The sequence below is a fragment of the Burkholderia torrens genome, from assembly GCF_984668525.1.
On the sequence record NZ_OZ480213.1, the window covers coordinates 852,730 to 908,968 of the forward strand.

Here is a 56,239-nt window from a genome sequence, read left to right on the forward strand (position 1 = left end):
CGCGTCGCGCTGGCCCGCGCCCTGGTATTCGAGCCTCGCGTGGTGCTGATGGACGAGCCGCTCGGCGCGCTCGACAAACGGCTTCGCGAAACGATGCAGTACGAAATCATGCGGCTGCATCGCGATCTGTCGCTCACGATCGTCTATGTGACGCACGATCAGAACGAAGCACTGACCATGTCGAATCGTGTCGCCGTGTTCTCGGACGGACACATCCAGCAGGCCGCGACGCCGACCGAACTGTACGAAAACGCGCAGAACGCTTTCGTCGCGAACTTCGTCGGCGAGAACAACGGTCTCGCCGGGCGCGTCAGCGCGCTCGACGGCGAATGGGCCGTGCTCCAGCTTCACGGCGGCGCCACGATCCGCGGTCGCCGCGGCAACCAGGTCGAGGCCGGCGACGACGCCACGCTCGCGCTGCGCCCCGAGCGCGCGCAGGTACTCGGCGTGGGCGAAACCGCGAACGTGCCGGCGGGATCGAACGCACTTGCCGCGACGGTGCGCGACATCGTGTATTGCGGCGATCATCATCGCGTGCAGCTGCAACTCGGCAGCGGCGACACGATGGTCGTCAAGGTTCCCAACACGCGCCTCGTCGCGCTGCCGCCGATCGGCGCGGCCGCGACGATCGTATGGCGCCAGGACGACTGCAAGGTGCTGTCGCCGTCCGCCGTCGCCCGCGTCGCAAGCTCCGCCGTTCGCTTACCCACCCCGCCTGTTGCCATGCCCATCGCCTCTGGAGCCTGAAAAATGAAAAACCCTCGCTACGCCCTTCTGCGCCGCACGATCGCGGCTGTCGTCGGGCTCTCCGCATTCTCCGCGCTGCCTGCCGCTCATGCTGCGGATACGCTGTCCGTCGTCACGTTCGGCGGCGCCTATGAAACGGCCGCACGCCACGCGTGGTTCGAGCCGTTCACTGCAAAGACCGGCACCCAGTTCCAGACCGAGTCGTACGACGGCGGTCTTGCCAAGCTGCAAGCCATGGAACAGGCGAAGAACCCGACGTGGGACCTGATCGACATGGAGACCAACGACGCGATCAACGCGTGCGACGAAGGTCTGCTCGAGAAGCTGGACAGCAAGGCCCTCGGCAACACGTCGGATTTCCTGCCGGGTGCGTTGCGCGATTGCTCGGTGGCCGCGATGGTCTGGTCGACCGTGTATGCGTACGACGCGTCGAAGCTGAAGACCGCGCCGGCCGGCATCGCGGACTTCTTCGACCTGAAGAAATTCCCGGGCAAGCGCGGCCTGAGAAAATCGCCGAAGGTCACGCTCGAATGGGCACTGGTCGCGGACGGCGTGGCCCCGGCCGACGTCTACAAGGTGCTCTCGACCCCCGCCGGCGTCGATCGTGCATTTGCGAAGCTCGACACGATCAAGTCGAGCATCGTCTGGTGGGAAGCCGGTGCGCAAGCCCCGCAGCTGCTCGCGGACGGCGCGGTGACGATGGTGCAGGCATACAACGGCCGCATCGACAGCGCCGTTCACCAGGACAAGAAGCCGTTCAAGATCGTCTGGGACGCGCAGGTGTACGACTACGAATGGTGGGGCGTGCCGAAGGGTGCGAAGCATGCCGCGGCCGCGAAACAGTTCATCGTTGCATCGGCGCAGCCGCAGGCTTACGCGGATCTGTCGAAGTACATCGCTTACGCGCCACCGCGCAAGGTATCGTTGCCGCTGATCGACAAGGCGCGCGTTAACGACCTGCCGACCGCGCCCGCCAACTTCAAGCGACCGATCCAGATCAACGCGAACTTCTGGGCCGACAACGGCGATACGCTGACCAAGCGTTTCCAGACATGGCTCGGCCAGTAACGCGCCTCGTCACGACGGCGTAGTGGTTTTACGCGACGCGTCCTGCTCCGGGCGCGTCGCTCTGGAGTCCAGATGAACAACTCGTCGATGTTTCCCGTGCGGGCGGCAGGCCCCGAGCTCGCCACCGGGCACGCCGTCAAATACCGGCAGGCGCGGCGCAAGGCGGCTTTGCGCGCGCTGCTGCTGACGCTGCCGCTGCTCGTGTTCCTGCTCGCCACGTTCATCGCGCCGATTGCGTCGCTGCTTGCCCGCAGCGTACGCAATCCGGAACTGTCCGGCGCGATGCCGTCGTTCGCGCAAACGCTGCGACAGTGGAACGGCCAGGGCGTGCCCGACGAGCCGGTGTTCGCCGCCCTCGCCAGCGGACTGAAAAAAGCCGGCGATGCCGGCTCGCTCGGCGACGTGGCGCGCCGGATGAATTTCTACCAGCCCGAGTTCCGCACGCTACTGCTGAAGTCGGCACGCACGGTACGCGCCCAGGACGCCGTCACGGCATGGAAGCCCGTCCTGCTCGCCGCCGACGATCGCTGGAACCAGCCCGAAACCTGGCGCCTGCTGAAACGCGCGGCATCGCCATGGACGCCGGACTATCTGTTGAACGGGCTCGACGCACAGGTGTCCCCCGATGGCGCCGTCCATTCGGTGCCCGCGAACAGCGCGGTCTACCGCACCGCGTTCATGCGCACGGTGTCGATCAGCGCAACGGTCACGCTGCTGTGCCTGCTGCTCGCGTACCCGGTCTCGTGGCTGCTCGCCAACCTGCCGGCGAAGCAAAGCAACCTGCTGATGCTGTTCGTGATCGTGCCGTTCTGGACCTCGCTGCTGGTCCGCACGACCGCGTGGTACGTCCTGCTGCAACCGGGCGGCGTGGTCAACCGCGTCCTGCTCGCGCTGCATGCCGTCGATCATCCGCTGCCGTTGATCTTCAACCGCGCAGGTGTACTGATCGGCATGACGCACGTGCTGCTGCCCTACATGATTCTCGCGATCTACTCGGTGATGAAAAGCGTGCCGCCGATCTACATGCGCGCCGCGCAGTCACTCGGTGCGCACCCTGTCGTCGCATTCTTTCGCGTGTACGTCCCCCAGACGCTGCCGGGCATCGGTGCCGGGTGCTTTCTCGTGTTCGTGCTGGCGCTCGGTTACTACATTACGCCGGCCCTGCTCGGCGGCGCCGGCGACGAGATGATCAGCCAGCTGATCGCGTCGCAAACCAACGATCTGCTCAACTGGGGGCTGGCCGGTGCGCTGTCCGCGTATCTCGTGATCTTCACCGCCGTGTTCTATTTCATCTTCAACCGGCTCGTCGGCATCGACCGGCTCCGGTTCGGCTGACGCCCTACGTCCCTGGAGCCGCATCGTGTCCGTGAACCCCAACAGCCTGCCGTCGACGCGCATTGCCACTGCCGGTGTGCGCATTCATTGCGCGATCGTGCTGTTCTTCCTGGTTGCGCCGATCCTCGTGATCATTCCGCTGTCGTTCAATTCCGGGTCGTATTTTTCATACCCGATGGAAGGCTTCTCGCTGCGCTGGTACGCGCAGGCATTCGGAAGCCCGGACTGGCAGCGGGCATTTATGAACAGCATCGCAATCGGCGCGGCGTCGACCGCGATTGCAACGAGTCTCGGCACGCTCGCCGCAATCGGCCTCGCGCGCGACGACTTTCCGTTCCGCGCGCTGATCATGCCGATCCTGATTTCTCCCATGATCATCCCGATCGTCGTGGTCGCGGCCGGCTTCTACCTGATCTTCGCGCCACTCGGGCTCGTCAACTCCTACCCGGGGGTGATCCTCGCGCATGCGGCACTCGGCACGCCTTTCGTCGTGATCACCGTGACCGCATCGTTGCTGTCGTTCGACCAGAGCCTGCTGCGCGCCGCCGCGAATCTCGGTGCCGCGCCGTGGACCACCTTTCGCCGCGTGACGATGCCGCTAATCCTGCCTGCGGTTGCCACTGGCGCCGTGTTCGCATTCGCGACGTCGTTCGACGAAGTGATCGTGATCCTCTTCATCGGCGGTCCCGATCAACGCACCGTGCCGCGGCAGATGTGGAGCGGCATTCGTGACCAGATCGACCCGTCGATCCTCGCCGTCGCCACCGTGCTGATCGTTTTCGCGATCCTGCTTTTCACCAGCATCAACTGGCTGCGTGGCCGCGCGCAGGCGTCGGGCGCCGCACGCGAAGCGGCCTAGCCGCCGTCTGCCGCGCAAGTGGAAGTCAGCCTGAACCGATGCCGCCGGTGCCGTGCGTTTCGTTGCGTCCTCTTCCATTCCTCCCCGGATTCGATTGCGACTGCTGCCGATCGCGCTCTCATGTCTCGTCGCACGCATCTGCATAGGCAAACCAGATGCAATTCATTTTTTAAATATATTTTTCAGATTCAGTGCACCGGCGTAGATTTTCTTCGACTCCACGCAATTCGCGGGACACACGGCCACGCGGCGTAGATCGCTTCGGACTCCCGAGACGTTCCGGATCCGCTGCCTGAACATCGCGATCTCCTCGCGCAGTCGCATCGTGATGCGTTGCAACGAATTGCAGCAAAGACGGACCTATCAGTCCATGAACAACCCGATCGATACGCACCAGGAAGAACTCACATGACCGTCGAAGTCACATCAATCGATACGCTGGTGGTCGGCGCCGGACAGGCCGGTATCGCGATGAGCGAACACCTCGGTGCGCTTGGCGTGCCCCATCTCGTGCTGGAACGCGATCGCATCGCCGAGCGCTGGCGCACCGCGCGCTGGGATTCCCTGGTGGCGAACGGCCCGGCATGGCACGACCGCTTCCCCAACATGAAGATCGGCGGTGTCGATGCGGACGGCTTCGCCACGAAGGATCAGATGGCCGAGTACTTCGTCGACTACGCGCGCATGATCGACGCGCCGATCCGCACCGGCGTCGACGTCAAGCGTGTGGTCCGCGAGAGCGGCCGGCAGGGCTTCGTCGTCGAGACAACGGATGGCACCTTCCACGCGAACCGCGTCGTGGTCGCGACCGGCCCGTTCCAATGCCCGGTCATTCCGGCCATCGCGCCCACCGACGCGCGCCTGACGCAGATTCATTCCGCCGACTACCGCAATCCTGCGCAACTTCCCGCCGGCAACGTGCTCGTCGTCGGCGCGGGTTCGTCGGGCGTCCAGATCGCGGCTGAACTGCAACGCTCGGGCCGCCAGGTCTATCTGTCCGTCGGTCCTCACGACCGTCCGCCGCGCGCGTATCGCGGTCGAGACTTCTGCTGGTGGCTCGGCGTGCTGGGTCTGTGGGACATGGAAACGATGCGCCCCGGCCGGTCGCACGTGACGATCGCGGTGAGCGGCGCGGACGGCGGTCACACGGTCGACTTCCGCCGTCTCGCGCATGACGGTGTGACGCTGGTCGGCGTGACCCGGGCGTTCGATCAAGGCATCGTCACGTTCGAAGCGGATCTCGCGGCCAACATCGCGGCCGGCGACGAAAACTACCTGTCGCTGCTCGACGCCGCCGACGCGTACGCGGCCAGCAACGGTCTCGATCTGCCGGAGGAGCCCGAAGCCCGTCGCATTCCCGCCGATCCCCCATGCCTCGCCGAACCGCTCGCGCAACTCGATCTCGCCGCGGCAGGGGTCACGTCGATCATCTGGGCGACCGGCTACGCGAACGACTTCGGCTGGCTGCAGGTCGACGCCTTCGACGAACACGGCAAACCGAAGCATCAGCGTGGCGTCGCAAGCGAGCCCGGACTCTATTTTCTCGGTCTGCCGTGGCTGTCGCGGCGCGGCTCCGCGTTTATCTGGGGGGTCTGGCACGACGCGAAACATGTGGCCGGACATATCGCGACGCAGCGCAGCTACCAGCGCTATCACGAGGCCGCCGCGCAACGAGGCACCGCGGGCGCGCCGCAGGCTGGCGATCACGTTGCCGAACCGGCAGTCCCGAGCCCGGTGCAGCCCCGTGCCGCCGCGCACTGAACGCAAGACCGATTCGCACTGCACTGTTTGCCGAACCCTTCTTCAGGAATTCACGACGATGAGCCAGCCGACCCACACCCGTATCCGGATGTTCAACACGAAAGACACCTATCCGAACCAGACGCTCGACAACGATATGTGCCAGGCTGTCCGCGCCGGCAACACGGTCTATGTGCGCGGCCAGATCGGCACCGACTTCGACGGCAATCTGGTCGGTCTGGGCGATCCGCGCGCGCAGACCGAACAGGCGATGAAGAACGTCAAGCAACTGCTCGAAGAAGCCGGCAGCGACCTCTCGCATATCGTCAAGACCACCACGTATCTGATTGATCCGCGTTATCGCGAGCCCGTCTATCAGGTCGTCGGAAAGTGGCTCAAGGGCGTCTATCCGATCTCGACCGGCCTCGTGGTCAGCGCGCTCGGCCAGCCGGAGTGGCTGATGGAAATCGACGTCATCGCCGTGATTCCCGACAACTGGCAGCCGGCTCCTGCCGCCGGAGCGTGACATGACATTCTCCATCGTCGGACGGTGCGCCGAAACCGGACAACTCGGCATCGCGATCAGTTCCTCGAGCATCGCAGTGGGCGCGCGCTGCGCGTGGGTTCGCGCCGGCACGGGCGCCGTGGCGACGCAGAACGTCACGCTGCCGTCGCTCGGCCCGCAGGTGCTCGACCTGCTCGCCGACGGCGCGGCCGATCCCGTACAGGCGCTCGAAGCCGCGCTCGCCACCGATCGCTGGCGCGACTACCGGCAGGTCACGGTCGTCGATACACAGGGCCGCACGGCATTCCAGACCGGCGCGCACGCGCTCGGCCTGCATCATGCGGTGGCGGGCAGACAGTGCGTCGCCGCGGGCAACATGCTCGCCAGTCAGGACGTGATCTCCGCGATGGTGCCCGCGTTCGAGCAGACGCCCGGCCTGCTCGCCGACCGTCTGCTCGCGGCGATGCAGGCCGCGATCGACGCGGGCGGAGAAGCCGGCCCGGTGCATTCGGCCGCGTTGAAGATCGTCGATACGCAGGTGTGGCCACTCGTCGACCTGCGTGTCGACTGGACCGACGACGCACCGATCGCGGCCCTCACTGCGCTGTGGCATGCATACCGTCCGCAGATGCACGACTATGTGACGCGCGCGCTCGATCCGACGGCCGCACCGAAATACGGAGTCCCCGGTGATGAGTGAGCCGACCAGCCGCACGCTGCTCGCCGAACTGATCGGCTTCGATACGGTCAGCCGGCACTCGAACCTCGCGATGATCGAGTTCATCCGCGACTATCTGGCGCGCTACGGAATAGACGGCGAACTGTTCTACAACGACGCGCGCAGCAAGGCGAACCTGTTCGCCACGATCGGGCCGCGCGAGCGCGGCGGCATCCTGCTCTCGGGCCATACGGATGTGGTGCCCGCCGACGGCCAGGCATGGACCGTCGAGCCGTTTCGGATGACTGAACGCGACGGCCGGCTGTACGGGCGCGGCACGGCGGACATGAAGGGTTTTCTCGCGTCGGTGCTGGCTGCGGTACCGATGTTCGTCGAGCGCCGGTTGTCGTTGCCGATCCATCTCGCGTTCTCGTACGACGAGGAGATCGGCTGTCTCGGGGTGCGGCCGATGCTGGCCGAACTCGCGAAGCGCCCACACAGGCCGGTGCTGTGCGTGATCGGCGAGCCGACCGAATTGAAGCCGGTTCTCGGCCACAAGGGCAAACTGGCGATGCGCTGCCACGTCAAAGGCGCCGCGTGCCATTCCGCGTATGCGCCGTATGGCGTCAATGCGATTCAGTATGCAGCACGTCTCGTCAACCGGCTGGAGGAAATCGGCGAGCGCCTCGCACAACCGGAGCATCACGACGCGCGCTTCGATCCGCCGTATTCGACTGTCCAGACCGGCCTGATCCACGGCGGCAAGGCGTTGAACATCGTTCCCGACGCATGCGAATTCGATTTCGAGATCCGCACGCTGCCCGGCTTCGACGCCGATGAAGTGACGAGCGAATTGCAGGCCTATGCGCAGCAACAACTGACGCCGAAGATGCGCGCGGTTCACGCGGATTGCGATATCCGCATGCAGCCGCTGTCCGCCTACCCGGGCCTGTCGACACCGGACGACAGCGACGCGGCCCGCCTGCTGTCGATACTCAGCGGATCGAGCGCGTTCGGCACGGTTGCGTTCGGCACGGAAGGCGGATTGTTCGAGCAGGCCGGTATCCCGACCGTGGTGTGCGGGCCAGGCAGTATGGATCAGGGGCACAAGCCCGACGAGTTCGTGAGCGTCGCGCAACTGCAGGGTTGCGATGCGATGCTGCGGCGGCTGGCAGACCATCTCGCCACGACCGAAGTGACCGGTCGCATGACTGACTGATTTCGATTCCGTCGGGCGCGGCTGGCTTTTCCCGTACTGCCGCGCAATTCCCTCCGCCGGTGCGCGCATCTCCTTCGCCGCGCACCGGCGCGCTGCATAGGAAAAACTTGCGAATAGCATTCAAAAAGAGTTTTTCCCCGATCAATATTGACCACGTAAAGTCGGCTCATCGAACTTGCATTGCGCCCGTCGACTGACCCAGGCGATGACGGCGCGATGACCGGAACTGATCGAGGCAACCATGAACGCAGTCAGCGCCCTCCCAGCGAGCGTACCCGCCGCACCGCCCGCCCGGGCGTCCGCAACGCCGCTCGTCGAAGTCCAGGGTTTGCACAAACGTTTCGGCGATACCGATGTGCTGCGCGGAATCGATGTGTCGATCGCGAAATCCGAAGTGGTCTGCCTGATCGGTCCGTCGGGATCGGGCAAAAGCACGCTGCTGCGCTGCATGGCCGCCCTCGAAACCTATGATCACGGCGAGATCCGGATCGGGGGCGAGATGCTCGGTTATGTCGAACGCAACGGCGTACGCATGCGCGCATCGAGCGCGGAGATCAACCGTGTGCGCCGTAACATCGGCATGGTGTTTCAGCAGTTCAACCTGTGGCCGCACATGAGCGTGCTCGGCAACGTCACCGAAGCGCTACGGCGAGTGCGCCGCCTGCCCGGTGCCGAGGCGAACGCCATCGGTGGCCGCATGCTCGACATGGTCGGCATGTCCCACAAGGCGGATGCCCATCCGTCGAAACTGTCCGGTGGCCAGCAGCAGCGCGTGGCGATCGCCCGCGCGTTGGCGATGGAGCCGAACCTGATGCTGTTCGACGAGCCAACCTCCGCACTGGACCCGGAACTCGTCGGCGAAGTGCTGCAGGTCATGAAGCAGCTCGCGCGCGACGGGATGACGATGGTCGTCGTCACGCACGAGATGGGCTTCGCCGCCCAGATGGCCGATCGCGTCGTGTTTCTCGACCATGGCCGGATCGCGGTGAGCGGCGCGCCGGGCGAGGTGTTCCGCCGTTCCACGAATCCCCGGCTGCAGCAGTTCCTGCAGAACTATCGCGACCGCAACGCGTTCTGGAACTCGGACGACGCACCGGTCGACGCGGACGGATCGACCGTCCCGAGACAGTAAGCGGGTCGATGCATCGCGGCGTGGCCGGCGCTCGGCCGCCCGACTGGTCGAACCCTTTCGACAATTCCTTGCCGCCGACCATGAACTTGCGGCCCGCGCCCCCGTTTCCCACGCTTCCGCTCACGCACCTCGACATGAACGAAACCCAGCTTCGCACCGATCTCGCCGCCGCTTTCCGCTGCGTCGCCCGCCTCGACATGCATGAAGCGGTCGCGAACCACTTCAGCGTCGCCGTTTCCGACGACGGCCGGCGCTTCCTGACGAACCCCAAATGGATGCACTTCTCGCGGATCCGCGCGAGCGACCTGGTTCTGCTGGACGCCGACGATCGGTCGAGCCTCGAAAACGGCAGCGTCGATCCGACCGCGTGGGCGATCCATGGTCAGTTGCACCAGCAACTGCCGCATGTGCGCGTCGCCATGCACCTGCACCCCGTCCATGTCACGGCGATCTCGACGTTGTCCGATCCGACCATCCTGCCCATCGAACAGAACACCGCCCGTTATTTCAATCGTGTCGCGCTGGACACCGCATTCTCGGGAATGGCAGATACCGAAGACGAAGGCGCCCGCCTCGTGTCGCTGCTCAAGGACAAGTCCCGTTTGCTGATGGGCAATCACGGCGTACTGGTGACTGCGCCGACCGTCGGCGAGGCGTTCGACGACATGTACACGCTCGAACGCGCATGCCGGATCCTCATCAACGCGTACGCGACCGGCAAGCCGATCAATGTGCTGTCCGACGAAGTGGCCGAGAAGACCGCGCGTGACTGGGAAGGATTCCGTGACTTCTCGATCGCGCATTTCGAAGAGATGAAGCGCATCCTGGACGTCGAGGAACCGTCGTATCGGGATTGATGCGTTCGCCCGCTCCTCGTCAGATCCATCTCGTCGATTCCGGGCAGGGCTCGGCGGCCGGCGACCGCGTCGTCAAGCGTGCGCTGATCGGGCCGGTCCGCGCGCGCCGCCGCCGGGTCAAGGCCGACAAGGCCGAAGTTAAGGCGATCGCGAAGCGCGGCACGTTGCATGCACGGGAAGTGGCAAGCGCGACGCTCGTGGCCGTGAAGAGTGCGATGGGGTTCACGTATTTCGATTGAGCGGCGACGGCGACTTGCATTGCATCCACCACACAATGCACGCTCGACATGAACGTCGACGTGGAGCGTAACCGGCAACAATTCGACAACCTTCCGTCCCCGGCTTCACAACGAAGCAAATGATCGGCCGCGCGAGCGTCCCGTGCCGCTCTTCCGTCACCACACGGCGAGCAACGGCCTTCGTGTCGTTTTTGCGTGAATCGCTCGTCAGCGCCAGCGCAGCAGCCGGCCTCCCTCCGATATTGCCACGCAAAGACCACTTCGCTAACGTAGCCCGCCAACGACAACGACGGCGAACGGGACGTGCAGCGAATGCGGCCTGTGTCGCCGGCATCCCGAGGGCACCGCGTGAATACTTACCACTACCGGAACGAACCAGACCTGACTCCGATCGAGTTGTTCTTCCTGATTGCCGCAGACGAAACCTGCAAGCAGATCGGCATCGACGATGTCGAAGCGGTTGTTCTGATACTCTCGGGTCTTCCCATTCTTCCAACCCGAGCCAAGCCGGCCGGCACGACCCGCGGCACGTCCGTCGCGTCGGTCATGTCGAGGTCGATATTTCGGTATGAATTCAAGCGCAAGGTATTGCCGACCGTTACGCTGAAAAGCATCAAGAGATTGCGGGTAATCCTGACCCATCGACTGGCTGTGTTCGTCGGACGAACCATACCGGGTGTCGGATGGGTGGTGCTTGGGACGGACGTATCCATATTGTCCGGAACACCGTTTACCAGTACAACCGGATTGTGAAACCAGAGGACAGGATTCTCTAATGGACGACCGACACAATTGGGAAGCGCTGGAAGCGTTCGTTCGCAAGGAAGCCGCTGCCTCGGACAAGCACCGTATTACGGAGCGCACTTCGATCTCGGACGACCTGGGACAGACCGGGGACGACGCCGACATCTTCATGGAACGCTTTTTCGACCGATTCGGCGTCGACCGAGGAGACTACGATTTTGGGCGTTACTTCCTGATGGAGGGCGAGGGGCTGCTATATCACGTCTTGCGAAAATACCTGCTCGGAAAACCCCATACGTTCCAGCGACATGCATTGACCGTCGGCATGCTGAGCAAAGCGATATCCCTCGGGACGTGGGACTCCGAAGCAATCGAAAACTAACGACCGCGGGACATCACCACCGTCACAGCCGCTCACGCTCCGGCGAAGCGACATGACACACGGCCTCGACCCGGTTGCCGGCCGGATCGACGAGAAACGCCGCGTAGTAATCGCCGTGATACTGCGGCCGCAATCCAGGGCTGCCGTCGGACTGGCCGCCCGTTGACAGGCCAGCCTCGAAAAACGCGTGCACCTGCTCGCGGGAGGCGGCCTTGAAACACCAGTGCCGCTTGCTCGTCCCGACTTCGGCGGGATCCAGATACACCGCGAGGAAGGTCGATGCAGGGTCGTTCGCGCTGCAGCGTTCGCCGTAACCGAGCGCGGTGGCCCGGTCGTAGACCTTGGCTGCGCCCAGCGCGGCCATGACGGCATCGTAGAAGGGGCGTGCCTGGTCGATATCCGGCACGCCGATCGACACGTGATCAAGCAGTTGCATGGTGTGGGCTCCATTGAACGAGCCCGAGTCTACACATCTCTTCCCGATCCGGCCGATCAACCTTACCGGCGACTACACTACCGGCCCGCGCCCTACGTGATCTGATACGTCGACGCCGGCACAAACTCCTCCGGCATCGGCCGGTCGCCGAGTTCGAGCACCGACCGCTCGATCGTGCGCGTCATCGCATTGAGCGCGAGCGCATTCGGCGCGAGGCCGAACGGCTCGGCCACTTCGTTCGCGATCGCCTCGAGCGCGATCAGCGTGTACGAGATGAACACGCAGATCAGCGGCGTGAAGAACTCCGTCGAATCGACGAGCCCGAACGGCAGCAGCACGCAATACGCATACACGGTGCGATGGAGCAGCACGCTGTACGAAAACGGGATCGGCGTCGACAGGATGCGCTCGCAACCACCGACCGACTTGCCGAGCTCGTCGAGCTGCGTCTCGAACATCCAGCAGGTCGTGTCGCTGCCGGGCGCGCGGCCCAGCGCACGAACGATGCCGGCGCGCAGTTCGTCGAGGATCGCGACCGGCTTGTAGCATTTGCCGCCGAGCGCGGCCGTGCGCTCCGCCCCGAGAATGCGCAGCAGGTCTTCGGTCGGATCGGTATGGCGCAGCTGGTGCTTCAGCGCATACGCGAGCGCGATCAGCAGGTCGGCGAGCCGGTTGCGCTCGGCGTCGCTCACGCTGTCGGGCAGGTAGCGATGCAGTTGCGACGTCACGGCGCGTGCGGCGATCAACAGGTTGCCCCATAGATGCCGCGCCTCCTTGAAGCGCTCGAAGCTCGCGTTGTTGCGAAACCCGAGGAAGATCGCGAGCGCGAGCCCGAACAGCGTGAACGGCGCGGTGTTGAGCGGAATCTTCTCGCCGAAGATGCGCCCGTTCGTGAAGACCGCCAGCGTGCTGACGATCGCCATGAACACGAGCTGCGGAATGATCGATTGCAGCACGGAGCCGTTCCATACGAACAGCATCCTGAGCCAGTTTTGTCGTGGTCTGACGATCATGGTGTTTTCTCGACTGCCAAAGGAATGCGCAACGCAACCCGTTGCGCCCGCACCCGATGCGCAGCGGCCCGCGCGTGGCGGGCCGCTTTCGCATCGGGTGCCGTGCCGGGCGCCGCGCTGTGCGTGATGATACGCGCACGCCGCGCCCCGTCACCTCGCATGCCGCTCAGTGATAGCCGATGTCGCCCTCGCGCACCTTGCCGCGGAACACGCGGTACTGCATCGCGTTGTACACGAGGATGATCGGCAGCACGATCACGGTGCCGACGAGCGCGAACAGCTGGCTCGAATGGCTCGACGATGCATCCCAGATCGTCAGCGACGGCGGCACGATGTTCGGCCAGATGCTGATCACGAGCCCCGTATAGCCGAGGAACACGAGCGCGAGCGTCAGCAGGAACGGCGTGGCCTCGTGCGTGCGCTTCACCGAGTGGAAGATGCCCCACACGCATGCGACGACGAGGATCGGCACCGGCAGGAACCAGCCGAGGTTGCCGCTGCCGAACCAGCGGTGCGCGACGGCCGGCAGCCCGATCACGGTCCACAGGCTCACGACGCCCATCACGGCGAGCAGCACGCCCGCGAGCGGCTTCATCAGCAGCCGCATCTTGCGCTGCAGTTCGCCGTCGACCTTCAGGATCAGCCAGCCGCAGCCGAGCGTCGCATACGTGACGAGCACGCCGATCCCGCAGAGCAGGCTGAACGGCGACAGCCAGTCGAACGGGCCGCCCGCGAACTGGTTGTTCTCGATCTTGATGCCCTGCAGCAGCGAACCGAGCACGATCCCCTGGCAGAACGCGGCGAGCGCGGAACCGCCGATGAACGCGAGATCCCACATGTGCTGCGTGCGGGTGGCCTTCGCGCGCAGCTCGAACGCCGCGCCGCGGAAGATCAGGCCGACCAGCATCAACACCAGCGGCAGGTAGTTCGCGGGCAGCAGCGTCGAATACACGACCGGGAACGCGCCGTAGAGGCCCGCGCCGCCGAGCACGAGGAACGTCTCGTTGCCGTCCCATACCGGCGCGACGGTGTCGAGCATCACCTGGCGCTCGGCTTTCGCATCGAAGAACGGAAACAGCAGGCCGATACCGAGATCGAAGCCGTCCAGCATCACGTAGATGAATACGCCGAGGCCGATGATCGCGGCCCATACGACAGGAAGATCGATGTGCATGGCTTACTCCGCTTCGGTGACGTTCAGCGGCGTGGACAGCGCGCTCTTGCGCAGCCCCGGATGCCGGTGCAGCTCGATGTACCCGGCCTGGGCAGCCGGCCCGCGCCTCATCAGTTTCATCATGTAGTAGATACCCGTCCCGAACACCAGGAAATAGACGACCACGAAGATCAGCAGCGACACGCCGACCTGCTGCGCGCTGAGCGGCGCGACCGAATCGATGGTGCGCAGCACGCCGTAGACCGTCCACGGCTGCCGCCCGACCTCGGTCGTGATCCAGCCGGCCAGCAGCGCGACGATGCCGGAAGGCCCCATGCAGACCACGAACCACTGGAACCAGCGCGTTTCATAGAGACGCCCGCCCTTTCTCAGCAGCAGCCCGAGCAGCGCGGTCAGCAGCATCAGCATCCCGAGGCCGGCCATGATCCGGAACGTCCAGAAGATGATCGGCGAATACGGGCGATCCTGCGGCGGGAATTCCTTCAGCCCGCGAATCTCGCCGTCCCAGCTGTGCGTGAGGATCAGGCTGCCGAGGTGCGGCACCTGGATCGCATAGCGCGTGGTTTCGGCCTGCATGTCGGGCAGCCCGAAGAGGTTCAGCGCGGTGCCGCCCTTCTCGGTTTCCCACAGCCCCTCGATCGCCGCGATCTTCGCCGGCTGGTATTCGCGCGTGTTCAGCCCGTGCGCATCGCCGACGACGATCTGGATCGGCGCGAGCACCAGCAGCATCCACAGCGCCATCGAGAAGCTGCGCTTCACCGGCTCGTCGCGGCGCCCCTTCAGCAGGTGCCAGGCGCCGCACGCGGCGACGATGAAGCCCGCGACGATGAACGCCGCGATCGTCATGTGCACGAGGCGGTACGGGAACGACGGATTGAAGACGATCTTGAACCAGTCGACCGGTACGACGAGGCCGTTCTCGATCTTGTAGCCCTGCGGCGTCTGCATGAAGCTGTTCGACGCGAGGATCCAGAACGTCGAGATCAGCGTGCCGACCGCGACCATCAGCGTCGCGAAGAAGTGCGCCCGCGGGCTGACGCGCTGCCAGCCGAACAGCATCACGCCGAGGAAGCCGGCCTCGAGGAAGAACGCCGTCAGGACTTCATACGTCAGCAGCGGCCCGGTGATGTTGCCCGCGACGCGCGAGAAGCCGGCCCAGTTGGTGCCGAACTCGTACGCCATCACGACGCCGGAGACCACCCCCATCCCGAAGCCGATCGCGAAGATCTTCGACCAGAACTGGAACATGGATTTGTAGGCGGCGTCGCCGGTGACGAGATAGCGCCACTCCAGGACCGCCAGGAAGCTCGCCATGCCAATGCTGATCGCGGGAAACACGATGTGGAACGACACCGTGAATGCGAATTGCAATCGGGCGAGATGGAACGCATCGAAGATTTCCATGACCGTAATTTGCTCGTGGTTGTGAGGACGTACGCCCGAAGCAGGAAATCGCGCGACGGCTTGGCGACAACACATGCGAACACAAACAGTCACTCGCACGGCATCGAAGCGTGAATGACGATATCGCGTTTGCAACGATACTCGCAATCACTCGAACGCGCGCTGAAACTGTGCTGCTTCCGTCGCCGAAGATGTGTGCACGGAAAACACATTTCGTGCCTGCGGGGTGGCCAGCTGTACTGCTTTCCGCGTCGCCGCGCTGTGCCTGCGGCGCGCTGTTCACTCCACTTAACATGTTATGCAACGCCTGCCCGAGGCGGTAGTGCGCCGCCCGCGGCGCCCGTCCGGCAGCATCGATCCCCGTCGTCCGGCGCACGCGCCGGCCGATCCGCCTGGAGAAAACCCGCATGGAGTCCTGCACCCGACTCGACGATCCGACCGGCAGCACCGCGTGTCACGTGACGCGCCATCGTGCCGGCGAAGCGCGCGACACCGTCGATCGCGTCGTCGACGAAACGCCGGTTGCACTCGTGTTCAACGGCATCTCGCACACGGTCATGATGGCGACGCCGATCGACCTCGACGCGTTCGGCCTCGGCTTCGCGCTGAGCGAAGGCATCGTCGAGCGTGCGTCGGACGTATTCGACATCGAAAGCGAATGCCGGCCCGGCAGCGCCGAAGTGCGGCTCACCGTGTCGCAACAGGCGTTCATGGCGCTGAAGGCGCACCGGCGCGCGCTGGCCGGCCGCACCGGCTGCGGCGTCTGCGGGATCGAAAGCATCGCGCAGCTCGACCTGCACCCGCCGCGCATCGCGGCCGCCGGCGCGGCGGCCGGCATCGGCGCCGACGCGATTGCCCATGCCGCGCGCGCGCTGCCGGCCCGCCAGACGCTGATGCGCGAGACGGGCGGCATCCACGCGGCCGCGTGGTGCGACCGCGACGGCGCCGTGCTCGACGTGTTCGAGGACGTCGGCCGCCACAACGCACTCGACAAGCTGATCGGGCATCTCGCGCGGCGCCGCGCCGACCTCGGCGCCGGCTTCGTGTTCCTGTCCAGCCGCGCGAGCTACGAACTGGTGCGCAAGGCCGCGCGGGTCGGCATCCCGATGATCGCGACGATCTCGGCGCCGACGTCGCTCGCGATCGACGTCGCCCGCGAAGCCGGCTTACGGCTGCTCGGCTTCTGCCGCAACGACGGCTTCGTCGAATATGTGTCGCCGGCCGCCGTTCACCCCGACCAACCGGCGCTTGCGCCCGCGCACCCGGCCTGCTCGTCATGAAACACCTGTTCGATTTCGATACCGCGCAGCAGCAATTCGCCGGCGCGTTTGCGCCGCTTGCCACCACCGCTTCGCTGCCGGTCGCCGAAGCAGCCGGCCACGTGCTGGCCGCGCCGCTGACCGCCGTACTCGACCAGCCGCCGGCCGACCAGAGCGCGATGGACGGCTATGCCGTGCGTCACGCGGATCTCTCGCAGGGCGAACCGCTGCGCGTCGCGCAACACTGCTATGCAGGCGACATGCCGGCGCCTCTGGCCCCGCGCACGGCCGCCCGGATCTTTACCGGCAGCCTGATTCCGCCCGGCGCGGATACCGTCGTGATGCAGGAGCATGCCCATGAACAGGACGGCCGCGTCACGTTCGACGCGCCGCAGCGCAGCGGATCGCACATCCGCCGCCGCGGCGAGGAAGTGCGCGCCGGCGACCTGCTCGTGCCGGCCGGCGTGCGGATAGGCGCGATGCACGTCGGCGTGGCCGCCGCGCAAGGTTTCGCGCGCATCGATGTGCGCCCGGCGCTGCGCGTCGGCATCCTGACGACCGGCGACGAGCTCGTCGCATGCGGCCAGCCGCGTGCGCCGCAGCAGATCTACAACAGCAATGCGCCGATGCTCGCCGCGCTGGTGTCGGGAACCGGTGCCGGCGTCGCGATGTGCGTGCATGCGGCCGACACGGCGGCGGCCGTCGATCGTGCGCTGCGCGACCTGCACGCGGGTTGCGACCTGGTGATCTGCGTCGGCGGCGCATCGGTCGGCGACAAGGACCTGCTGCGCCCCGTGCTGACCGCGCTCGGTGCATCGTTCATCGTCACCGGCGTGCGGATGAAGCCCGGCAAGCCGGTTGCGCTCGCGCGGCTCGACACGCTGCCCGTGGTGCTGCTGCCCGGCAATCCGGGCGCCGCGATGACGGCGTTCGCGCTGTTCGTCGCGCCGCTGATCCGCCGCCTGCAGGGTCGCGACGCGTGCCTGCCGGTCGTGCCGTCGCTGCCGATCGACACCGGCTTCGAGCCCGACGCGCAGCGCGAACGCTTCGTGCGGGTGCGCTGCACCGTCGGCGCCGATGGCGCGCCCGTGCTCGATACGCTGCGCCAGCAAGGCGCCGGCACGCTGCAGTCGCTCGTGCAGGCGAGCGGGCTCGCGCGGTTGCCGGTGGGCCGCACCATCGCGCGCGGCGACGCGGTACCGTATTACGAATTCGCGCCCTGGCTCGCATAAGCGCGACGCCGATCACGCGCCCGATGCGCCCCCTGCGCCGCGCCCGCCGCGAGGAGAACTGTATTCCTGCAATTCGGGCGCGATTGTGCCTCTGCCGCCAAAACCCGGCGGACTATGCTCACGATGAGGCTCGTCACGACCTGTGCGCCGACACGTCGGCACACACGCGGCTGACCGGCGACGCCTCTCCGCTTACTTCATGCAGGCCGACGAACCGATCGTGAATGCCATCGTTTCAGCCGCGCCGGCCGCCGCCGCTTCATCCGGCGGCGTATCGCCCGGCGCCTTTCCCCGCACGTCCGACACGCTCGGGCGCCCGCTGCGCGACCTGCGCCTGTCCGTGATCGACCAGTGCAACTTCCGCTGCGGCTACTGCATGCCGCGAGAAAGCTTCGGTTCCGACTATGCTTTCATGCCGTCGTCCGAGCGGCTGTCGTTCGCACAACTCGAAAAGATCGCGCGCGCGTTCACGTCGCTCGGCGTCGAGAAGATCCGCCTCACGGGCGGCGAGCCGCTGCTGCGCCGCAATCTCGAGGCGCTGATCGAACGGCTTGCCGCGCTGACGACCGTCGACGGCAAGCCCGTCGAGATCGCGCTGACGACCAACGGTTCGCTGCTTGCCGCGAAGGCGCGCTCGCTGCGCGACGCCGGGTTGTCGCGTGTGACCGTGAGCCTCGACGCGCTCGACGACGCCGTATTCCGCCGGATGAGCGACGCCGACGTACCGGTGTCGCGCGTGCTCGCCGGCATCGAAGCCGCGCACGCAGCCGGGCTCGCACCGGTCAAGGTCAACGCGGTGATCGAGCGCGGCGCGAACGACGACCAGATCCTGCCGCTCGTACGCCACTTCCGGAACACGGGCGTGGCCGTGCGCTTCATCGAATACATGGACGTCGGCGGCGCGAGCTTCTGGTCCGGCGACAAGGTCGTGCCGGCCGCGCGAATGCGCGAACTGATCGACGAGCACTATCCGCTCGTGCTCGTCGGCGAACCGGGGCACGACGCGACCGCGATCCGTTGCGCGCACATCGACGGTGCGGGCGAAGTCGGCTTCATCGCGAGCGTGTCGCACCCGTTCTGCGGCACCTGCTCGCGTGCCCGCGTGTCGGCCGACGGGCAGCTCTATACATGCCTGTTCGCGACGCAAGGCACCGACCTGCGGCCGTGGCTCGACGATGCGGCGTCGACCGGCGACCTCGCGGCCGCCGTGCGCGATCGCTGGACGCGGCGCGACGACCGCTATTCCGAGCGCCGGGCCACACGGCCGGCCCGCGCGCCGGGCAAGACCTATCCGACCGTGCGCATGTCGCTCGTCGGCGGCTGACCGGCCGCCGCGCCACACAGGACGCACCGCCCACAGGAGAACCTGTCATGACGACCTTCACCGAATCCCGCGCCGGGCTGCCGGACGATCCGTTGCGTGCCGGCGGCCACCCGCTTCCCGCCGATGCGGCCGACCCGCACACCGAACCGCCGCCCGCGATCACCGCCGGCTTCGAAGTGCGCGTGCAGTACGCGCCGATCGATGCAGGCGCCGAGCTCGCGCCGATCGTTCGCAATCCGAATGTCGGTGCCGTCGTGAATTTCCTCGGTGTCGTGCGCAAGGAGGGCGACGTCGACGACGTCGTCGCGCTGGAGGTCGAGCACTACCCGACGATGACCGAACAGGCGCTGTGGGGCATCGTCGAGGAAGCGAGCGCGCGCTGGCGGCTCGAAGCGGTCAAGATCGTGCACCGCGTCGGCCGCATTCCGCTCGGCCAGTCCGTCGTGCTGGTCGTGGTGGCTGCCGCACATCGCGCGTCCGCGTTCGATGCGTGCGAATTCCTGATGGACTTCCTGAAGACGCACGCACCGTTCTGGAAGAAGGAAATCCGGCACGACGGCGAATCCGGCTGGGTCGAGGCGAAGGCGCACGACGACCAGGCGATGCGGCGCTGGGGCTGACCCCATCCGTTCCGCGCGCCGCGCTTTCCGATCCTGCCGACTCCATTCAAGACCCCTCCATGAAACTGACGATCAAATACTTTGCGAGCATTCGCGAACAACTCGAACGCGACGAAGAAACCGTCGAGGTCGATGCACACGAACTCACCGTCGATGCGCTGCGCAGCACGCTGGCCGCGCGCGACGCGCGCAGCGCTGATGCGCTGCGGATGGACCGCCCCGTGCGGGCGGCCGTGAACCTCGAGATGGTGACCGGGGAATTCGTCGTGCGGGAGGATAGCGAGGTCGCGTTTTTCCCGCCGGTGACGGGTGGGTGACGTCACCACGCGCGACGTCCTTTTCCATATCGATCCGTCACGCCGCGCGCCTCTCGATACAGAATGTCCTCGGCGGTCATCGCGCAGCCTCCAGTGCTGTCAGCGCTGCGTCGAGCGCGTCCAGTCCTTCGTCCAGCTCCGTGCGCGAGATGACGAGAGGCGGCGCCACGATCACCACGTTGTAGCGCCCGTAGGCGTGAACGCCGCGCTTCAGCAGCTCGCCATAGAACGCCCGCATCGGCGCCGATCCCGCCGGGTGATGCCACTCGACGAGCGGCTCCCGCGTTTCCCGATCGCGTACCAGCTCGATGCCGAACTGGGCGCCCATGCCGCGCACGTCTCCGATCGACGGATGACGCTCCGCCAGTTCGCCTAGACCGTCGCGCAGCCAGCCCTCGATCTCGCGCGCCCGCTCGAACAAGCCCTCTTCCAGATAGACCTTCAGCGCGGCGAGCCCGCCCGCGACCGCCAGCACGTGGCCCGCATGCGTGTGCCCCACGTCGAAGAGTTCGGTATCGAAGTGGCTGGCCACGCCTTCGCGCACCAGGACACCGCCGAGGGGCGTGTACGACGAGCTGGCCCCCTTGGCGAACGAAATCAGGTCGGGCAATACGCCGACCCGCTCGGCGCAGAACAATGCACCTGTGCGCCCGAAGCCCGTCATGATCTCGTCGAAGATCAGCAGGATGCCGTGCCGGTCGCACAGGTCCCGAACGCCTTCGAGATACCCCTGCGGGTAGACGACGACACCGCTGGATCCGGTCATCGGCTCCAGCAGGATCGCGGCCACGTTTTGTGCGCCTTCATGCGAAAGGACGCGCGCAAGGTGATCGAGGGCACGGCGTGTCTCCTCGGCCGGATCCGATGTATGGAAGGGGCTGCGGTACGGATACGGCGCAAAGAACTTCACCATGCCCGGAAGCGACGGAAATGGATCGCGCCAGCGGTCCACGCCCGTCATCGCGCTCGCGCCGATCGTGCTGCCGTGATACGACCGATAAGCCGTCAGCACCTTGGGCCTGCGTGTCACCAGCCGCGCGATCTTCACCGCGTCGTCGTTCGCCTCGGCGCCGCCGCAGGTGAAGTGCACGCGCAGTCCCTCCGGCCACGGCGAAACGCTGTTCAGCAGTCCGGCGTATTCGGCGCGCACGTCATTGAAGTAGCTGGATGCGACCCAACACATGCGCGCGGCCTGCGCCTGGATCGCCTGGACCACCTTCGGATGGCCGTGACCCAGCGAAACCGCGACATAGCCGCTGGTGAAGTCCAGATAGCGCTTGCCGTTCGCATCGTAGAAGTAGCACCCCTGCGCGTGCGTGATGACCGGTGGATTGAGCCCGCCCTGGACCGCCCAGGGAACGAGCACCTTTCGAAACGACGGAGCGAGCGCGGGATTCGGCTCGCCGTGAATGCTTAGATCCATGTTGACTCCGGAAATGACATGGCTCACTATTTCTGAGCCTCGCGATGTGAGGCTTCCAGATTAAGCGCGCCTTTCCAGCGCAACAAATCAAACGTTTACGCACTGAGACTAAATTTAACTGAGTCATGCCGCGACAACTTCCGCCCCTGCTCTCCGTGCGCGCATTCGAGGCGGCGGCCCGTCATGGCGGCTTCGCCCGTGCGGGTGAAGAGCTATGCGTCACGTCCGGTGCAGTGGGACATCAGGTGCGGCTGCTCGAGGAGTGGCTGGGAACGCCGTTGTTCATGCGTGGCGCCCGGTCCGTCCAGCTGACGGACATCGGACGGCGGTACTTCCTGGAAATCGAGCGCTTGATGGACGAGCTCGAGCGCGCGTCGCTCGGCATCCGGCAAGCTGCGGATTCCCCCGAGGTGACGGTCACCGCGATGCCGTCGTTCGTGACACGTTGGCTGATGCCGCGGCTGGGCGAGTTCCGGCAGTTGCATCCCGACATCGAGGTGCGCCTGCTGGCCTCGGTGCCGGCCATCGACTTCAGCCGCGAGCGCGTGGACGTCGCGATCCGCCTGGGTTTGGGCCCCTATCCGGGGCTCGTCGCGGAAAAGCTGATGCCGGAGACGTTCCTGGCGGTCGGGCAGCCGTCGATATGCGCGCCGTTGCGCACCGTGGACGATGTGGTGCGTGCAACATTGCTGCATGACGAATACGAGGCCCGCATTCCGGAGCAGGTGGACTGGATGCGCTGGTGCCGGATGCGGGGCGTGCACGCCGGCGCGGCCCGGTTGCGACAAGGGCCGAGCTTCTCGCATACCTATCTCACGCTCGATGCCGCGATAGCGGGCCAAGGCGTGGCCGTGGCGTCGGATGTCCTCGCCGCCGATGCGGTCAGGCAGGGGCTGTTGGCCATTGCACCGGGCAACCCGGTGCCGGGCCCCTACAGCTACCATCTGCTGACGACGCGCGCGGCCACCGCGCGGCCGCCAGTCGACGCCTTCTGCCGTTGGCTGCGATCGGCGGCACGGTCGTTTTCGGAGGCCGGTTGGGCTCGAACGACATGAGTCGCCACGCGGCAGGTCCCACCGCCCGCGACTCGCGTCGCCCGTCCGCTCACCGCATGCACGCCGCAGCCAGCTTCCCGACCGCAATCACCGCCTGCTCGATCTCCGGCGACCACGGGCTGCTGTAGTTCAACCGGATGAAGTTCCGGTAGTTGTCGGTGATCGAGAACATGTAGCCGGGCCCGATCGTGATCCCCTGCTCCAGCGCGAGCTGGTACAGCCGCATCGCATCGACCTGCGCGGGCAACTCGACCCACAGCACGTAGCCGCCCGCCGGGCTCGACATGCGCGTGCCTTCCGGGAAGAACCGCGACACCATCGCTCGCATCAGGTTCGCCTGCTGCGCATACGCCTTGCGCAGACGCCGCAGGTGATGCTCGTAGCCGTCGCGCTCGAGAAACTCCGCGATCGCCAGCTGCGGCAGCGACGGCGTTGCGAGCGTATTCAGGAACTTCAGCTTCTCGACCTGATCGCGATAGCGGCCAGGCAGCGCCCAGCCGATCCGGTACGCGGCCGTCAGGCTCTTCGAGAACGACGAGCAATGCAGCACGACACCGGTCCGGTCGTAGGACTTCAGCGAACTCGGATGCGTATCGCCGAAATACAGTTCGTTGTACACGCCGTTCTCGATGATCGGCATACCCGTCTTCGTTGCGAACTCAACCAGTTCGCGCTTGCGCTCGTCGGGCATCTGGAAACCGAGCGGGTTCTGGAAGTTCGGCATCACCATGCATGCGGCGATCGGCTGCGACTTCGCGATCGCGGCCAGCGCCGCGATGTCGATCCCGTATTCCGGGTGCGTCGCGACCTCGATCGCCTTCATCCCCATCCGCTCGATCGCGTGCAGCATCGCGTAGAACGTCGGCGACTCCACCGCGATCGTGTCGCCCGGCTTCGCCACCGCCTGCAGGCACAGGTTGATCGCCTCCGTCGCGCCGACCGTCACGATGATCTCGTTCGGGTCCACTGACATCCCGTTTTCCAGGTAGCGGCGCGCAATCTGCCGGATCAGCCGCGGATGGCCCGGCGGCAGCCCGTCGGTCACGCCCCACAGCGACTTGTCGCGGCCGGCTGCGTACGCATAGCGGTTCAGCTTCTCGAACGGAAACAGGCTCGGGTCCGGGTACGGCGAGCCGAGCGGCACCGCGTCGTCGGTACCGATCGAGCGCAGCGTCGACAGCACGAGCCGGCTCACGTCGACCGACGACGAGATCGCGATCGGCTTCGACGGCCGCAGCTCGCGCACCGGCGCATGGCTGTCGTCGCGCCGCAGGTTCACGAAATAGCCCGACTGCGGGCGGCTTTCGAGCAGCCCGCGGCTTTCCAGCAACAGATACGCGTGCAGCACGGTCGTGATGCTGATCCGGTGCTGCTGGCTTGCCTGCCGCACCGACGGAATCCGGTCGCCGTGCCGGTACACACCCTGGCGGATCAGGCGCTCGATGTCGTCCGCGAGTTTTTCATAGAGTTTCATCGTGCGTCTCCCGCCGGCATGTGCCGCCGCGCGGCCCTGCCGTGTGCGTTCCGCACGCACGTGTTTCGCCCGCCGGCCGGGCCGTCGTGATTCCTGATCTTTCCCTCCGGTTTTGCCTTTTCCATCGCACTGGCTCTCTCTTGAAGATGCGCCGACAGGGTTCCGGTACGACTAGATCTGCGGCACTGTGCACTTGATGATGGAATCTTAAGAGCAGAACAGTTGGCGGCGAGTACACACATCGACCACGCGAACAAGAGTACAGTTCGGCGCGAATCACGCATGGCGGGAGAACTGTACGTCTTACGAAATGGCCGGGCGGCCGAAAACCTGGCTCGACGCGGCCGGATCGGCCCGGAACGCCCGCCGCACGGACATTCGTCCGACTGTCTCAATGGGGGTGCAATACTGTGCGACCGCCCGATATTCATTGCCGGAGTCAGGCTCGTGCCGCACACGATCGAACCCGCAGCCCACCCTGCCAGCGCAATCCGCGCCGCCCGACAAGTACAGATGATGAAATGGTGTCAGAACGTTACGATCGACCGCGCATCGCGCGTCGCCGACAAGGAAACCGCGGATGACTGATCGCGATCTCGCCGCGCTGCTCGTCGCGCGACTGACCGGCACGGCCGACCATCCACGCTTCACCGGCGCGCCGATCGACCTGTCGACGCTCGATGCACACACGCTCGGTACAGTCTGGCCGGCGCTGCGTCGCGCGCAGCACGAGATCATGCTGCGCGATCACGCGTACGACGACCCGCGCGCCGAATTCGCGCGCTGGCTGCGCGGGCAGATCGATGCGCTCGGCCTCGTGCCGCTCGTCGACGCCGATACCGCGCTCGAACTGTTCCGCGACATTCCGCCCGGCGGATGGAAACGCGCGCTGGAAGACCTGCCCTGCCTCGACGCGCTGCCGTCTCCCGCGCTGCAGGCCGAGCTCGCGCGCATCGCGGGCGAGCCGGAAGACGGCGAGATCGGCGCGACGTCCGCGTATGGCGCGTATGCGCTCGACTGGTTCGCCGGCCGCCGCGACTTCTCGGCACGGCGCGAGGCCTATGCGCAGGCGCTCGCGGGCTCACCGTTTCGCGTACGCGAACTCGACGTGCTGCCCGAACTCGGCGCGGCCGCGCTGCTCGCGCTGGCCGCGACGAACGACGGCTATTTCGCGCCGAAGCGGCTGTGGCTCGACGCCAGCGATCCGGCCGTCACGCTCGCGGAAGACGCCGCGTACGTCGCGTTCGCACGGGACGCGCTGACCGAGGCCGCGCAACGGGTCGCCGCGCTGCATGCCGGCGCCGCGCCGTACGAGGCCGATCGCGCGTTCACGACCGACGACGCGCAGGTCGTCGCGCGCGCCGCGCGGGTGGCCGCCTATCGCGACGAAGCGTGGCTGCGCCCGCTGATCGGGCCGCTGCTGACCGGCGTATGCGTCGCACCGACAACCGCGAAGACGGCGCCGTCGCAGTCGCTCGCGATCGCGCTCGGCCACGCGGTCGAGACGATCCCGACGCCCGAGGGCGTGCGTGCGCTGCGCGACGCGCTGGCCACAGTGCGTCACGCCGGTGTGCAGAAGAAGCTCGCGCGCAACCTGAAGCCGGCCGAACGCGCACTGGGCGAGCGGCCGCGCACCGCGCTGCGCATGACGCTCGACGCGAAACCGGACAAGAAGCAGCTCGCGATGCTCGCCACGTGCATGGAAGCCGGCTTCTGGCAGCCGATGTCGCTTGGCCAGGCGGAATGGCGCGAACGGCTCGTCGATGCGCCGGCCGGCGCCGCGTTCTCCGCGCGGATGATCTGGCAAGCGCGTGGCCGCGATGGATCGACGCAATCGTTCATCCCCGACATCGCGAAAGGCAAGGTCGTGCTGCGCGACGCGGCCGGGCACGCGTGCGATCTCGCCGCCGACTGCGAGATCCGGCTCTGGCATCCGCTGCTGGCCGACGCGGACGAGCGGCTCGCGTGGCAGCGCGCGATCGTCGGCCGCACGCTCCGGCAGCCGGTCAGGCAGGCGTTCCGCGAATACTACGTGCCGGCCGACGGCGACGCGTCGGCCAGCGATTCCGCGATGTTCGAAGGTCACGTGCTGTCGAGCCGGCCGCTGCTCGGCGTCGCGCGCCGCGAAGGCTGGTCGATCCGCGCATACGACGACGGGCTGGCCCGCGAATTCGGCGATGTGCGCGCGACGTTCCTCGTCGACGCGCGGCTCTATCCCGGTACGGAAGGCCACGGCACGTCACGCCGGCTGTACTTCGAACGCCGGCACGACCGGCGCTGGGTGCCGCTGCCGATCGGTGAGATCGACGCAGTCGTGTTCTCCGAAGTGGCACGCGCGGTCGACCTGCTCGTCAGCGTGGCCGCGTTCGCGCTCGACGACGACGCGACACGCGCGGCGGCCGCTTCGCTTGCGGCGGACCCGGTCCGTCTGCGCGACCTCGAATCCGACCGTCGGCAGCGCCTGGACCGGTTGTCGGATCTGCCGCTCGGCGTGATGGCGCGGCATCGCAAGCACGTGCTGTCGCTCGTGTTCGCCGAATCCGTTGCGCAAGGGAAGATCTCGATCGACGAACGCCACGTGCGGGTCGGCGCGTGGTCGGTGCATTGCGCGACCGGCCGCGTGACGCGCGACGGCGAGCCCGTCGATGCCGCGATCGAGCCGCCGCCGTCACCGCTGCGCGCGGTGCCGTGGCTGCCCTACGACGAAGCGCTGCTGCAGCGGATCGTCGACGTCGTCGCGGCTCTGCTCGATTGAGCGGCAGCCGTCAGCGCGCCGCCTGCTGCCGCTGCACCTCCTGCGCTTTCATCTGCAGATACGCGCTCCGTTCGACTTCGTGCAGTTGCTGCGGATACTGCTCGGTCGCGTCGAACCAGCGCGCGAGGCGCTGGTCGAGCGGCTTGTCGAGCGTCGCCAGATACGTGTCGATCGCGAGGTAGTAGCGCATCGTGTTGCGCTCCAGCAGCCCGCGCACGCCGCCGACGTACTGCGGCTGCGCGGCCGATGCGCCGACGTTCGTGAACCCGACCTTCTCGCTGCCGACCGTCGCGAGGTAGGTCTTCATCGCCATCCGGCCGACCGCGCCGAAGCCATACGAATACGTGAGGTGCAGGAACGTGCGCGACGCACCGACCGGCACGGCCTCCAGCGCGATCCGGTAATCCTTCGTGCCCATCGGGCCGCTGTCGGCGGTCAGATCGACCTGGAAATAGTCGGATGTCGCGGCCGCCACGCGATAGCGAAACTGCACGCGATAGGTATCCGACAGCTGCTGCTGGATCTTGCGGCCGAGGTTCACGTCGAGCACCGGGCCGTTGCTGCCGCTCGACGCATGACAGTATTTCGTGTTCAGGTGCAGGATCAGCACCGCGCACCAGTTCGCGGGGCCCTGCGCGGGGTCGTTGAACTGGCCGCTCACGACCGCGAACGGATAGTCGACCACCGCGTAGATGTCGCCCTTCAGCGACGACGACGCCTCCGCCGATTCGAGGTAAAGCGGCCGGTGAAACGCGTTGTCCTTCAGTTGCGCGCCGAGGCCGTGATAGCGATCGAGCAACGCGGCGGCGCCGTTCGCGCCGTCCGCGCCGAACGACAACGCGCTCCAGCCGACACACAGCGCCGCGACGAACGCTTGCCACGCGCGACGGGCATGCCGCCTGCCGCGCGGATGTCCGGATGTCTCCATTCTTGTACTCCCTGCCGCGCGATGGTCGCGCGCATGTGTCACAGAATACGCCTGCATGTCACGCTGCCGCTATCGGCTCCGCTTCACCGGCATCGGCAACTGCGCGGCGGTGATCCGGATCAGTGCGGACAGCCATTCGCGGTCGTCCCAGCGATCGCCGGCGATGACGAGGTGCGGCTTCGCGGTCGGATACGGCGGCGCTTCTTCGCAGGCGCCGAGATACGCGCGCCCTTCCGGCGTCGGCTTGACGAACAGCCGGTCGTCGCAGACGAGGGCGACCATCCTGCCGTCGCAATAGATGCCGTATTCTCCGAACATCTTGCGGGCCGATACCGTACCGGCCGCCGCGATCTGCTCGACGATGAAATCAACCGTGCCTTGGCTCGATGCCATTCACTGCTCCTTGAAAAAAATTTATGACCGTCATGTGCACCGACCGTTCCGCTCCATCGGCAGATGCGCTGCGGCGCGTCATCGATTCGTCGACGGAAAGCGTATTGCAGCACGGGCCGACTTCGCTTGCCGACAATCTCCTGACACACCTGACAGTTACATCGCAGCGCGATGAATCGTCCAATGGCGCTTCACGACGAGGAACCCGATGAGCGTACCCGCCCACTATCCCGCATGGCTCAGGCAGGCCTATGAATCATGCCGGCGTCTCGTTCCCGGTGCGATGCTGAGCGAGTCGATCCCGATCGACGAAGCGGCATTGCGCGTCACGGCGGAGGACATCCTCGCGCCGGACGACGTTCCGTCCGTTCCGCTGGCCGCCTGCGACGGCTACGCGCTGCGTGCGGCCGATACGGCAACCGCCTCTCGCCGCGAACCCGTCGAGCTCGACTGCAAGGTCGCGCTGGGCGAGCTGGCGTCGCGCGCGGCCAGCCCGGCCGCCCGCGCGCTCGGCGAACGGCAGGCGGCCAGCATTCCGGCATACGTCGCGATGCCGGATCACGCCGACACGGTTGCGCCGAAAGCCGAGCATCAGTGGATCGACTCGAACACGGGTGCACGCCTGCGGTTTCATGCGCCGCTGGCGGAAGGACAACACGTGATCGCCATCGGCAGTGAGTTCCGGAAAGGACAGCTGCTCCTCGCGAAAGGGTCGCGGATCACGCCTGCACGGCAGGCGGCGCTGATCGCGGCAGGTGTGCGCGACGTTGCCGTCACGAGGCGGCCGCGTGTCGGCATCGTGATCGCCGGCTACGATGGGGTGCCGCCGGGCCACGCGCGCGAACCCTGGCAACGATTCGACTCGATGGGCCCGTATCTGCGCGCGGTGCTGCGGCAATGGGGTTATGACGTCCCGGCGGTCGAATATCTGCCGCTGCCCGCGTCGTTTCCGTGGTCGTCCGACGTTGAGCGCAACGAACGAGAATTCAGGCAGCAGCTGAGCGCGCTTTCCGGCCGCTACGACCTGATCGTCGGTGCCGGATTGCCGGCCGGCGCGCCGTTCGCGATCCGCGGCCTGAATGCGCAGACGATGTATCCGAACAGTTCCGAGCGGATCGCGATCAAGCAGGCACCCGGCGAGCGGTTCAATATCGGACGAAGCGACAACCGTTCGCCGCCGACGAAGTGGACCGTCACAACCCCCATGCCGTCCGGCGTCGCTGACCGCACCGAGGTATTCGTCAGCTACGACCAGGCCGTGCTGGTCAACCTGCCGGGACATACGAGCGGCGTCGCCGTGCTGCTGCACGCGATCGTCCCGCACGTGCTCGATTCTCTGGAGCATGTCGCGGCGCCGGGACCGTACTGGGAAACCGCACTGACCGCGCACGACGTCGAACCCGATGCCGAATGCAACGGGATGCGATGGGGCAACCTGTCCGCCACCGAGCGCGGCGAATCGCGCGTCCGCCTGCTGCCGATCCAGGGTGACGGGCCGATTCGCGGCGTCGCCGAAGCCGATGTGCTCGTCGCGATCCCGGCGGGCGTCGATGTGCTGCCGGCCGGGACGCCCGTCCTGTTTCTGCGGCTGGATGGCACCGGCACGCGCACGTCGCATACCGGCGTGACGGCGGACGAAGCCGCGAACGTTACGGCGCAGCCGCGGCAGGCCGCATCCTTCTCCGACGCACCGGTTGCCGGCATGGCAACGCATGATGTTCGCGACGCGTGGAAGCGCATCGAACACGCGATCGCCGCCCATCCCGCCAGCTTGCCGGGCGGCCTGAACGGACCGGCCGACGATCATGTGCTCGCCGAATTGCATGCCGCACTGGGTTCGATGCTGCCCGACGACGTGATCGACAGCCTCCGGCTGCACGACGGGCAAGCCGATCCGGACGCCGTTTTCACCGAAAGCGACGCGTTGCTCAGCGCGCAGGAGATCGTCGCGCAATGGTCGGTCTGGCGGAAACTCGTTACCGGCGGCGACTTCGACGAAATGACGTCGGAACCCGACGCCGGCATCCGCGACGACTGGTACAACCTCAAGTGGATTCCGTTCACGCACGACGGCAGCGGCAATCATCTGTGCATCGACCTCGATCCCGCGGAAGGCGGCGTGGCCGGCCAGGTGATCCGCGTGTGGCATGACGACGAGCTGCGCGAGCGCGTCGCCTCCAGTTACGCGGAATGGCTCGCACGCGTGGCGGCGGAACGCGACGACCCGGCCGGCGACTGACCGGCCTGATCGGTTCGCGCAAGCGCGCAGGTGCGCCGCCGCGCGTGCCGCTTACTTGTCGGCCGCGAAAGCGCTCGACATCTGCCGCGCGCGCTTCACGTCGTCGCCATGCAGATAGATCGACGTCGTCGAGATCGACGCATGTCGCAAGTTGTCGCGCACCGTCGTCAACTCCGCGCCGCGCGCAAGCGCGTGAGTCGCATGCGTATGCCGCATCCAGTGCGGGCTCGCCTGGCGCAGCTTCTGCGCGAGCGCCGGGTTTTCGGCCTCGACGGCATCGGCCGTCTGCGCAAAGAACCTTTGCATCACCTTCCACAACCGCACGCTCGTGATCGCGGCTGCGCCGTCTTCCGCGAGACTCGCGATCAGCGGCGTATCGGGCCGCCAGCGCACCGGTGTCACCGGCAGCCGGCGCGCGACCAGATAGCGATCGAGCGCCGTGCGCGCAAGCGGCGGCAGCGCGACGCGTGCGGCCTTGCTCCCCTTGCCGAGCACCTTCAGCCATGCATCGCCGTGCGCGTCGGTCTCGATGCCGCCGAGCGTCGCGCCGACCAGCTCGCTCGCGCGCAGCCCGGTCGCATAGCCGAAATCGAGGATGAAGCGCAGCCGTTGCGCGGCTGCCGGCGTCCAGCCCGGCTGCGGCGCGCCGGCCGGCGTGCGCTTCTGGAACTCGAGCCCGTCGGCGATCGTGCGGACCAGCAGCCACTCGCCTTCGGTAAACGCATGCGACGTGTCGAGTGCGTTCGCGCCGCCCGTGTCGCGCACCTTCACGCCCGCGAACGGATTCGCGAGCAGGTAGCGCTGTTCGATCAACCAGCGGAACAGCGCGCCGAGCACCGACAACGTATACGCCGCCGACCGCGCGGACAGCGCGCCCGAGAACGGCCGCCAGTCGGGCGCGCCGCGCGGCCGCACCGGCCCGACCCAGCGTTCGTGCGGTGTCGGGCGCCGGATGAACGCGCGATAGGCGACCGCATCCTCGGTCGTCAGCGACGACAACGCGCGGCCGCGCTCGACGATTGCCCACAGGATCAGCCGCTCGGCCTCCTTCCGGTATGCGCGCCGCGTCGCGGCCGATTCGTGCAGCGACAGCCATGCGTGCACGGCCGCGTAGTCGTTGTCCGCGTCGAGCGTGCTGGTCGCGCGCGGCGCGCGGAACGTGCCGGCCGAGCCGTCGACTTCGTGCGGCAGCTTCAGCTGCTCCCACGGCACGATGCTGCCGCGCGGCGTCGCGGCGATCAGTGCGCGCGCCCGTTCGGTCAGGTCCGGATGCGCGGCGAAGAATGCCTCGATGCGCCGCGCACCGGCCGCGCCGAGGCCCGCGATCGCGCGCCACCACTGGCGCCGGCGCGGAATCCGCACCGTCAGGTCGGCCAGCGTCGCGATGCCGTGCGCACGCAGCGCGACGACCGCGCGGGCGGGCAGCCACAAACCAACGTCGTCGCTGATCTGCGGCAATGGCGTACGCGCATGACGCAGCAGGCCGATCGCTTCGGCCGCGGCTTTCGCCTCCCGTAAACGCTCACCGTCGGCATGGCCGAGCCGTTCCGCGAGATCGGGCCGGCCGGCCTGCCGCGCGACGCGCACGAGGCGGCGGCGAATCGCGCCGATCACGCCGCGCGCCGACCGCCCTTCGCCGAGGCGATCGGGCAGGTAGCGTTCGACGGCCTGGCGCACGGTCATGCCCGCGTACCACGCGCGCAGCGCGGCCAGTTCGTCGGCGTCGGGAAAGCCTGCGGGCGCAGGCGCGGAATCGGGGGAAAGCGGTGAAGCGAGGCGCGGTTTCATGGGCGCCAGTTTGACAGAAGCGCGTGCGGTCGGAAACGGCCTGCGCGAAGCCGGTGCGACCGGGCTGACGCACACGGGTGAGATGCGGCCTCCCGCGTCACTCCTCGCCTTTCGCGCCCGGATTCAGCATCACGACGAAGCCGGCCACGCCGACGATCAACGCGATGGCGCCGCCGCGCAGCGCCATCGCTGCGTCGAACAGCAGCCCCGTCACGACGGCCATCATCCCCGCGAGCGACACGAACACGGCAACCGCCGCGACGACGATGCGGTACTGGCGACGTATCATCGCGCGCCGCCGCGTCAGGCTGCCGCGGCAGCGGCCGGCTCGCCGGCGTCGTCGCCGCGGATCAGCAGTACCGGGCAATTCGAGCCGCGCACGAAGCGCTCGGCGACGCTGCCGAGCAGCATGCGCCGCAGGCCGCGGCGTCCGTGCGTGCCGACCACCGCGAGATCGATGCCGCGCTCCTTCACATAGCGTTGCAGGCGTTCCGCGATGTCCTCACCGATACTCTCGGTATCGACGAGTTCGGCCTCGCCTTTCGCGCCGGCCAGTGCGACGATCTGTTCGGCTTCGCGCAGCACCTTGCGCCCCTCGTCGCGGATTTCCTCGACGAGCGCATGCGGATCGAGACGGCCCGCGTACGTGAACAGCACCGACGTGTCGACCACATACACGACGCTGACGTGCGTATCGCCCGCCAGCGCCATCTTCACGGCCTCGGCAAGCGCCTGTTTCGACGAAGTGCTGCCGTCGACGGCCACCATGATCTTCTTGTACATGCGAACCTCGCTGGGTGAACTGCCGCGCGCCCCATCGCGCTCGGCCATGGCACCATCATCGGCCGGCGACGGGCCCGGACGTTGACGATCGTCAAACCCGGCCGGAGCCGCACATGCGGCAAAGCGACGCGACGTGAGCTCGGTCACTGCGTCTTCGACGACGGCCGGAACCGCAGCCGAAAGCCGGTCCGCCGAGGGGCTTTCGAGCAGCCATTGCGCCGAAGGCGCTATCATCGACCATGCGACTTTCGTCCGGCCCTTTTTTGCCGGCCCCACTTTCAACTCGCTCAACCGACATGACAACGACTATCGAACGCGTGGACGGCGCCGCCCAGCATCTCGTCGCCGCCCGCCATGCCGGCTCGCCCGGCCCGCTGTTGCCCGATGCGCTGCGCCCCGAGGACGTCGACACCGCACTCGCGATCCAGCAGCGCGTGGCCGACCTGCTCGGCGAACCCGTCGGCGGATGGAAATGCGCGCTGCCGCCGCCCGACCGCGTGATCCTCGCGCCGATCTTCGCGTCGACGATCCGTGAAGCCGATGCGCCGTATCGCGTCGTCGGCGGCCCGATCGTGCGGATCGAACCGGAAATCGCGTTCGTGCTCGATCGCGACCTGCCCGCACGCGAGCAGCCGTATGACGAAGGCGACGTGCGCGCGGCGATCCGCGAAGTGCGCATCGTGCTCGAGGTGCTCGGCTGCCGCTATGCGGAGCCGGCGCGCGCGTCGAAGTTCGAGCTGCTGGCCGACGGGCAATTCAACCAGGGGCTGTGCGTCGGCCCCGTCGTGCCCGATGGATTGAACGTGCCGCTCGCGACGCTGGCGCTGTCGTTCGAAGGCGCGCTGAACCGCACGATCGACGGCCGCCATCCGGACGGCGATCCGCTGCAGCCGCTGGTATGGCTCGTCAATTTCCTCGCGTCGCGCGGCGACGCGGTGCGCGCCGGGCAGATCGTGACGACCGGTTCGTACGCGGGCGCGATCGACGTGCCGCTCGGCGATGCGCTGACGGTCCGCTTCGGTGAGCTGGGCAGCCTGTCGGTGACGTTGACGGCGTGACGGTTCACGTCTCTTTCACGCCCAACCCGCCATGTCGCTGACACCGCTTCCCGCCCTGCTCGACACCACCCTGCGCACCGTCGCGCGCCGTTACCGGTTGCCGCCGCTCGAGCGTGCGGCGTCGCTGACCGACGCGACGCACCCGGCCACCGCGCTGGCGATCGTGATCGAGGAAGCGCGCAGGATGCGGGCGGACGGCCACACGCCCGGCGCCGACCTGCGGCAACGCTTCATCGATGCGCTCGCGCGGATGATCCGCGACGCGATGGACCCGTCATCCGGCGATCCGTCGTTCCAGGCCTCGGTGCTGCGCCACGATGCGCCGAACGTGCGCGAATACGCATCGCTGTCCGCGCACGCGGAGCAGGACCGGCGTGCGCTCTACTCGGCCGTCAATGCGATCGCGCACCCGGCCAAGCTCGAACGCAGCGCGCAGGCATGGCAACGCGACGGGCTCGCGCGCCTGCATGCGGCCGCGACCGCGACGTCGTGGGCCGAACTGCATGCGGCGCTCGCGCAACTGCTCGCACTGCCCGAGATGGCGACCGACGAAGCGTTCGAGCAGGACATCGTCAGGCTCAAGGACAGCCCCGCGCTCGAACGCATGCTGCGGCTCGATGCGCTGGCCGCGGACGAGGACGTCCGTCGCTACCGCGCGCTGTGGGTCCGACAGGGGCCGCTCGTCGGCAGCACGGTCGCCGTCGCGCAGGGCGCCGCGTCCCAGCAGCGCGGCGCGGCCGTCGAGGCGCTGGCGGCACAGGCGCTCGACGCACTGGCGCGCAGGCTCGACGCGGTGGACGAGCAGCGCACCTACCGCGTGGTCACGTCGATGCGCGTGCCTTCGTCGATCCCGGGCCGGCACGATCGCGCGAAAACCGAATGGGACGCGATCCTGCTCGAACGCGCGCGGGGCAGCGACCCGGCGTCCGCATGGAACGTGCGCTTCCTGGTCGAAGCGAAGGCCTCCGCGGATGCCGCGACGACCGATCTGCCGCGCTTGCTGCGCGGCCTGAACCTGCTCGCGCAGGCCGCGCCCGACACGGTCTATGCATTCGAGACGCATCAGGGCACGGTGCACGTGCATGGCGCATCGCTGCATGCATTGACGACCGACGAAACGGCGCTGCCACGCGAAGTGCTGTATTGCTGCGACGCGTCCGCAGACACCACGCCGCGCCTGCTGGGCGCCGCAAGCCGGATGCAGTTGCTGTCCGCGCAGGCGAGCCTCGAATACGCGAGCGCGCTCGCGCAACGGCCGGATACCGATCCGGACGGCCTCGGCGTCATCTGGCACGCGCTGTTGACCCTGCCGCAATGGCAAGCCGTGCTGCATCAGTACCCGTCGTTGCGGCAGGTCCGCGAGCTGATGGTGGCCATCGACGACTTGCGCGCCGTGCTCGACGAAATGGACGACGGAGGCATCGCCAGCAGCGTATGCGCGTGATGCGCCGACAGAGCCGCCGCACGCCGCTCGCGCATGACGCGCTCAGTTGGTGAGCACCCCGAACGGCAGCGTCCATCCCGCCAGCCGGCCGCCGTCGCCCCAGCGCGCATCGGTTGCACCGCACGGCAGCAGGATCGGCGCGGCCGCGCACTCGAGCGTCTCCTTCGGCGTGTGACCGAATTCCGCCTTGAACAGCCGGTGGAAATACTTCTCGTCGGGAAAGCCGTGCGCCCATGCGATTTCCGCGATGCGCTGATGCCGGCGCTGCGGATCGCCGAGCACGTGATACGCGTGGCGCAAGCGTCGCCGCGTGATCTGCCGCATCACGCCGCCCTCTTCCTTGAACAACTGATATAGCCGCGCCCGCGACACGCCGATGTCGCGGCAGATCCGTTCGGGCGTGAGATCCGGCTCCAGCAGATGCACGTCGATGTAGCGACGCACGCGGTCGGCCAGCGCATGCTCGATCGGGCCACGTGCGTCGTTCAACGCCTGCGCGGTCGGCGACACCGCCGCGGCCAGCAGCAACAGCATCGATTGCACGATGCTCGGCACGTCCTGCATGCGCACGTTCGGCAGGTTCCGGAACAGCGACAGCATCTGGTCGGCGACCAGCCGGCCCACGCCGCTCGTCAGCGTCTGGCCGTGCATCTGCGCTGCATGGCTCGGCAGCAGGTATCTGGGCACGACGAGGCTAATCACGTCGCCGGCCTCGACCTTGCTGTCGTTGATCTGCGCGACGTCGTAGACGAACAGGTCGCCGGCGCCCTTGATCAGTTCGGGACCACCGGTATGGCTCGCCAGCCGCCCGCCGAGCAGCAGCGTGAAGCGGATCGAATCCTGCCCGTCGAGCCGGATCCGCCGCGGGGTGCGGCGGACCGTATAGGTCGGCGCGCGCGAGTGCCAGTGCCGGCCCGACAAGATCAGCGGGCCGAGCGCCGCGCCGCTGGCTTCCGCGTCGCATGCGCCGTGGCCGCCGTCGTCATCGAGCCGGTAGTCGCACAGCATGTCCTTGACCCAGACGTGGAACCGGTCCGGCTCGGGGTAGTCGATGGTGCGGAACTTGAAAACAGGGACAAATGCAGCTTGATCCATGACAGTTTTTTATCGAACCGGCGGGACAGGAAGAATCGGTTCGTCGATTATCGGACCAAATTGCGCGAGCGCAAGGCCCGCGCGGTGCATCGTCCCCCTAAGCGATCGACCGACGCCCGACGCCGGGCGTGGTCGTCATCGCGGCCATCAGCGTTGCGGATGGCATTCCCAGTTGTTGTACGTCGGCCGATCGATCGGCGTGAGCCCCGGAATCATGAACACCGTACAGCCGAAACGCCGCCCCTTGCCGGTCGTCGCGTCGTAACTCACCTTCTGGCCGCCCAGCCCGTCCTTCTTCCCGTACTGGACGTTGGCAATCGTGATCTCGTCCGACGACGCGAGCCCGAGCGTCTTCGCGGTCGATGTCTGTACGTCGACCATGTTCATCTGCGTCGAGCCGCACGCGGCGAGCACGAGGCCCGCGACCGTGACGCCCAGCGCGGTCCGTACGGTGCAATACAAGGTTTGCTTCATGGTTTCTCCTTCGATTTCCCCAACGCGAGGCGCTTACGTGCCCGGCGTATAAAAACTCGCCTGCACCTGGCTGCCGATCGTCGCGACGTACGATTGCCAGAGCAGCGCCATCGCCCCCGTCGCGTTGACGGCCAGCGCCGGCCACGACGCGCTCTGCGGCGCCACCGTCGACGCGCTCCACGCGCCCTTCCGGTAGCTGGCCGCGATGACGGCCGACGCACCCGGCAAACCGGTGTCCTGCCACGCAGCCGTCACGTTGCCGCCCGCATCGACCACGAGCGGCGGGTACTGGATTGCGGCGCCGTTCAGGTGTTCCGTCAGTCGCTGCAACGGCCCCCAGTTGCCGCTGGCATCGGACACGCTCACCTGCAGCGCCGCGCCGCCTTCCGCCCACATCGCGGCGGCCACGCCGTTTTCGGCGACGGCCAGCATCGGCGTCGCGATGAAACCGGTCGGCTCGACGATGGCAGGCGCCACGGGTTGCGACGGCTGCCACCCGGTGCCGGACACATAGCGTTGCGACATCGTGGTGGTAGCGAGCTTCCCGCCCGTCACGTCGAGCTGCCCCCAGAGCAGCGTGATGTTGCCCTTCGCGTCCATGCCGGCCACCGGCGAGATGATCGTCGTGAACAGGCTCGTGTTCGATACGGCCTGGTTGACGTCGGTCCAGCCATTGGCCGCGTCGTACGTGGCCGTCCACAGCGCCGAGTGCGTATGGTTGGTCTGCCGCCACGCGAGCACGGCGCGGCCCGACGACAGCACCGAGATCATCGGCCCCACGTTGTCGGTATCGCCGGTCACCGCGCCCGGCCCGGTCTGCACCGGCATCTGGATCAGCGCCGTCGGTGACCACTGTCCGGCCTGCGTGTAGCGCGTCCACGCGATACGCGTATCGAGCAGGCTGATCGACTGCGTCCACGCGACGAGCGCGTTGCCCTGGCCGTCGATCCCGGCCGAATAGGTCGAACCCGTCACGTCCGGCGCGACTTCGAACGCCGCGCCCCATCCGCCGGCCGGGGTGTACGGGCGCGCCCACAGCGCATACGTGTTCGGGCCCGGCATCCATTCGGTCCAGAACGCGACGGCCTGCCCGCTCGCGTTGCCGACCACTCTCGACGGGCTCGAGCTCGTCGTGTTCATCGAATGCGAACCATCGCCCGTGTCGAGCCGCGTCGCGGGCCCCCAGCCCGAGCCCGCGGCATAGCGCGCGCCCCACATCTCGTTGCCGTTCGCGCCGGCCGGCCCGTTGGTCATCCACGTGGCGAGCGCATTGCCGCTCGCGTCGAGCGTCACGCTGGGGGCGGCCTCCGGCCCCTTGCCGTCCACCGCGGCGGCCGTCGACCAGCCGGCCTGCGGCTGCGTGGCGCCGCCGCCCGTCGGGCCGCCGCTCGAACCGCCACCGCTCGTACCGCCGCCGGGCGAGGTCGTGCCGGAAGGCGAACCGGGATTGTTCGGTGTCGACAGCGACGCGCCGCCGTTCGGCGCGACGTCGTCGCCGCCGCATGCAGTCAGCGCGAGCGCGGCTGCCATGACCATGCATGTAATGGGCTTCATCGGAATCCTCTTGTTTTCATTTGCCGGCGCACGCTCGTCTGCCATGCGTCGAAGCAATGCATCGCATCGCCAGCCATATTGATAAGCAATACTATTTAATAGGCATGGAAACCGGCATCCGTTCGCGCCCCCGTCATGATCGACTCCGTCGTGCGGATCGATGCGAACGTCGCTTTCGGCAAACCGCCCCCCCGTCGGACAGCGAGGACGACGTCAGGTCGTCTATCGTCGGATGTCCGTCACTGCCGGCTGCATCTTAATTCAGGCAGTCTGGATTCAAGGTGGCGTTGCGTCCACACTGAGTGGACTTCCATTTCGCCCGGCGGCGAGCTGCGCAACCGGCGCGCCTGCGCGTACCGGCAACCGTTGCCGCCCGTGAGGTACGATACGCGCCGGGGCAAAGCGCCCCCCTGAGAGAACCGGCCGTCGCGGCCACCCACCCAGCACAAGAAAAATGCCAAGCAACCCATTGCTGCACCGAAACCTGTTCGCCGCGCTGGCGGCCAGCCTGCTCTGGATTCCGGCCGCCCATGCCAGCGGGGACGACGGCTGCTATGCACCGACCACGCTCCGGCAATCCGGCTACTCGTGCGCCAACCTGCCGATGCTTAGCCCGGCCAACGACACGCGCGTCAACGCGATGCTGCTGATGGTCGACAGCGCCAAGGTCGCGCAGGTGTTTCCGGACCCGAAGACCATTCCGGCGAAAGACCGGATCAACCAGATCGTCGTGCCGTTCCCGATGGATTTCTCCGGATGGATCGATATCGGCCAGAAGGCGCCCGAGAAGTCCGGCGACACGGCGGATGCCGACGCATCGTCGAACCGCTACGCCGACGGCGAAGGCAGCATCTGCCGCAGCATGAACACGGGCGCCGATGCATTCGACGAGGCCCTGACCGGCGCCGGCGGCCTGCCCGCCGACGAAGCCGCGCACCTGCGCGCGGCGCGTACCGACATCGCGCAGAAGACCTGTGCCGCCGGCGGCGCGAGCGCCGCGTGGACGAAGCCGCCGGTCAAGTCGCCGCTCGGCCAGCAGTTCGCCGCGTATCTCGACGGCACGAACGCGTTCTACCGCGCCGACTTCCTCACCGCGACCCAGTCGTTCGCGAAGGCTTCCCACAGCGCGAACCCGTGGCTAAAGGAAACCGGGCTCTACATGGCCGGCCGCGCGCAGCTGAACGCCGCGCAGGCCAACGTGTTCGACAACGACAGCCCGACGCCGACGCGTGCGCGCGTGACGAAGGTGTCGCTCGACGCCGCGAATACGGTGTTTCGCACCTACCTGAAGGTGTATCCGCAGGGGCGCTATGCGGTGTCCGCGACGGGGCTGTTGCGACGTGTCGCGTGGCTCGGCGGGAACGTCACGCAGCAGGCCGACCTTTACGGCCACGCGCTCGCGCGCTGGTCGCCGGCCACCTCGAACGTGCCGCTGATGCAGCTCGCGAACGAACTCGACAGCAAGCTGCTGTTCGGGTCGGAATTCGACGCGCGCCAGATCCAGTCGCCCACCGTGCTCGCGACCGTCGACCTGATGCGCATGCGCGTGTCGGACAGCGGCGATTCGAGCAGCAGCAAGCCGATCACGCTGGACGAGCTGCAGGCGCAGAAGCCGCGCTTCGCGAACGCGCCCGTGCTCTACGACTATCTGCTCGCAACCTGGTATGTACAGATCGGGCACAAACCGGATGCCGCGCTCGAACTGCTGCCGCAGACGCCCGCCGCACCGCTCGACTACTTCGGCCTGAGCCAGCAGGCGCTGCGCGCCTTTGCGCTGGAAGACAGCGGCCAGCGCGACAAGGCGCGCCAGCTGTGGCGCGACCTGATCCCGCTCGCGACATTCCGCTTCCAGCGTGAAGCGCTGGAACTCGCACTCGCGATCAACCTGGAGCAGGCCGGACTCGTCAACGACGTGTTCGCCGACGATTCGCTCGTGCAGAACACCGCGATTCGCGCGGTCCTGCTCCGGCGCGCGGCCAATGCGGACCTGCTGCGCGCGCAGGCGCAAAACCCGGCGGCAGGCGGCGCGCTGCGCGACACCGCGCTCTACACGCTGCTGTACAAGGAACTCACGCGCTCGCACTACGCGGAGTTCATCGCCGATACCGCGCTGGTGTCCGGCACGCCGGCCGATCCGCTGAAGCCGTTCATCGCGGCCGGCCCGAAGAAAGACGACGGCTATACGTGCCCGTCCGCGCGCGACATCGCGACGACGCTCCAGCAGAATCCCGCCGACGCGAAAGGGTTGAACTGCCTCGCCGATTTCGTCCGCCTCAATCCGCTCGTGGCCAACCTCGAAGGCGATTCGATGCCGTGGGTGCGTTACGCGGCACCGGCGAGCACCCCGCGCACGCCGCCGCCGACCCTCGGCAACGCGCCGTCGCAGTTCGCGGGCAAGCCGTATGAGCGGATGGCGAGCTACGTGACGGTGATGGCCGATGCGCAGGCGAACCCGAACGACCGCGCGTACGCGTTCTACCGCGCGATCAAGTGCTATGCGCCGGCCGGCTCCAACGAATGCGGCGGCAAGGAAGTGTCGAAGAGCACGCGCAAGCGCTGGTTCGACACGCTGAAGACCGCCTATCCGGGCAGCCCGTGGGCGCAGAAGCTTCGCTACTACTGGTAAGCGCTGCATGAAGCCTATCGCGTGCATCGCGCTGCTGCTGGCCGCGCGCGTCGCGCTGGCCGGCACCGTCGACGCCGCGCGGTACGACGCGTTCTGGCTGTGGGCGGGCGTGAAGCCGCAGGCGGTCGTGCGTGGCGCGCGCACCGTCTACGTGCTGCAAGGGCAGATCGAGGCGGCGCCGCGCGACGAGTCGCAAGTCCGCGTGATCGCGCAGGGCGTCGCGCTGCCGCCGGCGCCCAACGCACGCGTGTGGCTCGTCTATCGTGCGCACACGCTGCGCTGGACGCCGCGCGTCACGCAGATCATGCTCGCGCAGCTCGAGCGCTGGCGCGCGTCGGGCCGCACGATCACCGGCATCCAGATCGACTTCGATGCGCGTACGCGCCATCTGCAGGATTACCTCGAATTCCTGCGGACGCTGCGCGCGACGCTGCCCGCCGATTGCCGGCTGAGCATCACGGGGCTGCTCGACTGGAGCAGCCGCATCGAACCCGACCAGGTCAACCAGCTGAGGGGAATCGTCGACGAAGTGATCGTGCAGACCTACCAGGGGCGCCGCACGATTCCCGACTATGCGGACTACCTGCCGCGCGTCGCGCGGCTGCAGCTGCCGTTTCGCGTCGGCGTGATCCAGGGCGGCGAATGGGACGCGCCGCCGTACCTCGCGTCGAATCCGTGGTTCCGCGGCTACGTCGTGTTCCTGCGCAACGACTAGCGGGCCGAAACGGGCCGACGGCGAGCCGGTTGCCACACCTCGCGCATCCCGGCGTCCGCTTCAACGGCTTGGGCTGAAACACGCGGCAGGCAAGCGCCCGACATCGTCAGGCCTGCACGAATGCCAGCAGGTCGGCGTTCAGGACGTCCGCGTTGACCGTCAGCATCCCATGCGAGTAGCCCGGGTAGGTTTTCAGCGTGCCGTTCTTCAGCAGCTTGATCGACTTCAGCGCGGCGTCCGCGATCGGCACGATCTGGTCGTCTTCGCCGTGCAGCACGAGCGTCGGGACGGAGATCGACTTCAGGTCGTCGGTCTGGTCCGTTTCCGAGAATGCCTTGATGCCTTCGTAGTGCGCCTTCGCACTGCCTTCCATGCCTTGGCGCCACCAGTTGCGGATCACGCCCTGATGCACGGTTGCACCTTCCCGGTTGAACCCGTAGAACGGGCCGCTCGGCACATCCAGGAAGAACTGCGCGCGATTGTCGGCGAGCGCTTTGCGGAAGCCGTCGAACACCTCGAGCGGCAGGCCTTCGGGGTTCGATTCGGTTTTCAGCATCAGCGGCGGCACTGCGCTGACCAGCACGGCCTTCGCGACGCGGCCGGCCGGCTCGCCGTGCTTCGCGACATAGCGCGCGACTTCGCCGCCGCCGGTCGAGTGGCCGATATGCACGGCATTGCGCAGGTCGAGCGCTTCGACGACCGCGAACGCATCCGCGGCGTAATGATCCATGTCGTGGCCGTCCGAGACCTGCGCCGAGCGCCCGTGGCCGCGCCGGTCGTGCGCGATCACGCGATAGCCCTTCTGGACGAAGAACAGCAGTTGCGCATCCCAGTCGTCGCTGGACAGCGGCCAGCCGTGGTGGAACATGACGGGCTGCGCGTCTTTCGGACCCCAATCCTTGTAGAAAATCTCGACGTTGTCCTTCGTGGTGACGTATGGCATCGCGATGCTCCTGTGAGGTGGATGAACGTGGCGAACGGGCCGCTGCCATTATCGGCCTTTATTGTGAAACCACGACGCCATCGTGCAATGCGATGGCCGATCATCCACCGGCAGGAAACGAACGACGCCGCGCGCATCAGCCGTCCGTCGAGACCGTCACGGCTTCCCACGCGCGGATTTCGTCGTCCAGCGCGGACAGCTTGTTCCGCACCAGCCGCAGCGCATCGCTACCGAGCAGCAGATGGGCGGGCGGGTGTTCGGCCGCGATGACGGCGAGCATCGCCCGCGCGGCCTTCGCGGGGTCGCCCAGCTGCTTGCCGCTCTTTTCCTCGCGCGCCTGGCGGATCGGGTCGAAGAGCGCGTCGTAGTCGGCGATCGAGCGCGGCGTGCGGGCCATCGAGCGGCCGGCCCAGTCGGTGCGGAACGATCCCGGCGCGACGGCCGTCACCGCGATGCCGAACGGCTCGAGCTCCTTGCCGAGCGCTTCGGAAATGCCTTCCAGCGCGAATTTGCTGCCACAGTAGTAAGTGATGCCCGGCATCGTGATGTGGCCGCCCATCGACGTGATGTTCAGGATGCGCCCGCGCCGGCGCTCGCGCATGAACGGCACGACGGCCTTCATCATCGCGACCGCGCCGAACACGTTCACGTCGAACTGCCGGCGCATCTCCGCGAGCGGCGCCTCCTCCATGATCCCTTCGTGCCCGTAGCCCGCGTTGTTCACCAGCACGTCGACGGGCCCGACGTTCGCCTCGATCTCCGCGACGACGCCGTCGATGCGGTCGAAGTCGGTCACGTCGAGCACGCGCGCGAACGCCGCCTGCGCGGACAGCGCTTCGAATTCCCGCGCCGCCTGCTCGCTTCGCACCGTACCGACCACCGTGTGACCGGCTGCCAGCGCCTCCTGTGCCAGCGCGCGACCGAACCCGCTGCTGACGCCCGTGATGAGCATGATGTTGCCGGATGCCATGTGTGCTTCTCCCAAATGTCGATTGGAGCATGCATACTAGTCTGGCGAGCAACGCCGAATAAGCCCGATTCCGCTGATTTTCTTGCACAAAACTATGAGCGCCGCCTCCAACTCCGCCCAACCTCCGTCACTGTCTCCGCGCGACCGGAAGCGCCTGACGACGCTGCTGCGCACGCTGGCGCCCGACGAGGGCTACAACCTGACGGCACTGCCGAGCGTGCGCATCCTGCGCTCCAACCGCGCGCTGTCGCGCACGCCGGTGCTGTACGACCCCGGCATCGTGATCGTGTGCCAGGGCTCCAAGCGCGGCTACTTCGGCGGCGAACGCTACCTGTACGACGAACACCACTACCTGGCCGTGTCCGTGCCCGTCCCGTTCAGCATGGAAACCGACGCGACGCCCGAGCGCCCGCTGCTCGCGCTGTACCTGCACCTCGATTTCACGCTGGCCGCCGAACTCGCGGCGCAGATCGACCGCGCGGGCAGCGCGGAACCCGTGCAGGCGCCGAAGAGCATGATGTCGACGCCGATGGATCACGCGATGCACGCATCGGTGCTGCGTTTCGTCGAGGCGATGCACCGGCCGCTCGACGCCGCGGTGCTCGGCCCGGCGTTGCTGCGCGAGCTGTATTTCCGGGTGCTGACCGGCGCCCAGGGCAGCGCGATGCGAAGCGCGCTCGCGATGCGCGGGCAGTTCGGCCGGATCGGCCGGTCGCTGCGCGTGATCCATGCCGACTACGCGCAGCCCCTCGACGTGTCGCAACTGGCCGACGAAGCCGGCATGAGCGTGCCGAGCTTTCACAGTCACTTCAAGGCGATCACGCAGGTCTCGCCGATGCAATACCTGAAGTCGACGCGCCTGCATCAGGCCCGGCTGTTGATGGTGCGTCAGGATCTGACGGCGGAGGCAGCCGGCTACGCGGTCGGCTATACGAGCCCGTCGCAGTTCAGCCGCGAATTCAAACGTCTGTTCGGCCTCACGCCGGCGAAGGAAACGCAGCGCATGCGTGAAAGCTTCGCGATTCCGGAGGCGTTCGACGACGCGGTGTTCGTGTCGTCGCATTGACGGGCGAGCGCCGGAATCCAGCCGCGCCGCACACATTCATCGTGCGGCATCGAGCGCCAGGCCGGCCAGCGACTTCAGGATGAACGCGGTCACGCCCCAGATGTCCTGCGGCTGATCTGCCCAGTACCAGCCGCCCGCGCGTTCGCCGTCCGCGTATTGCCGCGGCAGGTCGGGATTCAGCAGCGCCGAGAACGGAAACTCGAAGATCTCCTCGACTTCGACCGGCGCGGCCTCCCATGCGGCCGTTTCCGGCACGATGCCGATCACGGGAAAGATCGCGTGATTGCGCTTGCGGGTTTTATGAATCGGCAGGCTGCCGACCACCTGCACCGCGCCCGGATCGAGGGCGATTTCCTCGAATGCCTCGCGCAGCGCGGTCGCGCCGATGCTCACGTCGGATTCGGTCGGGCGCCCGCCCGGAAAGCTCACGTGCGACGCGTATTCGCTGAGCCCCGACGATCGCTTGGTCAGCAGGATCGTCGGCTCGCGCCGTGTGACGATCGCTACCAGGACCGCGGAGAATTTCCACTGGCCGTCGTTGTCTGCGAGGTAATGCCGCGCCGTCGGCCAATCCGTTGCGGCGGGAATGCGGAGCGCTTCCACGCCGCGCACGATCGCGTCCAGCGCTGCCCGCGGTGCATCGGTATTCGCGTCGCTGGAATTCAGGACGCCTTTGCCGGGTGTCATGTCTTGCTCCTCCCACCTGAATTGCCGGTTCCAGCAAAATCGAATCGGCGCCCCTCCGATCATGCATGAAAACTGGACGGCGCGTGTTCCGCTACCTTTGTCGAGTCCTGCAGGCACAATGGCGTACTGCACATTCGCTTCATGGCCGCGACCCTCACGAGACACCCATGTCCTCCTACACCTTCCGCCTGCTGAATGTCTTCGCCGAATCGACGTTCGGCGGCAACCCGCTTTGCGTATTCGAAGACGCGCGCGGCATGGATGACGCGACCATGCAGGCGCTGGCCGTGCAGTTCAACCTGTCGGAAACGACCTTCGTGCTGCCGTCCGACCGTGCACACGCGCGGGTCCGCGTCTTCACGCCCGGCTATGAAATGGCCTTTGCGGGCCATCCGACGCTCGGCACCGCGCATGTCGTGCGCGACCTGCTGAAAGCGGGCGACGCGCTGTCGCTCGAATTCAAGGCCGGCGTCGTCGACGTCGATGCGCGCGACGACGTGTGGACGTTCGTCGCGCCGCACGCGGGCATGCCGAAGACGGCACCGTGCGAATTGTCCGGCGCACGGACGGCGGCACTGCTGGGGCTCGCCGAAGAAGATCTGCTCGCGCCGCCGATCTGGGTCGACACGGGCGCCGATCAGTTGCTCGTCGCGCTCAAGGACCCGGCCGCCGTGCGGCGCGCACGGCCCGACGGCGCTCTCCTCGACATCTGGCCGACCAGCAGCCTCGGCCGCAAGACCGCGTATGTGTTCGCGTTCGACGCCGAACGGCCGGGGACGGTGGTGTCCCGTTACTTCTTCGTGAAGCAGGGCGGCGGCGTGTCGGAAGATCCGGGCACCGGGTCGGCCTGTGCGAACCTCGGTGGCTGGTTGCTTGCCGCCGGACGCGATCTGCCTGCCGCATTTCGGGTCGAGCAAGGCGAAGCCGTCGGGCGGCCCTGCCTGCTGCGGTTGTCGGTCAGCGCGGATGGCAGGATCAGCGTCGGCGGGCGCGTGGTGGAACTCGGGCGCGGCGTCGTCAACGTGTAGCGGGCGGTATCAGTCGAGCGGGGCGCAGCGAGAAACCGGCCAGCGCACCCGCGATCGAACCCGTCACGGCTCGCCGTCAATCCGCCACGTATCGCGGATTCATTTGAACTGGCGCACCGCGCCGAACGAGGTCGGCGAGCGCCTGCGTCGGGTTGCCGCCACCCGACGACATCCGATCGACAAACGCGTCGGCATCGTCGATCTTTACCCATCCAACGATGGCCTCGGCCGAAACGCCCGTTGCATTCACCTCGTGCCCGGTTGGATCATCGCCGTCCGGTGCAACGGTCATGTGACCGTTCGCGACCATCGTCTTCGTCATGTCGTACGCGTGCTGTCCTTCGCCCAGCCGCCGCGTGTCGATCACGTAGAGATACCCGGGCCCGGAGCCTGCGCCGTTTGCACAGTAAGGCAAAGCGTGCGCCGCGGTTTTCGCGGTCGAGACTCCCGATTGCCCCGTCGCGCCCTTGGTCCGCGCAAGCCCCTGCGCCTCCAGCAGGTGCGCGTCGACGGCAAGCGGATTCCGGCTCGCGAACCCGCCGGCCCGGACGACCTCGCTCGGCGAGCGCGAATCGCCCCGGAACACCATCCCGTGATAGGCAAACAGCGCTTCGTTCGCCGGCGACACGGTCGAGCGCCCCGCCGCAGCCGTCACGCCGTGCGGCCGCGCCCCGACGATGAAGCGCGTCAGATCCGCCGGGCTCCGGATCGCGAGCGCCCCGCCGTCGGGCGTTCGGCCTTCGACCGGCATGTCCATGCCCAGCGTGCCCATGACCTCCGCGGAGAAGTCGCCGACGCCCAGATCCGGCAGCGGTAGTTCGAACGCGCTGCTCTCCGTGCGCGATGGCAGCGCGCTCGCGTCGCCGCCGTGCAGCACGAACGTGCAGTTGCTCCGCTGATCGTGGCACAGCACCGCGTCGACGCGCGAAGGCGGGCCGCCGGCAGCAGCAGCCGCTCCGCCGACAAGATGCGGCGCCCCCTCGCCGGTCGCGTCGACGATTTTCACGGTCGCGCCGGGCTTGCCGAACACGTCCGCCGCAATGCGCACGATCGCGTCCCGATCGCGCACCACGTCGACGTGGCGATCCGGCTGCGCGGCCGTTATCTCGGCCAGGATGCGGCGGCGTGCGCTCATCACCTTGCGCGACGCGATGTTCGTCGGCATTTCGCTGTGTCCGCCGAGTTGCTGATGCAGCGCATACAGCATCGAGTCCAGTCCCGGCGAGCCATGGTTGCCGATCACGCTGACGCCGGCCTGTTCCAGCTTCAGACGCCACGTCAACGGTTCGGCGGCCGACACGCCCTGCTCCGGCATCCGGTCCGCCACCGCCGAGGCCGCGTCGACGCCGCGCGAATCGAGCACCTGGTCGGAAAAGCGGCGCCGCAGGTGCTCCCCGAACAGGTGCGATTCGAGCCACGCGGCCGCTTTGTGCTTCGGCATCGCTTCCAGCTCGCCGATTTCCGTCTCGGTGAAGCGAAAGTCGCGCAACGTGTTGCGCGCGGCCACCGCGCCAGCGCCGCCGCCGCGCAGTTCCGCGGCGAACAACCGTGCGGCGAACACGGGGTTGTCGGCCGCGAAGCGCGTCGTCAGCATGCCGGTCACTTCCGGCGCCGGCCGGCCGCGATACGGCGCCACGTCGAAACCGACAGTCGCCGGCGCGTCGCCGCCGGCCACGCGTGCGCCGAGCGCGGCAAGCGCCGGCCCGGGCGTATAGGCAGCCTCTTCAAGACAATGCGCCTGCAATGCGTCGTAGCTGTCGTCCGGCTGCGACATCGGCGTGATGCCGGCGAGTGCCGTGTAGCTGTCGCCGCTGCCGAGCGCGGCCTCGCGCGCGACAAACGCGAGTGCATCGCGCTGCTGTGCGTCGGTGCCGAGCCCGCTGCATTCCTCGGCGAGCACACGCAGCGCCAGCTTCGCGCTCGCGTCGGGAGCATGCGCGGTCAGCAGCGCACGCGCGTCGTCGAAGCGGTCCGCGCGTTCCAGCGCATTGAGCTTCGCGATGTCGCCGGGCGACATCTTCAGCGTGTTCGCAAGGAAATGATCGCCATTGCGCAGCCGCATCGCACGTGCGCCGCCGTTCGCGATTCTTGCATGGAGATCCGGCAACCCGCGCAGCAACGCCTCCTCGCGCATCGCCGCGGTCACGGGAATCGCATTGCGCCGGTTGATGTCGGCGGCAAGCGAACGCCGGCCGGCATACGCGAGATAGACGGGGCTCATCACCGCGCGTGTCGCGCTGACGCCTGCCGCCGCACCGGGATTCGCCGCCAGTTCCGCGATGGACAATGCGCCGCTCACGGCTCCGTAGCCGACCTGCACCTTCGCATGACGCTTCTCCTCGCGCAGCGCGTCGAGGGCGACGTCCTGATGCGCGAGGATGTGCTTGCGCAGCGTGTCGGTTGTGTCCGGTTGCGGATGCGTGCGGCCGGTCTGCAACGGCAGCACCTTCTGGTTGTAGCGCGTTCGCAGCTCGCCGAGCCGGTCGAGGTCGGTGCCCTGCGAGAATTGCTTGACGAGCGCGGCACGAATATCGGCACGCTGAGGGCGCGTGGTCGGCAGCGTCGCGTCGGCCTTCCAGAAGCGCCACGAGCCGAAGTGCAGCGTCGCGTGGAAGCGCTCGCGGTCCGCGGCCGGCAGTGCCTGGTAGCGCGCGATGAAGGCCGGCACATCGCCGGCCGCGGCGATCGCGCGCAGCGTCGATGGCGGGAACGCGTGCAGGTCGATGCCGGCCTTGCGCAGTTGCGCTTCCGCGGACGCGACGGCCGGAGAACTCCTGGCACCCAGCGCCTCCGAGCGGGCAGTCTTCAGCGCATCGAACACGGCCTCGCTGCGGCCGGGGCGCACTTCGGCCTCGATCAGCGCGTCGATCACGGCCTCGCGGGCCCCGCGCCGCATGCTCGCGCTGTTCAGGTTGGTCGTGCGCCCCATGTTCAGCACTTGCACCGCATTGCGCGTACTGGGGAAGTGCAGCAGGTTGAGCAGCTTTTTCTGGCCAACCAGACCGAGGTCATTGAAATTCTTCACGAAGCGCGCGACCTCCGCGTCGCTGCGCGTGCGCAGGATCGCGTAGGCATTCGAGCCGATCCGGCCGGACGCGTGCAGATCGTCGAGTTCGCGCAGCGCGGCGCCGGACGAATCCGTCCGCGCGCTGACCGGGTTCCTGACCGCGGCACGCAGCAACTGGATGCGATCGACGCTGCGGTCGACCTTCGCGCTCGTCATCGCACCGGCCGCCACGTACATCGCGCTGCCGGCCAGGCCGATCGCGCCGTCGGCAGTCACCGCGTGACTGCCGTACATCGACTGCCCGTGATGCGCGGCACTCTCGCCGCGCCCGACCTCGCCCAGCACGCCGAGCCCGACGTCGCGGATTGCGCCGGGCGCGGCACGCGCGGCGTTACCCTTCGCGAGATCGTGCGCGACCCGTGCGTCGTTGCCGGCGAGCGTGCCCGGCTTTGCATCCTTCACGGCGCTCGCGGTCTTGGCCAGCGTCACCGTCTTGTTGGTCATCGAGACCGCGGTCGCGGCAACGTCGAGCGCCTGCGGCAACATGCCGATACCGGTGGTCGCCTCGCCGACCACGTGCGTCTGCTCGGTCGCACCGTGGAACGTGCTGGCGAGCCCGCTACCGGCGGCGGTCGCATTAGACGCAGCCCACAGCTCGTAGCTGGCCGCCGCCGCCGCGCCCACTTCCGGCTCGGCTTTCTCGAGCCCCTTCGCGACCTTGCCGCCTAGCCGGCGCGGCACCTTCGACAGTCCGTCGAGCAGCGTGTGCCGCGCCTGTGCCGCGGGTTTGTCCACGTCGGCGTGAGTGGTTGGCGCGTCGCTGCTCGTGCTGGTGGTATCGGCGCTCGATGGGCGAAGCCGGCCAGGAAGCCGCAGGGGCATGGGGAGATCCTCGAGTCATGACGGAGGCCGCGCGTCGGCGGCGCCGTCATCACGAATACGGTATCGGATTGATTCGGGTAGTAGATCGGAGATCGCCCGCATGATGAAACATGATCGGAATCCATGTCGCGAAATGCGAAACGAGTAGCAGCCGGCACGCGTGGACGGACAGGAAACTGTCACAAACAACCGGATCGTTCGAGCGCCGGGCGCAGGAAGAAATGGCGACACCCGCCACATGCCCCCCCCTCCCCGGACGTCCAGCCCAAATAGTGACCAATCTCACACCACAAGATCGCATTCTCACATTTTATGTTATTTTATTATCATTCATTGCGACCGCCGGCGACCACGCGCGGCCCACCTCAATACCAAGGAAGAGACCCAGATGGAGACAATCGCCGTTATCGGCAGCAACATGGTCGACCTCGTGACCTATGTCGAACGCATGCCCGCCCGCGGTGAAACGCTCGAGGCGCCGAACTTCGAGCTCGGCTGCGGCGGCAAGGGCGCGAACCAGGCCGTTGCGGCCGCCCGCCTCGGCGCGCGCGTCGTGATGGTCACGAAGGTCGGCGACGACGTGTTCGCCGACAACACGATCCGCAACTTCGAGCGCGAAGGGATCGACACCACGCACGTGCGCAAGGTCGCCGGCGTGCCGAGCGGCGTCGCGCCGATCTTCGTCGAACCCGATTCGAGCAACAGCATCCTGATCGTCAAGGGTGCGAACCGCCACCTGAAGCCGGCCGACATCGACGCGGCCGCGCCGGCGCTCGCCGAATGCGCACTGATCGTGCTGCAGCTCGAGATCGAACTCGACACCGTCTATCACGCGATCGCATTCGGCGCGCGGCACGGCATCCCCGTGCTGCTGAACCCCGCGCCCGCGGTGGCCGGCCTCGATTTCGAGCGGATCCGCTCCGTCGAATTCTTCGTGCCGAACGAAACCGAGCTCGCGATCGTGTCGGGCATGCCGGTCGATTCGCGCGAGAGCGCCACCCGCGCCGCCGAAGCGCTGGTCGCACGCGGCCTGAAGCACGTGCTCGTCACGCTCGGCAGCAACGGTTCGCTGCTCGTCTCGCGCGATCGCGTGCGGCACGTGCCGGGCGTCCCGGTCGACGCGCGCGACACGACGGGCGCAGGCGATGCGTACATCGGCTGCTTCGCGCGCTGCTACGCCCAATCGCGCGACGCCGTCGACGCGATGCGCTACGCGTCCGCGTATGCCGCGCATTCGGTCACGGGCCTCGGCACGCAGAAGTCGTACGCCGACGCCGCGACGTTCGAACGCTTCCTCCACGACGCCGGCTTCTGATCGGCGCCTTCATCGACGAGACATTGGGAAGGAGACACCCATGAGCCGAGCCAGGATCGAACACACCCCCGACGGCTATTACCTGAACCGCACGCCGCTCTTCGCGTTCACGCTGCTGTGCTGCCTGTTCGCGCTGTGGGGCACCGCCGCGAACCTGAACGACGTGCTGATCGCGCAGTTCAAGAAATCGTACTTCCTGTCCGATTTCGAATCGGCATTCGTGCAGTCCGCGTTCTATCTCGGCTACTTCTTCCTCGCGATTCCGGCCGCGACCGTCGTGAAGAAGTTCAGCTACAAGACGACGATCCTCGTCGGCCTGCTGCTCTACACGACCGGCTGCCTGCTGTTCTTCCCGGCCGCGTCGATGGCGAAATACGGGATGTTCCTCGTCGCGCTGTTCGTGATCGCGGCCGGCCTGTCGTTCCTCGAAACGGCGTCGAACTCGTATTCGACGCTGATGGGCCCGCGCGACACCAGCACGCGGCGGCTGAACATCTCGCAGACGTTCTATCCGTTCGGCGCGATGGCCGGCGTCTACATGGGCAGCCTCCTGATCTTCAAGGAAGGCGATGCGTCGCACGCTCAGCTCGCGGCGATGTCGGCGGCCGACGCGCACGTGCACCAGCTCGCGATGATCCAGGCCACGCTCGCGCCGTACAAATGGCTGATCGCCGTGCTCGTCGCCGTGTTCATCGTGTTCGCGCTCACACCCTACCCGGCCTGCAAGGGCAACGGGCCCGGCGCGATCACGCACCGGATCGACGCGCGCGGCACGCTCGCGCGGCTGTTCGGCAACCGGCGCTTCGTCGCGGGCGTCGTCGCGCAGTTCCTGTATGTCGGCGCGCAAGTGGGCGTATGGAGCTTCACGATCCGGCTCGCGATGCAGATCGGCGGCCTCACCGAGCGCGGCGCGTCGCACTACCTGCTCGCGACGTTCTTCGCGTTCTTCGTCGGCAAGCTGGTCGCGACGCTCGTGATGAAACGCGTCGGCCCGGCCAAGGTGCTGATCGTCTACGGCATCTTGTGCATCGCGCTGCTCGCGTACACGATCAGCGTGCACAACATCACGGCCGTCTATGCGGCCGTGTGCGTGAGTGTGTTCCTCGGCCCGTGCTGGCCGACGATCTATGGCCTGACGATCGACGGTCTCGGCAAGGACACCGAATACGGCGGCTCGATCCTCGTGATGAGCATCGTCGGCGGCGCGGTCGTGCCGCTGATCCAGGGGTTGATCTCCGATCACACCGGCGGCAACATGCAGCTCGCGTTCGTCGTGCCGCTCGCATGCTTCGTCGTGATCGTCTACTACGGCTTCTACTGCCTGCGCCACCTGCCGGCCGCGACGCCCGACGCCGCCGCCGACGGCCGCGCAACCGCGCGCTACGCCGCGTCGCGCAACACGTCGGGAGCTTGACCATGCGAGGCGAGATCGAACTGCGGCGCGACGACTTCCGCGAAGCGCCGCGCACGCTGTACCGCACCGACGGCCTCACCGTCACCGCGTTCGCGTATCCGTCCGGCGTCGAAGCGCTGCGGCTCGAGAACCGTCGCGGTCATCTCGTCGTGCTGCCGTATCTCGGCCAGATGATCTGGGCCGCCGAATTCGACGGCCGCGACCTGACGATGAAGCACATGTTCCGGCAGCCGAAGCGCGCAACGTCGATCATCGATACCTACGGCTGCTTCATGTTCCACAGCGGGCTGCTGCGCAACGGCTGCCCGGGGCCGGACGACACGCATGCGCTGCACGGCGAGATGCCATGCGCGCCGATGGACCGCGCGAGCCTCGTCGTCGGCGCGGATGCGCGCGGCGCGATCGTCGAAGTGACCGGCGAATACGAGTTCGTGCAGGGCTTCGGCAGCCACTATGTCGCACGTCCGTCGGTGCGGCTCGCCGAGCACGACGCGCGGATGACGATCGCGATGGACGTGACGAATCTCGGCGGCACGCCGATGGACTTGATGTACATGGCTCACCTGAACTACGCGTACGTGCCGGGCGGCCGCTTCGTGCAGTCGCTGTCGCGCGGCGGGTTGCGGCTGCGCGACAGCGTGCCCGCGCACGTGAAGCCGACCGCTGCGTGGCGCGACTACACGGCCGCGCTCGCGCGCGAACCCGAGCGGCTCGCGACGCTCGATACGCCCGCGCTGTACGACCCCGAGATCGTGTTCTTCATGAACGGTGCGGAAACGGACGCCGACGGCATCGCGCATTTCCGGCTCGCGCATCCGGACGGCGGCGCGTTCCACACCGCGTATCGCGCGGAGCAATTCCCGCATGCGGCGCGCTGGATCCTGCACAACGCGGACCAGCAGGTCGCCGCGTTCGCGCTGCCGTCGACCTGCGAGCCGGAGGGGTATGAAGCCGAACGCCGCAAGGGCCATGTCGCGGCGCTCGCGCCGGGTGCGACGCGCCGCTTCGAAGTGCTCACCGGCTACCTGAGCGCGGCGGAAGCACGTGATGCTTGACGCGATGCACGGCCGCGCGGCATCAGGTCACGAGCGCGATTCCGTGTTCGCGGATCGCCGTTTCGTAGCGGCGGCTCAGTTGCCCGTCGGAGATCACGTAGTTGAAATCGGTCAGTTCGGCGAAGTAGGCCGCGCGCACTTCGTCGAACTTCGTGTGGTCGACGAGCAGGAAGCGGTTCTGCGCGCGCGCCATCACCTTCTTCTTCGCGTCGACTTCGTGGAAGTTGAAGCACGTGACGCCGCAGCGGTCGCTGACGCCGGCCGCCGAGATGAACGCCTTCGACACGCGCACCGAGTCGAGAATGCCCGTTTCGGCGACCGATTCGAACACCATGTTCTGACGGTGATACGCGCCGCCGCACAGGATCACGTTGCAATGCGGCTTCTGCTGCAGCTTCGCGAACACGTTCAGCGAGTTGCAGACCGCCGTGAACTCGAGGTCGTCCGGGATGAAATCGACGATGAACGGCGTGGTCGAGCCGCAGTCGACGAAGATCGTGTCGCCAGTCGTCACGAACTGCGCGGCCAGCTTTCCGATGCGGCGCTTCTCCTCGGTCTGCCGGTTGTTCTCCGCGCTGATCAGGTATTCGCCGATGTCGCTGCGCTGCGCGGCGAAATGGCGCGTCACGTAGCCGCCGATCAGGCTGAGGCCGTGCGGGTTGTCCGCGAGATCGCGGCGGATCGTCATCTCGGACACGCCGAACAGCTCGGCGACTTCCTTCAGATGAATCGCGTTCTGCCCTTGCAGCACGTTCATCAATGTCTTGATCCGTTCGCCCTTCTTTGTTTCCATGCCTGTATCCTGCGTGCCCGTCGCGTGAGTCGCTCGTCGTGCCGGGCGCGCAGGCCCGGCCGGAATGTCGTATTTGTAACAAACCGATGTGAAAACATCAACTTTCCGTGTGCCCTTCCGGCATACGAACCGTGGAGTCCTGACACATGCCGCTTTCCAACGCCCAACTCGCCCAAACCATCGATCACACGCTGCTCGCGCCCGACGCGAGCGACGCGCAGATCCGCGAACTCTGCCGCCAGGCGGCCGAGCATCGCTTCTACTCGGTCTGCGTGAATTCGGCGAACGTGCCGCTCGCCGCGCGCGAACTGGCCGACACCGGCGTGCTCGTTTGCGCGGTGGTCGGCTTCCCGCTCGGTGCGGGGCTGTCGGCCGCGAAGGCATTCGAAGCCACCGCCGCGATCGACGCGGGCGCCGGCGAGATCGACATGGTGATCAACCTCGGCGCGCTGAAGAGCGGCCGCGCCGACGACGTGAAGGCCGACATTGCGGCCGTGCACCGCGCATGCGGCGCGGTGCCGCTCAAGGTGATCCTCGAAACGGGGCTGCTGTCCGACGACGAGAAGGTGCGCGTGTGCGAGATGTGCCGCGATCTCGGCGTCGCGTTCGTGAAGACGTCGACCGGGTTCGGCCACGGCGGCGCGACGCTCGCGGACGTCGCGCTGATGCGCCGCACGGTCGGCCCCGTGCTCGGCGTGAAGGCATCGGGCGGCGTGCGCGATCGCGCGGCCGCACTCGCGATGCTCGAAGCCGGCGCGACGCGGCTCGGCACGAGCTCGGGGGTCGCGATCGTCACCGATCAGGGTGGTGGCGGGGCGGGGTACTGAAGCGACGCCGCCGTCAGCGGGTGAAGACGTTCAGCCCGCCGTCGCTGAACAGTTCGGCCGTCACGCGCGCCGGCGGTGTGCCGGCGAACGTGAGCGTATATTTCGAACCGGGCGGCGCCATTTCACCCGACGGGCTGACCGCGAACGTGTCGCCGTCCCAATGCGTGCACGCGAACGACACGTT

Annotated in this window: 51 protein-coding genes and 1 pseudogene (2 of these 52 running past the window's edge); 32 read left to right on the plus strand and 20 right to left on the minus strand. The window is 67.3% G+C overall.

From position 1 onward, the window contains the following. The 13 genes and pseudogenes from AC5LXX_RS34165 to AC5LXX_RS34225 all read left to right on the plus strand — a co-directional run. A protein-coding gene (locus tag AC5LXX_RS34165; protein WP_493413614.1) for an ABC transporter ATP-binding protein crosses the window boundary here: on the plus strand, nucleotides 1-747 show its 3' portion. The gene continues 432 nt to the left of window position 1, outside the view; only the last 747 of its 1,179 coding nucleotides appear in the window; its start codon lies off the left edge, out of view; it ends in the stop codon at nucleotides 745-747. Between the two features lie 3 nt (nucleotides 748-750). Then, on the plus strand, nucleotides 751-1,815 hold the full coding sequence (locus AC5LXX_RS34170) for an ABC transporter substrate-binding protein (RefSeq protein ID WP_493413615.1): 1,065 nt from the start codon (nucleotides 751-753) through the stop codon (nucleotides 1,813-1,815). Between the two features lie 87 nt (nucleotides 1,816-1,902). Then, on the plus strand, nucleotides 1,903-3,150 hold the full coding sequence (locus tag AC5LXX_RS34175; RefSeq protein WP_493414336.1) for an ABC transporter permease: 1,248 nt from the start codon (nucleotides 1,903-1,905) through the stop codon (nucleotides 3,148-3,150). 25 nt (nucleotides 3,151-3,175) lie between these two features. Further along, on the plus strand, nucleotides 3,176-4,009 hold the full coding sequence (locus AC5LXX_RS34180; RefSeq protein WP_493413616.1) for an ABC transporter permease: 834 nt from the start codon (nucleotides 3,176-3,178) through the stop codon (nucleotides 4,007-4,009). 408 nt (nucleotides 4,010-4,417) lie between these two features. Continuing rightward, entirely contained in the window at nucleotides 4,418-5,770 is a 1,353-nt protein-coding gene (locus AC5LXX_RS34185) for a flavin-containing monooxygenase (RefSeq protein WP_493414337.1), read from the plus strand. 58 nt (nucleotides 5,771-5,828) lie between these two features. Further along, nucleotides 5,829-6,275: a RidA family protein gene (locus AC5LXX_RS34190; RefSeq protein WP_493413617.1), complete on the plus strand. Its 447-nt coding sequence runs from the start codon at nucleotides 5,829-5,831 to the stop codon at nucleotides 6,273-6,275. 1 nt (nucleotide 6,276) lies between these two features. Further along, the gene (locus AC5LXX_RS34195; protein WP_493413618.1) at nucleotides 6,277-6,954 is read left to right on the plus strand and encodes a DUF1028 domain-containing protein; all 678 of its coding nucleotides are present in this window, start codon (nucleotides 6,277-6,279) and stop codon (nucleotides 6,952-6,954) included. Then, entirely contained in the window at nucleotides 6,947-8,131 is a 1,185-nt protein-coding gene (argE, locus tag AC5LXX_RS34200) for an acetylornithine deacetylase (protein WP_493413619.1), read from the plus strand. The genes AC5LXX_RS34195 and argE overlap by 8 nt, the downstream gene beginning before the upstream one ends. 241 nt (nucleotides 8,132-8,372) lie before the next feature. Beyond that, entirely contained in the window at nucleotides 8,373-9,263 is an 891-nt protein-coding gene (locus AC5LXX_RS34205; RefSeq protein ID WP_493413620.1) for an amino acid ABC transporter ATP-binding protein, read from the plus strand. Between the two features lie 134 nt (nucleotides 9,264-9,397). Next, nucleotides 9,398-10,120 (plus strand): class II aldolase and adducin N-terminal domain-containing protein, encoded by a 723-nt coding sequence (locus tag AC5LXX_RS34210; protein ID WP_493413621.1) that lies wholly within the window; start codon nucleotides 9,398-9,400, stop codon nucleotides 10,118-10,120. After that, complete coding sequence (locus AC5LXX_RS34215) at nucleotides 10,120-10,359, plus strand: hypothetical protein (RefSeq protein ID WP_493413622.1); 240 nt, start codon at nucleotides 10,120-10,122, stop codon at nucleotides 10,357-10,359. Before AC5LXX_RS34210 ends, AC5LXX_RS34215 begins: the two co-directional genes overlap by 1 nt. A 312-nt stretch (nucleotides 10,360-10,671) precedes the next feature. Then, nucleotides 10,672-11,135 (plus strand): annotated as a pseudogene (locus tag AC5LXX_RS34220) (STM2901 family protein). Then, the gene (locus AC5LXX_RS34225; protein WP_493413623.1) at nucleotides 11,135-11,485 is read left to right on the plus strand and encodes a DUF1493 family protein; all 351 of its coding nucleotides are present in this window, start codon (nucleotides 11,135-11,137) and stop codon (nucleotides 11,483-11,485) included. Before AC5LXX_RS34220 ends, AC5LXX_RS34225 begins: the two are co-directional and overlap by 1 nt. Before the next feature lie 22 nt (nucleotides 11,486-11,507). Here AC5LXX_RS34225 and AC5LXX_RS34230 read toward each other — a convergent pair whose 3' ends face one another. The 4 genes from AC5LXX_RS34230 to AC5LXX_RS34245 form a co-directional block, all read right to left on the minus strand. Then, a complete protein-coding gene (locus AC5LXX_RS34230; RefSeq protein ID WP_493413624.1) occupies nucleotides 11,508-11,921 on the minus strand; it encodes a VOC family protein in 414 nt (137 codons plus the stop codon). A 92-nt stretch (nucleotides 11,922-12,013) separates the two neighbouring features. Beyond that, entirely contained in the window at nucleotides 12,014-12,934 is a 921-nt protein-coding gene (locus AC5LXX_RS34235; RefSeq protein ID WP_493413625.1) for a bestrophin family protein, read from the minus strand. 166 nt (nucleotides 12,935-13,100) lie between these two features. After that, nucleotides 13,101-14,108, minus strand: a complete 1,008-nt coding sequence (cydB, locus tag AC5LXX_RS34240; RefSeq protein WP_124456325.1) for a cytochrome d ubiquinol oxidase subunit II — start codon at nucleotides 14,106-14,108, stop codon at nucleotides 13,101-13,103. Nucleotides 14,109-14,111: 3 nt separating this feature from the next. Beyond that, nucleotides 14,112-15,512: a cytochrome ubiquinol oxidase subunit I gene (locus tag AC5LXX_RS34245; RefSeq protein ID WP_124456324.1), complete on the minus strand. Its 1,401-nt coding sequence runs from the start codon at nucleotides 15,510-15,512 to the stop codon at nucleotides 14,112-14,114. Nucleotides 15,513-15,919: 407 nt separating this feature from the next. On the opposite strand from AC5LXX_RS34245, the gene fdhD reads away from it, so the two are divergent. From fdhD to moaD, 5 genes are all read left to right on the plus strand, one after another. Beyond that, entirely contained in the window at nucleotides 15,920-16,792 is an 873-nt protein-coding gene (fdhD, locus tag AC5LXX_RS34250) for a formate dehydrogenase accessory sulfurtransferase FdhD (protein WP_493413626.1), read from the plus strand. Beyond that, nucleotides 16,789-18,003, plus strand: a complete 1,215-nt coding sequence (locus tag AC5LXX_RS34255; protein WP_493413627.1) for a molybdopterin molybdotransferase MoeA — start codon at nucleotides 16,789-16,791, stop codon at nucleotides 18,001-18,003. The genes fdhD and AC5LXX_RS34255 overlap by 4 nt, the downstream gene beginning before the upstream one ends. A 199-nt stretch (nucleotides 18,004-18,202) precedes the next feature. Beyond that, complete coding sequence (gene moaA / locus AC5LXX_RS34260) at nucleotides 18,203-19,327, plus strand: GTP 3',8-cyclase MoaA (protein ID WP_493413628.1); 1,125 nt, start codon at nucleotides 18,203-18,205, stop codon at nucleotides 19,325-19,327. Between the two features lie 47 nt (nucleotides 19,328-19,374). Next, complete coding sequence (locus tag AC5LXX_RS34265) at nucleotides 19,375-19,947, plus strand: molybdenum cofactor biosynthesis protein MoaE (RefSeq protein WP_493413629.1); 573 nt, start codon at nucleotides 19,375-19,377, stop codon at nucleotides 19,945-19,947. 59 nt (nucleotides 19,948-20,006) lie between these two features. Next, on the plus strand, nucleotides 20,007-20,264 hold the full coding sequence (gene moaD, locus AC5LXX_RS34270; protein ID WP_174392819.1) for a molybdopterin converting factor subunit 1: 258 nt from the start codon (nucleotides 20,007-20,009) through the stop codon (nucleotides 20,262-20,264). 76 nt (nucleotides 20,265-20,340) lie between these two features. Here the strand turns inward: moaD and AC5LXX_RS34275 are convergent, their stop codons facing one another. Continuing rightward, nucleotides 20,341-21,687 carry an aminotransferase class III-fold pyridoxal phosphate-dependent enzyme gene (locus AC5LXX_RS34275; protein WP_493413630.1) on the minus strand — a complete coding sequence of 449 codons (1,347 nt, stop codon included), beginning with the start codon at nucleotides 21,685-21,687 and terminating at the stop codon, nucleotides 20,341-20,343. 125 nt (nucleotides 21,688-21,812) lie between these two features. Here AC5LXX_RS34275 and gcvA point away from each other — a divergent pair, with 125 nt between their 5' ends. After that, complete coding sequence (gene gcvA, locus AC5LXX_RS34280; protein ID WP_493413631.1) at nucleotides 21,813-22,742, plus strand: transcriptional regulator GcvA; 930 nt, start codon at nucleotides 21,813-21,815, stop codon at nucleotides 22,740-22,742. Between the two features lie 49 nt (nucleotides 22,743-22,791). Here the strand turns inward: gcvA and AC5LXX_RS34285 are convergent, their stop codons facing one another. Further along, nucleotides 22,792-24,216 carry an aminotransferase-like domain-containing protein gene (locus tag AC5LXX_RS34285; RefSeq protein ID WP_124456318.1) on the minus strand — a complete coding sequence of 475 codons (1,425 nt, stop codon included), beginning with the start codon at nucleotides 24,214-24,216 and terminating at the stop codon, nucleotides 22,792-22,794. A gap of 282 nt (nucleotides 24,217-24,498) precedes the next feature. Between AC5LXX_RS34285 and AC5LXX_RS34290 the strand changes: the two genes are divergently transcribed. Both AC5LXX_RS34290 and AC5LXX_RS34295 read left to right on the plus strand, forming a co-directional pair. Continuing rightward, nucleotides 24,499-24,804, plus strand: coding sequence for a hypothetical protein (locus tag AC5LXX_RS34290; protein WP_493413632.1), 306 nt, complete (start codon nucleotides 24,499-24,501; stop codon nucleotides 24,802-24,804). Next, nucleotides 24,797-26,971, plus strand: a complete 2,175-nt coding sequence (locus AC5LXX_RS34295; protein ID WP_493413633.1) for a DUF4132 domain-containing protein — start codon at nucleotides 24,797-24,799, stop codon at nucleotides 26,969-26,971. Before AC5LXX_RS34290 ends, AC5LXX_RS34295 begins: the two co-directional genes overlap by 8 nt. Nucleotides 26,972-26,981: 10 nt before the next feature. Here the strand turns inward: AC5LXX_RS34295 and AC5LXX_RS34300 are convergent, their stop codons facing one another. Together AC5LXX_RS34300 and AC5LXX_RS34305 are read right to left on the minus strand one after the other, a co-directional pair. Next, complete coding sequence (locus AC5LXX_RS34300) at nucleotides 26,982-27,899, minus strand: hypothetical protein (protein WP_493413634.1); 918 nt, start codon at nucleotides 27,897-27,899, stop codon at nucleotides 26,982-26,984. A gap of 69 nt (nucleotides 27,900-27,968) precedes the next feature. After that, on the minus strand, nucleotides 27,969-28,292 hold the full coding sequence (locus AC5LXX_RS34305; RefSeq protein WP_124456312.1) for a TfoX/Sxy family protein: 324 nt from the start codon (nucleotides 28,290-28,292) through the stop codon (nucleotides 27,969-27,971). 208 nt (nucleotides 28,293-28,500) lie between these two features. On the opposite strand from AC5LXX_RS34305, the gene AC5LXX_RS34310 reads away from it, so the two are divergent. Then, complete coding sequence (locus tag AC5LXX_RS34310; protein WP_493413635.1) at nucleotides 28,501-30,531, plus strand: SMI1/KNR4 family protein; 2,031 nt, start codon at nucleotides 28,501-28,503, stop codon at nucleotides 30,529-30,531. Between the two features lie 51 nt (nucleotides 30,532-30,582). Here AC5LXX_RS34310 and AC5LXX_RS34315 read toward each other — a convergent pair whose 3' ends face one another. From AC5LXX_RS34315 to AC5LXX_RS34325, 3 genes are all read right to left on the minus strand, one after another. Then, on the minus strand, nucleotides 30,583-32,319 hold the full coding sequence (locus AC5LXX_RS34315; RefSeq protein ID WP_493413636.1) for a site-specific integrase: 1,737 nt from the start codon (nucleotides 32,317-32,319) through the stop codon (nucleotides 30,583-30,585). 97 nt (nucleotides 32,320-32,416) lie between these two features. After that, a complete protein-coding gene (locus tag AC5LXX_RS34320) occupies nucleotides 32,417-32,608 on the minus strand; it encodes a DUF2964 family protein (RefSeq protein ID WP_493413637.1) in 192 nt (63 codons plus the stop codon). 14 nt (nucleotides 32,609-32,622) lie between these two features. Then, complete coding sequence (locus AC5LXX_RS34325; RefSeq protein ID WP_493413638.1) at nucleotides 32,623-33,102, minus strand: universal stress protein; 480 nt, start codon at nucleotides 33,100-33,102, stop codon at nucleotides 32,623-32,625. A 296-nt stretch (nucleotides 33,103-33,398) separates the two neighbouring features. Between AC5LXX_RS34325 and AC5LXX_RS34330 the strand changes: the two genes are divergently transcribed. Further along, nucleotides 33,399-34,160 (plus strand): 2-keto-4-pentenoate hydratase, encoded by a 762-nt coding sequence (locus AC5LXX_RS34330; protein ID WP_493413639.1) that lies wholly within the window; start codon nucleotides 33,399-33,401, stop codon nucleotides 34,158-34,160. A gap of 31 nt (nucleotides 34,161-34,191) precedes the next feature. Continuing rightward, nucleotides 34,192-35,604: a 3-deoxy-D-arabino-heptulosonate 7-phosphate synthase gene (locus AC5LXX_RS34335; RefSeq protein ID WP_493413640.1), complete on the plus strand. Its 1,413-nt coding sequence runs from the start codon at nucleotides 34,192-34,194 to the stop codon at nucleotides 35,602-35,604. Between the two features lie 42 nt (nucleotides 35,605-35,646). On the opposite strand, the gene AC5LXX_RS34340 is transcribed toward AC5LXX_RS34335, so the two are convergent. The 3 genes from AC5LXX_RS34340 to AC5LXX_RS34350 form a co-directional block, all read right to left on the minus strand. After that, a complete protein-coding gene (locus AC5LXX_RS34340; protein ID WP_493413641.1) occupies nucleotides 35,647-36,699 on the minus strand; it encodes an AraC family transcriptional regulator in 1,053 nt (350 codons plus the stop codon). Nucleotides 36,700-36,846: 147 nt separating this feature from the next. Further along, nucleotides 36,847-37,173, minus strand: a complete 327-nt coding sequence (locus AC5LXX_RS34345) for a hypothetical protein (protein ID WP_322080794.1) — start codon at nucleotides 37,171-37,173, stop codon at nucleotides 36,847-36,849. Nucleotides 37,174-37,206: 33 nt separating this feature from the next. After that, the gene (locus AC5LXX_RS34350) at nucleotides 37,207-38,727 is read right to left on the minus strand and encodes a hypothetical protein (protein WP_493413642.1); all 1,521 of its coding nucleotides are present in this window, start codon (nucleotides 38,725-38,727) and stop codon (nucleotides 37,207-37,209) included. Between the two features lie 454 nt (nucleotides 38,728-39,181). Here AC5LXX_RS34350 and AC5LXX_RS34355 point away from each other — a divergent pair, with 454 nt between their 5' ends. Both AC5LXX_RS34355 and AC5LXX_RS34360 read left to right on the plus strand, forming a co-directional pair. Continuing rightward, a complete protein-coding gene (locus AC5LXX_RS34355; protein ID WP_493413643.1) occupies nucleotides 39,182-41,353 on the plus strand; it encodes a PA5441 family protein in 2,172 nt (723 codons plus the stop codon). 7 nt (nucleotides 41,354-41,360) lie between these two features. Continuing rightward, entirely contained in the window at nucleotides 41,361-42,068 is a 708-nt protein-coding gene (locus AC5LXX_RS34360) for a DUF3142 domain-containing protein (RefSeq protein WP_493413644.1), read from the plus strand. Between the two features lie 106 nt (nucleotides 42,069-42,174). Here AC5LXX_RS34360 and AC5LXX_RS34365 read toward each other — a convergent pair whose 3' ends face one another. Beyond that, complete coding sequence (locus tag AC5LXX_RS34365) at nucleotides 42,175-43,011, minus strand: alpha/beta fold hydrolase (RefSeq protein ID WP_493405750.1); 837 nt, start codon at nucleotides 43,009-43,011, stop codon at nucleotides 42,175-42,177. A gap of 136 nt (nucleotides 43,012-43,147) precedes the next feature. Next, complete coding sequence (locus tag AC5LXX_RS34370) at nucleotides 43,148-43,981, minus strand: oxidoreductase (RefSeq protein WP_493413645.1); 834 nt, start codon at nucleotides 43,979-43,981, stop codon at nucleotides 43,148-43,150. A gap of 94 nt (nucleotides 43,982-44,075) precedes the next feature. Between AC5LXX_RS34370 and AC5LXX_RS34375 the strand changes: the two genes are divergently transcribed. Continuing rightward, nucleotides 44,076-45,047 carry an AraC family transcriptional regulator gene (locus tag AC5LXX_RS34375; RefSeq protein WP_493413646.1) on the plus strand — a complete coding sequence of 324 codons (972 nt, stop codon included), beginning with the start codon at nucleotides 44,076-44,078 and terminating at the stop codon, nucleotides 45,045-45,047. Nucleotides 45,048-45,083: 36 nt separating this feature from the next. Here AC5LXX_RS34375 and AC5LXX_RS34380 read toward each other — a convergent pair whose 3' ends face one another. Then, nucleotides 45,084-45,734, minus strand: a complete 651-nt coding sequence (locus AC5LXX_RS34380) for an NUDIX hydrolase (RefSeq protein ID WP_493413647.1) — start codon at nucleotides 45,732-45,734, stop codon at nucleotides 45,084-45,086. A 167-nt stretch (nucleotides 45,735-45,901) separates the two neighbouring features. Here AC5LXX_RS34380 and AC5LXX_RS34385 point away from each other — a divergent pair, with 167 nt between their 5' ends. Next, complete coding sequence (locus AC5LXX_RS34385; protein ID WP_493413648.1) at nucleotides 45,902-46,762, plus strand: PhzF family phenazine biosynthesis protein; 861 nt, start codon at nucleotides 45,902-45,904, stop codon at nucleotides 46,760-46,762. Between the two features lie 76 nt (nucleotides 46,763-46,838). Here AC5LXX_RS34385 and AC5LXX_RS34390 read toward each other — a convergent pair whose 3' ends face one another. Further along, nucleotides 46,839-50,564: a hypothetical protein gene (locus AC5LXX_RS34390; RefSeq protein WP_493413649.1), complete on the minus strand. Its 3,726-nt coding sequence runs from the start codon at nucleotides 50,562-50,564 to the stop codon at nucleotides 46,839-46,841. A gap of 475 nt (nucleotides 50,565-51,039) precedes the next feature. On the opposite strand from AC5LXX_RS34390, the gene rbsK reads away from it, so the two are divergent. The 3 genes from rbsK to AC5LXX_RS34405 are packed head-to-tail and all read left to right on the plus strand — an operon-like array spanning nucleotide 51,040 to nucleotide 54,435. Then, nucleotides 51,040-51,966, plus strand: coding sequence for a ribokinase (rbsK, locus tag AC5LXX_RS34395; RefSeq protein ID WP_493413650.1), 927 nt, complete (start codon nucleotides 51,040-51,042; stop codon nucleotides 51,964-51,966). Between the two features lie 40 nt (nucleotides 51,967-52,006). Further along, the gene (gene fucP, locus AC5LXX_RS34400) at nucleotides 52,007-53,380 is read left to right on the plus strand and encodes an L-fucose:H+ symporter permease (RefSeq protein ID WP_493413651.1); all 1,374 of its coding nucleotides are present in this window, start codon (nucleotides 52,007-52,009) and stop codon (nucleotides 53,378-53,380) included. A 2-nt stretch (nucleotides 53,381-53,382) separates the two neighbouring features. Then, nucleotides 53,383-54,435, plus strand: coding sequence for an aldose 1-epimerase family protein (locus AC5LXX_RS34405; RefSeq protein ID WP_493413652.1), 1,053 nt, complete (start codon nucleotides 53,383-53,385; stop codon nucleotides 54,433-54,435). Between the two features lie 22 nt (nucleotides 54,436-54,457). On the opposite strand, the gene deoR is transcribed toward AC5LXX_RS34405, so the two are convergent. Continuing rightward, entirely contained in the window at nucleotides 54,458-55,228 is a 771-nt protein-coding gene (deoR, locus tag AC5LXX_RS34410; RefSeq protein WP_059242175.1) for a DNA-binding transcriptional repressor DeoR, read from the minus strand. A 146-nt stretch (nucleotides 55,229-55,374) separates the two neighbouring features. On the opposite strand from deoR, the gene deoC reads away from it, so the two are divergent. Continuing rightward, nucleotides 55,375-56,055 (plus strand): deoxyribose-phosphate aldolase, encoded by a 681-nt coding sequence (deoC, locus tag AC5LXX_RS34415; RefSeq protein WP_493413653.1) that lies wholly within the window; start codon nucleotides 55,375-55,377, stop codon nucleotides 56,053-56,055. Nucleotides 56,056-56,068: 13 nt separating this feature from the next. On the opposite strand, the gene AC5LXX_RS34420 is transcribed toward deoC, so the two are convergent. Continuing rightward, nucleotides 56,069-56,239, minus strand: partial view of a serine hydrolase gene (locus AC5LXX_RS34420; protein WP_493413654.1) — the end only. It continues 1,404 nt past the right edge of the window; 171 of the gene's 1,575 nt are visible here — the last part of the coding sequence; the start codon falls outside the window, past its right edge; its stop codon occupies nucleotides 56,069-56,071.

What these genes read in the sequence shown, in the direction of transcription:
- AC5LXX_RS34225 (WP_493413623.1), top strand. Translation starts at nt 11,135, where the DNA reads ATGGACGACCGACACAATTGGGAAGCGCTGGAAGCGTTCGTTCGCAAG.
- AC5LXX_RS34310 (WP_493413635.1), top strand. Translation starts at nt 28,501, where the DNA reads ATGAGCGTACCCGCCCACTATCCCGCATGGCTCAGGCAGGCCTATGAA.
- AC5LXX_RS34365 (WP_493405750.1), bottom strand. Translation starts at nt 43,011, where the DNA reads ATGCCATACGTCACCACGAAGGACAACGTCGAGATTTTCTACAAGGAT.
- AC5LXX_RS34340 (WP_493413641.1), bottom strand. Translation starts at nt 36,699, where the DNA reads ATGGATCAAGCTGCATTTGTCCCTGTTTTCAAGTTCCGCACCATCGAC.
- AC5LXX_RS34235 (WP_493413625.1), bottom strand. Translation starts at nt 12,934, where the DNA reads ATGATCGTCAGACCACGACAAAACTGGCTCAGGATGCTGTTCGTATGG.
- gcvA (WP_493413631.1), top strand. Translation starts at nt 21,813, where the DNA reads ATGCCGCGACAACTTCCGCCCCTGCTCTCCGTGCGCGCATTCGAGGCG.
- AC5LXX_RS34215 (WP_493413622.1), top strand. Translation starts at nt 10,120, where the DNA reads ATGCGTTCGCCCGCTCCTCGTCAGATCCATCTCGTCGATTCCGGGCAG.
- AC5LXX_RS34290 (WP_493413632.1), top strand. Translation starts at nt 24,499, where the DNA reads ATGGCGGGAGAACTGTACGTCTTACGAAATGGCCGGGCGGCCGAAAAC.
- AC5LXX_RS34275 (WP_493413630.1), bottom strand. Translation starts at nt 21,687, where the DNA reads ATGGATCTAAGCATTCACGGCGAGCCGAATCCCGCGCTCGCTCCGTCG.
- AC5LXX_RS34405 (WP_493413652.1), top strand. Translation starts at nt 53,383, where the DNA reads ATGCGAGGCGAGATCGAACTGCGGCGCGACGACTTCCGCGAAGCGCCG.
- fdhD (WP_493413626.1), top strand. Translation starts at nt 15,920, where the DNA reads ATGGAGTCCTGCACCCGACTCGACGATCCGACCGGCAGCACCGCGTGT.
- moaA (WP_493413628.1), top strand. Translation starts at nt 18,203, where the DNA reads ATGCAGGCCGACGAACCGATCGTGAATGCCATCGTTTCAGCCGCGCCG.
- AC5LXX_RS34355 (WP_493413643.1), top strand. Translation starts at nt 39,182, where the DNA reads ATGCCAAGCAACCCATTGCTGCACCGAAACCTGTTCGCCGCGCTGGCG.
- argE (WP_493413619.1), top strand. Translation starts at nt 6,947, where the DNA reads ATGAGTGAGCCGACCAGCCGCACGCTGCTCGCCGAACTGATCGGCTTC.
- deoR (WP_059242175.1), bottom strand. Translation starts at nt 55,228, where the DNA reads ATGGAAACAAAGAAGGGCGAACGGATCAAGACATTGATGAACGTGCTG.
- AC5LXX_RS34385 (WP_493413648.1), top strand. Translation starts at nt 45,902, where the DNA reads ATGTCCTCCTACACCTTCCGCCTGCTGAATGTCTTCGCCGAATCGACG.
- AC5LXX_RS34210 (WP_493413621.1), top strand. Translation starts at nt 9,398, where the DNA reads ATGAACGAAACCCAGCTTCGCACCGATCTCGCCGCCGCTTTCCGCTGC.
- AC5LXX_RS34320 (WP_493413637.1), bottom strand. Translation starts at nt 32,608, where the DNA reads ATGATACGTCGCCAGTACCGCATCGTCGTCGCGGCGGTTGCCGTGTTC.
- rbsK (WP_493413650.1), top strand. Translation starts at nt 51,040, where the DNA reads ATGGAGACAATCGCCGTTATCGGCAGCAACATGGTCGACCTCGTGACC.
- AC5LXX_RS34295 (WP_493413633.1), top strand. Translation starts at nt 24,797, where the DNA reads ATGACTGATCGCGATCTCGCCGCGCTGCTCGTCGCGCGACTGACCGGC.
- AC5LXX_RS34370 (WP_493413645.1), bottom strand. Translation starts at nt 43,981, where the DNA reads ATGGCATCCGGCAACATCATGCTCATCACGGGCGTCAGCAGCGGGTTC.
- moaD (WP_174392819.1), top strand. Translation starts at nt 20,007, where the DNA reads ATGAAACTGACGATCAAATACTTTGCGAGCATTCGCGAACAACTCGAA.
- deoC (WP_493413653.1), top strand. Translation starts at nt 55,375, where the DNA reads ATGCCGCTTTCCAACGCCCAACTCGCCCAAACCATCGATCACACGCTG.
- AC5LXX_RS34360 (WP_493413644.1), top strand. Translation starts at nt 41,361, where the DNA reads ATGAAGCCTATCGCGTGCATCGCGCTGCTGCTGGCCGCGCGCGTCGCG.
- AC5LXX_RS34350 (WP_493413642.1), bottom strand. Translation starts at nt 38,727, where the DNA reads ATGAAGCCCATTACATGCATGGTCATGGCAGCCGCGCTCGCGCTGACT.
- AC5LXX_RS34305 (WP_124456312.1), bottom strand. Translation starts at nt 28,292, where the DNA reads ATGGCATCGAGCCAAGGCACGGTTGATTTCATCGTCGAGCAGATCGCG.
- AC5LXX_RS34195 (WP_493413618.1), top strand. Translation starts at nt 6,277, where the DNA reads ATGACATTCTCCATCGTCGGACGGTGCGCCGAAACCGGACAACTCGGC.
- AC5LXX_RS34325 (WP_493413638.1), bottom strand. Translation starts at nt 33,102, where the DNA reads ATGTACAAGAAGATCATGGTGGCCGTCGACGGCAGCACTTCGTCGAAA.
- AC5LXX_RS34380 (WP_493413647.1), bottom strand. Translation starts at nt 45,734, where the DNA reads ATGACACCCGGCAAAGGCGTCCTGAATTCCAGCGACGCGAATACCGAT.
- cydB (WP_124456325.1), bottom strand. Translation starts at nt 14,108, where the DNA reads ATGCACATCGATCTTCCTGTCGTATGGGCCGCGATCATCGGCCTCGGC.
- AC5LXX_RS34335 (WP_493413640.1), top strand. Translation starts at nt 34,192, where the DNA reads ATGTCGCTGACACCGCTTCCCGCCCTGCTCGACACCACCCTGCGCACC.
- AC5LXX_RS34175 (WP_493414336.1), top strand. Translation starts at nt 1,903, where the DNA reads ATGTTTCCCGTGCGGGCGGCAGGCCCCGAGCTCGCCACCGGGCACGCC.
- AC5LXX_RS34205 (WP_493413620.1), top strand. Translation starts at nt 8,373, where the DNA reads ATGAACGCAGTCAGCGCCCTCCCAGCGAGCGTACCCGCCGCACCGCCC.
- AC5LXX_RS34375 (WP_493413646.1), top strand. Translation starts at nt 44,076, where the DNA reads ATGAGCGCCGCCTCCAACTCCGCCCAACCTCCGTCACTGTCTCCGCGC.
- AC5LXX_RS34345 (WP_322080794.1), bottom strand. Translation starts at nt 37,173, where the DNA reads ATGAAGCAAACCTTGTATTGCACCGTACGGACCGCGCTGGGCGTCACG.
- AC5LXX_RS34230 (WP_493413624.1), bottom strand. Translation starts at nt 11,921, where the DNA reads ATGCAACTGCTTGATCACGTGTCGATCGGCGTGCCGGATATCGACCAG.
- AC5LXX_RS34315 (WP_493413636.1), bottom strand. Translation starts at nt 32,319, where the DNA reads ATGAAACCGCGCCTCGCTTCACCGCTTTCCCCCGATTCCGCGCCTGCG.
- AC5LXX_RS34285 (WP_124456318.1), bottom strand. Translation starts at nt 24,216, where the DNA reads ATGAAACTCTATGAAAAACTCGCGGACGACATCGAGCGCCTGATCCGC.
- AC5LXX_RS34170 (WP_493413615.1), top strand. Translation starts at nt 751, where the DNA reads ATGAAAAACCCTCGCTACGCCCTTCTGCGCCGCACGATCGCGGCTGTC.
- fucP (WP_493413651.1), top strand. Translation starts at nt 52,007, where the DNA reads ATGAGCCGAGCCAGGATCGAACACACCCCCGACGGCTATTACCTGAAC.
- AC5LXX_RS34245 (WP_124456324.1), bottom strand. Translation starts at nt 15,512, where the DNA reads ATGGAAATCTTCGATGCGTTCCATCTCGCCCGATTGCAATTCGCATTC.
- AC5LXX_RS34265 (WP_493413629.1), top strand. Translation starts at nt 19,375, where the DNA reads ATGACGACCTTCACCGAATCCCGCGCCGGGCTGCCGGACGATCCGTTG.
- AC5LXX_RS34300 (WP_493413634.1), bottom strand. Translation starts at nt 27,899, where the DNA reads ATGGAGACATCCGGACATCCGCGCGGCAGGCGGCATGCCCGTCGCGCG.
- AC5LXX_RS34185 (WP_493414337.1), top strand. Translation starts at nt 4,418, where the DNA reads ATGACCGTCGAAGTCACATCAATCGATACGCTGGTGGTCGGCGCCGGA.
- AC5LXX_RS34190 (WP_493413617.1), top strand. Translation starts at nt 5,829, where the DNA reads ATGAGCCAGCCGACCCACACCCGTATCCGGATGTTCAACACGAAAGAC.
- AC5LXX_RS34255 (WP_493413627.1), top strand. Translation starts at nt 16,789, where the DNA reads ATGAAACACCTGTTCGATTTCGATACCGCGCAGCAGCAATTCGCCGGC.
- AC5LXX_RS34330 (WP_493413639.1), top strand. Translation starts at nt 33,399, where the DNA reads ATGACAACGACTATCGAACGCGTGGACGGCGCCGCCCAGCATCTCGTC.